The following is a 55,970-nucleotide window of genomic DNA, read 5'->3' as shown; positions in this document are numbered from 1 at the left end:
GCTAAGGCATTTCAGGTGAATGGAGCTCACCGGAAATGCCCTATCTCTTGTTTGGCGTACTCAAAAGGAAAGGCACCTGCAGTTTTCATGCAGGCGCCCGTAACAAACGATCAGTTGGCTGGCTTTTCCGCCTCAGCGCCACCCGGTTGACCGTCAACAGCGGTTTCCGCGGTGCCACCGGCGGCAGCACGTTCCGCCTCAATCTTGCGCCAGCGGCGCACATTGGCATTGTGCTCATCCAGGGTCTTGGCAAACACGTGACCACCCGTGCCGTCGGCAACAAAATACAGGTCTTCGGTGCGCCACGGGTTGGCAACGGCTTCCAGTGCGGCCTTGCCAGGGTTGGCAATTGGGCCCGGCGGCAGGCCGCGAATGATATAGGTATTGTAAGGCGTTTCCTTCTTCAGATCCGACTGGTAGATCGGACGATCAGCCGGCTTGCCGTCACCGCCGAACAGACCATAAATGATGGTCGGATCAGACTGGATGCGCATGCCCTTCTGTAGACGGTTCATGAATACCGAGGCGACATGGGCGCGCTCATCGTCCTTGCCGGTTTCCTTCTCGACGATGGAGGCCATCGTGACGAATTCTTCAACTGTCTTGATCGGCAGATCGGCATCCCGCTTGGCCCATACCTGTTCAATCAACCCCTTCTGGGCCGCCTGCATCTGCGACACGATTTCCTGACGCTTGGTGCCGCGCGAGAAACGGTATGTGTCAGGCCGCAGGCTTCCTTCAGCAGGAATTTCTGCAGGCAGATCACCCTCCAGAACCGGATCATTCAACAGGCGATCAAACATCTGCTTGCTGGTCAGGCCCTCCGGCAGCGACACGGAATAGAGAATGGACTTGCCGGATTCGAGAAGGGTCATGATTTCCTTCATCGAGGCATTGGCCTTGATCTCATATTCACCAGCCTTTAGGCGCTGGCCCTTGCCCATACTATCGGTCATGTAACGGAACACGCGGCTGTTATCGATAATGCCGCTGCGCTCAAGATTGTTGGCGATGTCAAACAGGCTTGCGCCATTGCGCACGATGAAGTGCGTGTTGGTGGCCAAGGGGCCCGGCGACTGGAACGTGTTGATCATGTAATAGAAACCGCCAACAGCGACGATACAGCCGATAACCGCCAGGCTCATCAGGAAGTTCAGGAAAACGATGAACTGTCCGTGTGCCTTGCGCGAACGCTTTGGTGGGGCTGGAACCTTTTCCGGGCGCAAAGCTTCGGTCGGCGATTTGGGAATGATCGGGCCAGTCTTGTTTTCGCCTGAGGCATCACGTCCGTAAGGCGACTGATTGTTCTGGTTCGTATCGCTCACCGGCGGTCCTTTTCAGTTCTGCATTCCAAAATGGCCTATGTGACCATCCAATGCGGCAAAAACAGGTTCGGCAGGCAGTCTGCACAAATTTGCCCATGTTTCGAGGTCGTTACGCGTAAAAACTGTAATAACATGCCATGGGAATAAACAACGGGCCGGAAAGCATCTGGTTTCCGGCCCGCGATGTTCATCGCTTTTTGATTGATTCCGCTACAAACGGCAAGTCACGAAAGATTTGATTAGTCTTCGTAACGACGCAGCACCAGCGAGGCGTTGGTACCACCGAACCCGAAGGAGTTCGAAAGGGCAACGTTCACGTCACGCTTGCGCGCCTTGTGTGGCACGAGATCAATTTTCGTCTCGACATCGGGATTGTCGAGGTTCAGCGTTGGCGGCACGATATTATCGCGGATTGCCAGCGTTGCAAAAATCGCCTCGATTGCACCGGCCGCACCCAGCAAGTGGCCGGTGGCTGACTTGGTGGACGACATGGAGATTTTCGACGCCGCATCACCAACCAGGCGCTCAACCGCACCCAGTTCAATGGTGTCAGCCATGGTCGATGTGCCATGGGCATTGATGTAGTCGATATCGGCAGCCGTCAGGCCGGCACGCTTGAGTGCCATGGACATGCAGCGATATGCGCCGTCACCGTCTTCTGATGGCGCGGTGATGTGGAAAGCATCACCGGACAGGCCGTAGCCAACCACTTCGGCGTAAATCTTTGCGCCGCGTGCCTTGGCATGTTCCAGTTCTTCCAAAACAACGATACCGGCACCCTCACCCATCACGAAACCATCGCGGTCACGATCATAGGGGCGAGACGCCTTTTGCGGGTCGTCATTATGCTGCGTGGACAAGGCTTTGCAGGCTGCAAAACCGGCCAGCGAAATGCGGCAAACAGGTGATTCAGCACCACCGGCCACCATCACATCCGCGTCGCCAAGTGCGATCAGACGGGCTGCGTCGCCAATGGCATGCGCGCCTGTCGAGCACGCCGTTACTACGGAGTGGTTCGGTCCGCGCAGCTTGTGGCGAATGGAAACCTGGCCAGAAACAAGATTGATAAGTCGCCCTGGAATGAAGAATGGTGAAACACGCCGCGGCCCCTTGTCGCGCAGTGTATAGCCCGCTTCAACAATACCATCGAGGCCACCAATGCCAGAACCGATCAAAACACCAGTCATGATCTGGTCTTCGTCAGTTTCCGGATGCCAGCCAGCATCGCTCAGCGCCATTTCTGCCGCTGCCATGCCGTAAATAATGAAAGGATCGACCTTGCGCTGCTCTTTCGGTTCCATCCAGTCATCTGGATTGAACGTTCCGTTGGAGCCATCTCCGACTGGAATGCGGCAGGCAATTTTTGCCGGAAGATCTTCGACTTCGAATTCAGTTACGAGACGGGCACCGTTTTGGCCGGCCAATAGCCGTTCCCACGTTACTTCAGTTCCGCATCCAAGAGGAGATACCATGCCGGTACCGGTGATAACGACACGCCTCATCGCCAACGCTCCACCTATATAGAATTCACATGTCCATGATAAAACTTTGGCCCGGAACTTAGCCGGGCCAAGGCGGGAAGGCTCTCACCCTCCCTCATTCTGATCGATTAGGCCTGAGCCTTTTCGATGAACTTTACAGCGTCGCCAACCGTCAGGATGGAGTCAGCAGCGTCGTCCGGGATTTCAACGCCGAATTCTTCTTCGAAGGCCATAACCAGTTCGACCGTGTCGAGCGAGTCAGCGCCCAGATCGTCGATGAAGCTTGCGCCTTCAACAACCTTTTCGGCGTCAACGCCAAGATGATCAATTACAATTTTCTTTACGCGTTCTGCGATATCGCTCATGTCGGTTTCCTCGACCTTTATCCTTGAAGGGCTGCCTTGCGACACCCTGCCCTGTTAACACCCGCATGCGCTGTTCAAATCCAGCACCGAGGGCAAACCCTTTCACCCCGCCTAAGGCTAGCCATAGTCACAAAAAAGAGCAACCATCGCCTGTTCCCGACGGGACAACTGTTCACAGTCTTCGCCCGATTAACACGGTTTCATTCGGGCGAAAAGACTGAAAATCGCGCCGCACACTGCACTCTACAGACTATTTGAGCCTGACAATGCCTGTGGGCATAACGCATGTCGCACAAAGACATTTGCAAACAACATGCGAAGAAACAAAGCTTTAGATCATCGCCATGCCGCCGTTGACGTGCAACGTCTGTCCAGTCATGTACGCAGCCTCATTCGAAGCAAGGTACAGAACAGCAGACGCGACTTCGGCGCCAGTGCCCATGCGCTTCATGGGAATAGCACCCATGATGGCTTCTTTCTGCTTTTCGTTCAACTTGCCGGTCATGGCCGATTCGATGAAGCCTGGAGCAACACAGTTGACGGTGACGTTGCGGGTTGCAATTTCCTGCGCCAGCGACTTCGAAAAGCCGATCATACCGGCCTTGGAAGCACAATAGTTTGCCTGGCCCGGGTTGCCGGTCACGCCAACAATCGAGGTGATGTTGATGATACGGCCAAAACGGCGACGCATCATCGGATGGGTCAGTTCGCGCGTCAGGCGGAACATGGCCGTCAGGTTCACTTCGAGAACATTGTCCCAGTCCTCGTCGCTCATGCGCACGAACAGGCCGTCCTTGGTGATGCCGGCATTGTTGACCAGAATGTCGACGCCACCCAGCTCAGCTTCAGCCTTTTCGCCCAGCGCCTTGACTTCGTCGCGGTCGGAAAGGTTAGCCGGGAAAATCTTCACGCGGTCGCCAAGTTCAGCAGCCAGCGCCTCAAGCTTTTCGACGCGGGTGCCATGCAGGCCAACGGTTGCGCCCTGCGCATGCAGCATACGGGCGATTTCTTCGCCGATGCCGCCGGTTGCGCCGGTAACGAGTGCTTTGCGGCCAGTCAGATCAAACATGTTTTTATCCTTATCTCAAAATGCGCGCTGCATTCAGCCAAGAAGCGTTGCAATGGCGGCGTCAATATCGGCTGCAGTATTCACAGCAGTGCCAGAAACCGTCTTGTCGATACGCTTTGCCAGACCGGTTAGCACCTTGCCGGAGCCAATCTCATACAATTGAGTCACATCATTGGCGGCGAACCACTCAACGGTTTCGCGCCAGCGAACCTGACCCGTCACCTGCTCGACCAGCAGTCTGGCGATTTCTTCCGCATCTGTCACCGGGGCTGCGCGCACATTGGCAACAACCGGCACGACCGGGTTATGTTTTGTCACCTTGGCAAGCGCTTCGCGCATGGCGTCAGCAGCCGGTGCCATCAGTGCAGAATGGAAAGGTGCGGAGACTGGCAACATGATGGCGCGCTTTGCGCCCTTTTCGGAGGCTAGTGCGGCCGCCTGTTCAACAGGAGCCTTTGAGCCGGAGATAACCAGCTGGCCACCGCCATTGTCATTGGCAATCTGGCAGATACCGCCAGCGGCCGCTTCCTTGCAGATCGCTTCGACATCACCGTGCTCGAGACCAATGATGGCCGCCATTGCGCCCTGACCAACTGGAACCGCAGCCTGCATGGCATTGCCACGAATGCGCAGCAAACGGGCGGTGTCGCCCAGCGAGAATGTACCGGCAGCGCACAGCGCAGAATATTCACCGAGTGAATGACCGGCAACAAAGGAAACCTTGTCGGCAAGGTTCAGGCCCTTGGCTTCCAGAACGCGCATAACCGCAACGGAAACAGCCATCAGCGCAGGCTGGGCATTTGCCGTCAGCGTCAAGGATTCTTCCGGGCCATTCCACATGATGTCGGAAAGCTTCTGTCCCAGAGCCTCGTTAACTTCTTCAAAAACCGCACGAGCTTCAGCGAAATTCTCGGCAAGATCCTTGCCCATGCCAACGGACTGGCTGCCCTGTCCGGGAAAGGTGAAAGCGATTTTCATGAGGTATTTCCTGTTTTTCCGGTTATTTTTTGCTTTCCAATTCACGCAATGACGTACGGAGTCAAGTGCGATGCCGCTTAGAAACTGCGGATTCACAAGTCCTTGCGGTTTTATACCCGGTTACCAGAACCAATATTTTTGACTTGCGCCAGCGCAATTCCTTCCTAAATTCCAAGGCCCCTCCCTTTTCTTTCATCACGTCAGGAATTTCATTCATGAAATACAACACCCTCGGGCGCACGGGCATTTCAGTGTCGGAAATCTGCCTTGGCACCATGACATGGGGCACGCAGAATACGGAAGCGCAAGCGCACGAACAGATGGATTATGCCGTGGAAAACGGTGTGAACTTCTTCGACACCGCCGAATTGTATCCGACGACACCAGTTTCAGCCGAAACCCAGGGCCTTACCGAAGACTATATCGGCACATGGTTCCAGAAAACCGGCAAACGCAAGGATGTCGTTCTGGCCACCAAAGTTGCCGGTTCCGGCCGTCCTTATATCCGTAACGGTCGCGATATCGATGCCGATGGCATTCGCGAGGCCGTCGACACCAGCCTGAAGCGCCTGCGCACAGACTATATCGACCTTTATCAGGTCCATTGGCCAAACCGCGGCACCTATCACTTCCGCGGCGCGTGGGGTTTTGATGCTTCGGGACAGGACACGGTCCGCACACTTGCCGAGATCGATGAAAAGCTCGAGACGCTGGGTGAACTGGTGAAGGCCGGAAAAATCCGTGCTATCGGCCTGTCCAATGAAAGCGCCTGGGGCACGCAGAAGTATATCGATCTGGCAGAGGCCAAGGGCCTGCCGCGCGTCGCCAGCATCCAGAACGAATATAACCTACTGTATCGTTCATTCGATCTCGACCTGGCTGAAGTTGCACACCATGAGAATGTCGGCCTTTTGGCCTATTCGCCACTGGCTGGCGGCATTTTGACCGGCAAATACCAGAACGGCGCACGGCCAGCCGGTTCGCGCGGCACCATCAACACCGACATCGGTGGCCGTCTTCAGCCTCTTCAGGAGGCACCTGTCAAAGCCTATCTCGATCTCGCTGCCCAGCACGGACTGGATGCAGCACAGTTGGCGATCGCATTTACACTAACACGTCCGTTCATGGCGTCTTGCATTATTGGCGCGACGACGATGGAACAGTTGAAAATCGATATCGCTGCCAAGGATGTCACACTTTCCGACGACGTGCTGAAGGGCATTGCGGCAATACACCGCCTGTACCCGATGCCGATCTGATCCCATAAAAGCGCGGTAGCTCACCCGAGTTACCGCGCTTTTTAATTCGCCGAAGGCATCAGGCATGGCAGTACCGCAGACCAAGGTAGAGCTTTTAAACGCCATGGAGAGCGGTTTTGTAAAACTGCTGACCGAGCTTGCTTCTATACCTGAGACCTTGGCGACCACGACCGATATGGAAGGCCACGCCAAGGGCACGACCATGAGCGTGAAAGATCTGGTGGCCTATCTGACCGGCTGGGGTGAGCTGGTTCTCAAATGGAACAGATTACGTACTGCCGGTGAAGAACCCGATTTTCCGGAAACCGGATATAAATGGAATGAACTCGGCAAACTCGCAGCCAAGCTCTACTGTGACTATGATTCTCTATCCTATGTGCAATTGCTGCTGCGCTTTGAAACCACACATCAAGAGTTGATGTCTCTCGTTCACTCGCTGGATGATGGCGCCTTGTATGGCCGCCCATGGTACGGCAAATGGAGCCTGGGTCGCATGATCCAGTTCAATACGGCGTCACCCTACGCCAACGCCCGTAGTCGCCTGCGCAAATGGAAAAAGCAGACGTCACCACGTTCGTAAAAGAAGACTTCAAGCATGGAAAGTTGAAGACCTCACGTTGAACCCACCGTCTTAAAGACACTTCCGCACCGCCTTTTTGCTGCGAAGTCTTGCAATACGGCCAGAAATGCGTATAAGCGCGCTGTTCGCAACATCCGGTCTTACTGGCTGGTGGCTGAACGGAGGGCTGGTTTCGTTTTCGAAACAGCAGGAACCATAAGGTTTTTCCGGCCTCCCGTGTCTCCGCTCTCGACCGTCTCGAACAACACTTTTCTTGCGCCGGGTTTTCCCGATCAAGACCAGTCGTTGAGGCTTAGCGCCGTAACCGGGTGAGAACAAAACGCAAGAAAGGCAAGCTATTATGGCTCTTTATGAACACATCTTCCTTGCTCGGCAGGACATTTCCGCCCAGCAGGTTGACGCACTCGTAGAACAGTACAAGGGCGTTATCGAATCGTTCGGCGGCAAGATTGGCCGAGTCGAGAACTGGGGCCTCAAGTCCCTGACATACCGCATCAAGAAGAACCGCAAGGCTCACTACGCCCTGATGGACATCGATGCACCAGCAGCAGCTATCCACGAAGTAGAGCGTCAGATGCGCATCAACGAAGACGTTCTTCGTTACATGACCATCGCTGTTGAAGCTCACGAGGAAGGCCCGTCTGCTATGATGCAGAAGCGCGACCGTGACGACCGTCCACGTCGTGATGGCGACCGTCCAGAGCGTTCTGATCGTGGCCCGCGTGAAGGCGGCTTCGAACGCGCTCCCCGTCCGCGCACAGACCGTGCATAAGCGTTAAGGAGAAAAACAATGGCTGACGCATCATCTTCTCAGGCACGCCGCCCGTTCCACCGCCGTCGCAAGACGTGCCCATTCTCCGGCGCTAACGCTCCGAAGATCGACTACAAGGACATCCGTCTTCTGCAGCGCTACATTTCCGAGCGCGGCAAGATCGTTCCTTCCCGTATTACAGCCGTTTCCCAGAAGAAGCAGCGCGAACTCGCTCAGGCGATCAAGCGTGCACGCTTCCTCGGCCTGCTGCCATACGTTGTAGCGTAATGAATTAAGGCGAGGCTGCATCTTGTGCGGCCTCGTTTTTCTACAGCGCAACTGACTTTTAATCAGTCGGTCGCAGCTTCGAATTCCTTCCGCGTTGGGCGCGGATCGATACCAGACATAAAACCCATGTTGGGGACGACGTTTTTAAAGACGGTCCTCTAACTGCTATAGAAGCAGGACAGCGACGTGATAAAGTTGAACCAGACAGTGCTGATTTCCGGTATTCTTGCCGGTATTGCCGCCGTGTTTCTGACACTGGGCGCAAGCAGACAGCCGTCTTTAGCGTTCCTGCTTTACGCCGCCTCCGCCATGCCTGTTTTCATTGCCGGTCTCGGCTGGGGCAATCGCGCCGCCATTATCGCCGTTATTACCGCTTGCGTTGTTGGGTCAATGATGGCTCCGATGTTAGCTGTGCTGAGTTTGGCAATTTTCACGCTGGTACCTGCTGCCTGGATTTCGCATCACGCCAATCTGGCGCGTCCGGCATCGGAAATCGGCGGTCCTGAAGACCTGCTTGCCTGGTACCCACTGTCCGGCATCATCCTGCATCTGTGCATCGCCATCAGCATTGCCGTTATCATTCTCGGCTCGATCATCGGTTACGGCCCGGAACTGGTGTCGCAGATGGTTGACCTGATGATGTCGTCGGTCACGGCGCAGGAGCCATCCTTTTCCCCTGACCAGCTGGCGCTTGCCCAGACCAAGTCTCTGATGGTGCTGATGCTGCCGATCATGCAGGGTGCTCTCTGGGTTATCCTGCTGTTTGCAGCCTATTATTTTGCCAGCCGCCTGGTTGGTTCTTTCGGCAAGGGCCTTCGCCCACGTGAGGACATTCCGGCAGCGCTTCGGATGCATCGCAATGCGGTATTCGTGTTCCTTGCCGGTATTGTCGCAACCTTCCTTGGCGGTGTCATCGCCATGTGTGGTGCTGTTATCGCAGGAACATTCGGCGCAGGTTTCCTGATGTCGGGTTATGCGTCGCTGCATTACCGGACACGCGGCAAGGACTGGCGTCTGCCGGTTCTACTGCTTGCTTATCTCTCGGCGGTCTTCATGTTGCCGCTGCTCATCATTCTCGTTATCGGCATGAGCGACGTGCGCAGCACGATTTCTCTCACGCCGATGCGGAAAACAGACACAACGAACGAAACCAACAATTAAAACAAGAAAGGATCAAGAAGATGGAAGTCATTCTTCTCGAACGCATCAACAAGCTCGGCCAGATGGGCGAAATCGTCAAGGTTCGCGACGGTTACGCACGTAACTTCCTGCTGCCACAGGGCAAAGCTCTGCGCGCCAACGCTGCCAACAAGACCCGTTTCGACTCTGAGCGTGCAACGCTCGAAGCTCGTAACCTCGAGCGCAAGTCTGAAGCCGACAAGGTTGCAGCAGCACTCGAAGGCAAGTCCTTCATCGTCGTTCGCTCCGCAGGCGAAACCGGCCAGCTGTACGGTTCTGTTGCTGCTCGCGACGTTGCTGAAATCCTGTCTGCAGAAGGCTTCACCGTTGGCCGTAACCAGGTTGAGCTGAACACACCGATCAAGACCATCGGCATTCACAACGTTCTCCTGCACCTGCATTCCGAAGTTGAAATCTCGGTTGAACTGAACGTTGCTCGTTCTGCTGAAGAAGCTGAACGTCAGGCAAAGGGCGAAAGCCTCACCTCTGCTGACGCTATCTACGGCGTTGACGAAGATGCTCTGCGTCCAGAAGACTTCTTCGATCCAGAAGCCGAAGGCGACTTCGACAACGAATAAGAATTTCAGCCCCAGGGCTGAAAAAGAAACCCCGGATGGCAACATCCGGGGTTTTGTCGTTCTTGGGTACCTGCGGTAACCGATCATTACTTGGGTATAGATTGTGCGACCGTCGGCGTGACGATCGCAGCAGTCCCTCCCCTTAATTGGAGACGCTGTGAACGGCTTCCGGAGCCTTGCTCTTGTCCACTCGCACCACGACAGACATGCCCGGTGACAGCTCAGAAGTCATATCCTGGCCGGGATCAATCGCCACACGCACACCGATGCGTTGGGCAATCTTCACGAAGTTACCCGTCGCATTATCAGGCTTGATAACAGAGAATTCCGAACCGGCAGCGGGCGAGAAACGCTCGACATGCCCACGAATTTCCCTGCGCTGCATGGCATCAACGGAAATCGAAACCGGTTGCCCCACCTGCATGCCAGCAAGCTGGGTTTCCTTGAAGTTGGCGATGACCCAGACGTCGGTTGGCACGACCGCCATCAACTGTGTGCCTGCCGTGACATACTGGCCAAGCCGTGCGCCAACTTCACCGACTTTGCCGTCACGCGGCGCGCGAATGACAGTGTTGCCGAGATCGATCTCTGCCAGCTGAACACTGGCTTCGGCGCTTGCAACAGCCGCTTCAAGCGATCCCCTGTTGACGATGATGGTCTGCAGATCCTGATTGGAAACCTCGAGTGCTGCCTTGGCCTGCAACAACGCCGCCTTGGCCTTTTCAAGCGTGGCATGCGCCTCTTCCTGCGTGCTGGATGTGCCAACACCGCTCTTGGTCAGGTTGTCCTGCCGGTCGGAAGCCAGCTGTGCCTGCTTGAGCGCGGCCTGCGCACTTTCAATCGACGCTTCGCTGGAAGAGATATTGGCGCGAGCGGCATTTTCCTTCTGGTCGGAATTGGCAAGGGATGCCTTCTGGCCGTCCAGTGTCGCCTTTGCCTGCGCCAGTTTCTGCACGTAGCTGCGGTCATCGACGCGGGCCAGAATGTCGCCCTGCTTGACGTCCTGGTAGTCCTTCACGGGCACATCAACGATGTAACCGCTGACCTGCGGGCTGAGCAGCGTGACATAACCACGGACATAGGCATTGTCAGTCATTTCCACGGAGCTGGAAAAAGGTGGCAGGCGCCATGCATAAAGCACCATGCCGAGACCAGTCAGACCAGCCATGAGGACGATAAGGGAAACCGGGGTGAATATTTTCTTGAGCATTTTCTGACTCGTTCGTTATGAATTCTGGCGTTATGAGTTCTGGGGTGCCGCGGCGGGTTCAGCAGGCATCAGCGTGGGCTTGATCCTGTTCAACGCCAGGTGGATGAGAAGCATGACCAGCGCAGCGGCGGTCACCATGGAAATGAGCAGGAAGGTATCGGCATAGGCCAGCACATAGGCCTCGCGCGTTACCTGCTGTGCCAGCATCGATACGCCTTCGGCGTTGAGCAGGGTCTTGTCGGTAATGACTTTGCCGTATGACGAGGCAAGCTGCGATATTCTCAGCGCAACATTCGGATCAGTCAGGACGATATGTTCCGACAGAATATTTGAATGGAATTTCTCACGGATCGTCACGAAGCTGCCGAGTGCCGCCGTCATCATCAAAGAGCCACTGATCTGCGTGAACAGGAAGATGGCGATGAAGTTGACGAGATAGGGCAAGCCCTTGGCCATGGCGCTGGCAAATCCCTTGGCCATGACAGGCGGCAAGAACATCGCAGCACCTCCCGCAATCATCGCCTGGCTGAAATACATCTGTTCCGGCCGGGTCAGGTTGGTCGCCTGGCTATCCAGAAAAGCACCAATCGCAATCAGGCTGAGCGCAATGACGTGGGCTGTATCAACATATTTCGTTACCATCAGAAAGGCACAGAACGCGCCACCAAGGATCGTTGCCAGCAGAATGATGCCATAGAGGGTCACCGTCTGGTCATTCATGATGCCCAGCTGCTGGTAGAAGCTGACGGCCGTGGTCGACTGTTCTGAGGTCACGGCACGAAAGATGATAAGAACAGCGGCAATATGCAAGTTTTGGCGCGAGAATATCCAGCGCAAGTCAATCATCGGATTCTTGCGGTGCAATTCGATGAAGGACATGCAGGTCAGGCAGACGACGGCAGCCGCAAGCAACAGACCCAGCCAGCTTGCTTCCAGCCACCAGTAAAACCGGCCAAGCGAGAAGAAGAAGGCCAGACAGCCAAGGCCTGTAGCCAGAAAGAGATAGCTCAACACGTCGACACGCTCGAGAATCTTGGCGCGCGGTGGTGCTGTTAGAGGCAGGAGGTAGATGGCTGGGAGCGCAATCAGCGCCACGCCGAGTTCCATCGTATAAAGCGATCGCCAGCCATCGATCTCCATCAGTGAGGGAGAGATGATGCGGGCAATAGGGGCAGACAACAGCGTGCCAGTGAGCGCCGTGCAGAGACCGAAAGACAATTTTCGGTGCGCCGGATAGGCTTCAAGGATATAGAGAAAGCCGAGCGACGATAGCGGTGCTGCCGCCATGCCGCTGACGAAGCGCACGACAATTGCCGAATGCAGGTCTGTGACAAACAGGTTGAGACAGGAGGCCACGACGAACAGAATAATGCTCAGTTCGGCAAAGGGACGCAGACCATATTGTGCCCTAATCTTGAACAGCGCGATCGACAGGCTGGCATAGGGCGCCATATAGGCAGCAGACAGCCAGACGACTTCGGCAACCGTAGCTGAAAACTCGCCCTGCAGCTGATACATGTTGGCCGTGACGATATTCATGCCCAGACCCTGCGTAACGAAAAACAGCAGGCCAGCGGCGATATAGATCAATTTTTCCGGTAGGGATTTCTCAGGTGGTTGAGCGGGTGCTGCAGGTGGTGGCTCTTCGACCACGACCTGTTGATCCGCAATTGCGGGCGATGCCTCATCCTCAGCCTGTGCAGACAATGTACCGCGCGTGCTCATCTGTCTTCCTCACCTGAAGAAAGAGCCTGAATATTGCTGATAAGACTACGCACGACTTTAAGCGTGGTGGCAATATCTTCAGAAGAAATGTCAGTGGTAATTCGCTTGCGCAGATCCGCAGCCGTTGCATTGACCGTGGCGGCGGTCGCCTCGCCTTCCGGTGTCATGTGAATGCGCTTGGCGCGCCTGTCGCCGGCTTCTTCACGGCGCTCGATGAGGTTCTGTTTTTCCATACCATCGAGAACGCGCACCAGAGTAGGCGTTTCAATTTCAAGCTCTTCGGCAAGCTGCTTCTGGGTCAATGATCCGCGGCGCGACAGAGCAAAAAGCACCCGCGTCCGCGCCAGTGTCAGCCCCTGCTCGCCTACCCGCGCATCGAAAAACGTCCTGAGCTTGCGATTGAAGGATGACATTTCATCCAGCAGTTGCTCCTTGTCGGTTTGTCGCGACACGATATGACTTCCTTATAATTAGCATACTACTTATTTATTGCCTATTTATACGTGATACTGACGATTTTCAAGATGCTTTGCTGACGTGGCAGCCATGCCATAAAATCAAGGCTGACGCGGTTTGATTCGTTTTGGGGTTTTGCACTCAACGCCGAAAGGGCTGTGGATTGATGGGGACAACATAAAATGTGATCGCCCAAATCCCCCTGAAATGCGGCTGTTTGGCAGTGTTGCAACTATGTCATTGACTGTCCCGGCCGGTACCGCCACATCGTTAAGTGAGCGTGTGTGCCAAGCTGGATGTACCAACGCGATAATTAATGCATTTGCGTCCGCTGCTTTCCGAAACCCGCACCCCGGTTTTCGGACGGCTGTGTTAGCGCACATGAGACGCAGATACAGGGAGACCATTAGACAATGAATGATGCAGCACGAAAGATCGCCCCGGTCTCCCCGGCCGAACCGCATTACCGCGAAGCGCCAAACAACATTGAAGCCGAACAGGCCCTTCTGGGTGCTATTCTCGTCAATAATGACGCCTATTATCGCGTTTCGGACTTTCTGAAGCCGGTTCATCTGTATGAACCGCTGCACCGCAAGATCTTCGAAGTCGCCGGCGACATCATCCGCATGGGCAAGACTGCCAACCCGGTCACGATCAAGACCTTTCTACCTTCTGATGACAAGGTGGGTGATCTGACCGTTGCGCAGTATCTCGCACGTCTTGCTGCCGAAGCCGTGACCATCATCAACGCGGAAGACTACGGCCGCGCGATCTATGATCTGGCGCTGCGCCGCGCGCTGATCCAGATTGGTGAGGATGTCGTCAACATTGCCTATGACGCGCCGCTCGACATGCCACCGCAAACACAGATTGAAGACACCGAACGTCGCCTGTTCGAGCTGGCGGAAACCGGCCGTTATGACGGTGGCTTCCAGTCATTCAACGATGCCGTTTCGCTTGCCATCGATATGGCGGGCCAAGCGTTTGAACGTGACGGAAACCTGTCGGGCATTTCCACTGGCATCCACTCGCTTGATGGCCGTATGGGCGGTTTGCAGCGTTCTGACCTTATCGTGCTTGCGGGTCGTCCGGGTATGGGCAAGACCTCGCTTGCCACCAACATTGCCTACAATATCGCCGCTGCCTACGAGCAGGAAATCCAGCCGGATGGCTCCTTCAAGGCCAAGAACGGCGGCGTCGTCGGTTTCTACTCACTCGAAATGTCGTCCGAACAGCTGGCAACCCGTATCATTTCCGAGCAGACAGAAGTGTCATCCTCAAAAATCCGCCGTGGTGAAATCACCGAAGCCGATTTCGAAAAGCTGGTTGCCTGCAGCCAGATGATGCAAAAGGTTCCGCTTTATATCGACCAGACCGGTGGTATCTCCATTGCCCAGCTGTCGGCACGTGCGCGTCGCCTCAAGCGCCAGCGCGGCCTTGATTGCCTGGTAGTCGACTATATTCAGCTGATGACCGGCTCCGGCAAAAGTGGTGAAAACCGCGTGCAGGAAATCACCCAGATCACCACGGGTCTGAAGGCGCTTGGCAAGGAACTGAACGTTCCGATCATCGCGCTGTCTCAGCTGTCCCGTCAGGTGGAAAGCCGTGAAGACAAACGCCCACAGCTTTCTGACCTTCGTGAATCTGGTTCGATCGAGCAGGACGCCGACGTTGTGCTGTTCGTGTTCCGTGAGGAATATTACGTCAAGAACATGGAACCGCGTGATCCGGATGATCCGAAATATGCGGAGTGGGAAGCACTGTTCGACAAGGTGAAGGGCACGGCTGACGTGATTATCGCCAAGCAGCGTCACGGACCGACCGGCACTGTTAAACTCGCCTTCCAGTCGGAATTCACCCGCTTTGCGGATTTGGCCGACCCATCGTTCAGCCAGTACGAAGAACACTGATACCAAACGCCCCGCTGTTCAGCGGGGCGTTTTGTTTTCAATGTCTTGAGCTCGCGCCCTCAGAAACTGATTCCGAATATCGGGGGACACGCTCTCATTCTGCTTTAACGCCTGAGGGCAAAGCGATGACCTGATCCTGTGGCCGGATACTGCTTTGGCGATGAGTGATCGCAATGATGGTCATGTCGGCATCGACCTTGCGCAACTGGTCCATGATCTCGCGTTCGGTTTCATCATCAAGGGCAGAGCTTGCCTCATCCAGCAACAGAATGACCGGCTCTGCATAAAGCGCCCGTGCAATGGCAATGCGCTGGCGCTCCCCTCCCGACAACTTCAAGCCACGCTCACCCACCCTGGTTTCGAACCCCTGTGGCATGGCTTCGATACGCTCAAGGATCGCCGCACGCTCGGTTGAACGGCGCAGCTGCACTTCGTCATAGGGACGTCCCAGAACAATGTTGGCGGTGAGAGTATCATTGAGCAGTTGCACTTCCTGCGGAACGATACCGACCGCTGAAAACCAGTCATCTCGGTCGATCGTTCCAATATCGCGGCCATCGATACGGATATGCCCCTTTTGCGGCAGCATGGTTTTTTGCAGCAGCTTGAACAGGGTCGATTTTCCCGAACCGGTTTCGCCGGTGATAAAGGTGAGCCGTCCGGGCGAAGCACGGAACGAGACATTTTCAACGCCGCGTCCATTTTCATAGCGGAAACCGACATCCTCAAATTCGATTACGCCCTGCGACAGAACCAGTCCGGCCTCCCCGCCCGCCCTTTGCTCTTCCGGTGCATTCCACATGCGGGCAAAGGGCGCAAAACGGGCAAGCGCCCTTACTGTTTCATTGATCGACTGGCCAATCAGCTCAAACGGCACATTCAGCTGCAACAACAGCATGTTGAACAGCACAATGTCACCCACGGACAGTTGCCCTTGTTCATAGCGTGGCAAAAGCAGGTAGAAGGTGATGATGAATTGCAGAGCCAGCGCCAGCGAAATCATTGCCACGAACACGATACGGCGCAGTGAATAGAGCCGCCAATTGTCGTAGATCGAACCTGCACTCTCGGCAAAGCGTGCCTTCATCCATTCCGTACTGGCGGTGTGCCGCAAAGGTTCGATCATGCTGATGGCATTACCGACAAAACCGGCATTCTGCTGTCCGGCATCAATGGCCTTTTCGAGATAAGGACCGGTGATGCGATTGGAGACCAGTGTCAGGCCGATAAAGATGACACCGTAGAGACATACGATCAGCAGCACATCAAAACTGATGACCGCGCCCAGCATCAGGGTCGCAAACAGGAAAGCCGAAATCCCAGGCAGAAACGAAATGAACATCATCTGCATGAAGATGGATGTTGCCGATGCGCCTTGCGTTTGCGCCGCTTGGATTTCGGCCGGATTGTGATCGGTAAAAAACGATGGCGGTTTGTTGATGATACGCTCGAAGAAACCGGTCGCAGCGATGTAATCCAGCCGTTCAGAATGAATGACGGCCATATATTGCGTGCAGCGCTGCACGCCCATGGCACCGGCTGTCAGCAGCGCATAAAAGGTAAAGGCCAGCATCCAGCGGGCCGGCGTATCCGGCAGATCGTCCACCAGCCGGGAAAAGACATAAGGGCCTGTGACAGCCAGTATCGATCCGGCAAGGATGGTCACGACAAGAAGGGAAATCGACAGCCGGGCATTCTTCCAGTAGTCAGCATAAATGCGAAGAAGCGGCCCGATTGCAGCCCTGTAATTATTCCGCATAAACGGCACTCCCCAGGTTGAGACAACTCAAGGTGAATAACCGCAGTAAAGGTCGCGGGCGGGCATTTCAACCCGCAGCAGCCTCAGGCGGGGTTTTCAAAAACCGATCGAACGCAGGATAGCGACCGTTGCCACGCCGGTAAAAGCCGCCGGTAGAAGTGACAGGCGAAGTGCGGCAACGGCCGTTATCAGACAGGCAATGCTTTCCGCCGTACCGGTTGACAAGGCGGTGGGCGTCACAACAGCCATCAGCACCGCTGGTGGCACCGATGACAGTGCCTTTTTCATGCGTGGGCCGGGATTGGTGTAGCGGACCAGCAGCAAACCGCCCATACGGGTGCTTATCGTTGCGACCATCATCGCAAGGATGGCAAAAAATGTTGATGTATCAAGGCTCATACCGGTTGCTCCGCATCAGCCTTGTTCTCATCCGACAAACTTTCCGTCCGCCCAAAGGCTGCAACGGCCAGCCCGGCAAGTGCGCCCGTGGCAATGTACCAAGCACCGGGAATGTAGAGGTGTGTCACCCATGAGGTCAGTGCACTGCCCAGCAGGACAAGTCCGGTTTCGGTGCCCTTCCAGAACCCCATCAGCAATACAATGAACACGGCGGGAAAGGCAAAGTCGAGCCCGATCACCGTCATGTCGCCCATGACCGAGCCAAGCAAGGCGCCGGCGAGTGTCGAGACATTCCAGACGGCGTAGATCGACAGCGCAGCACTGGCAAAAAAAGCCGGTGTCAGCCTAGCCGTCATCGCACGGAATTCTGACAACGCCCAGGATTCGTCCGTCAGTACCAGCATGGCGGCATATTTACGCCAGCCGTTGAACCCATCCAGCTTCGAGGCGATGGACGCACTCATCAGCACGTGGCGCAGATTGACCAACAGAGCGGCAAAACCGAGCGCCACCCAGCTTGCCGGATGGGTCCATAAATCCATTGCAACGAACTGCGAGCCGCCGGCAAAGACAAACAGCGACATCAGGCAGGCCTCGAGTGCCGACAGACCCTTTGAAACCGCGACCGCACCAAACACCACGCCAATCGGTACCATCGCCACCAAAAGCGGCGCTGCGGCCCGCAACCCCGCCAGCACGTCACCCGACTTCACTATCTTTGCCATCACCATCTCCGATATCCTGGGAGATGGCAGGTAGAGAAGGATGATGGGTGCGTCTTGAACAAAAGTGATGGGGACAGAGAACACCACGGAACCGTTGCCAGACGATTTGGTCTCAGGCAGCGCGGAACTGACCCGGTGTAATGCCGGTGCGCGCCTTGAAGTGGCGAGTGAAATGCGCCTGATCGGCAAATCCGCATTCCAGTGCTACAGAGGCGGGATTATCACCCAACCGCAGCAAACGACGCGCCTTGCGAATACGCACATCCGTCAGATAGGCGTGCGGCGTGATGTAGAATTCCTTGCGAAACGCCCGGATCAAATGCGCGCGGCTGAGCCCGGCAATGGCCGCTAGTTGTTCCAACCCGATGTCGATCTCGCAATTGTCGGTGAGATAATCCCTTACCCGGTAAACCGCTGTACGTTCGCGCGTTTCCACCGGCAGGATGATCGTGCTGCCGTGGCGACGAAATAGTTCTGCCAGTACGCTGAACATACCTTCATCGGCCTCCAGCGCACCGGACTTCTGCTCGAGTCGCTGATGGGCAATCTGGAACGCGGCAGCCATTTGCGGGTCTTTTGGCAAAAAGCGCGGGAAAGACGGCGTGCCATGAAACGCCCTGCCCGTCACGTCCTCAATCACCTCCTGCAACAACTCCATGTCGGGATAGATCATCCGGTAGCGATAACCTTCACCTCCCGGTGCACCATCATGGATCTGGCCGGGATTGATCAGGTAAAGATTGCCGGGACCAGTCTGCTCTCGGGTGCCATTGATCGTCGATATCTGCGAGCCGGATTCGATGGCGCCAATGCTGAAGGTCTCATGCGCGTGCGGGGAATATTCATGCGTCAGGAAAGTCGCGCTCAGGCACTCCATATGCCGGAACCGCCTGTCGCGCCAGAAACGTGTGGTTTCCGTCGTGGCAAGCGGCATATCGTCAAGGGCCTGTTTCTGCGAAACGCTGTGCATAGTGAAAGAATAAAGCAATCCGTCATTACCGTCTTGAACAAAAGTGATAGGCTTTGGCTCAAATAGTTTTTGAGCAGCATTGCGAGACAGCATGACCGATTTCGACGATAGCCTTTCCGATTATGACGAATTCGAGCATGCGCCGCTGCGGCTGACTGTTGATCTCGGTGCACTGGCGGATAACTGGCGCGACATGAAAAAACGCTCCGGCAAGGCGCGGACCGCCGCCGTGGTCAAGGCTGACGCCTATGGCATGGGTATCGAAGATTGCGGCACCACGCTGTACCATGCCGGGGCACGGGACTTTTTCGTGGCAACCGTTGCCGAAGGCGTGACACTGCGTCCGCACGCTCCGGAAGCACGTATCTTCGTGCTGTCAGGCATCTGGCCAGGACAGGAAGCGCATTTCTTCAACAATGATCTTGTGCCTGTCGTCGCGTCGGAAGAGCAACTGGCCTTCTGGATGTCGACGCTTGCCGAACGGGGTGATCATCCCTTCGCCCTCCATGTCGATACCGGTTTCAACCGTCTTGGATTGCCGCTGGATGAGGCGCTGTTTCTGGCTGACGATATCTCGCGGCCAGCCAGCTTCGACCCGGTTCTCGTGCTATCGCACCTAGCATCGGCGGACACGCCCTCTTCCGCCATGAACAAGGCACAGCTTGAATCATTCCGTAAGGTTAGCGCTGCTTTCGAAGGTGTCGAATCAAGCCTTTCAGCGTCTGCTGGAATATTTTTGGGTCCAGACTATCACTTCGATCTGACCCGTCCCGGCATCGCGCTTTACGGCGGCGAAGCCGTCAATGACGTGGATAATCCGATGCGCCCGGTCGCCAAGTCGGAAGCGCGCATCATTCAGGTGCGTGAAGCCGGTGAAGGACAGACCGTCAGCTACGGTGGCACTTTCCTGCTCAAGCGCGCCAGCCGCCTTGCCATAGCTTCAGTCGGTTATGCCGACGGTTATCAGCGTTCGCTTTCCGGTTCCGGCATTCCTTTGAGGGAAATGGGTTATGGCGGCGCCTATGGTTTCATCAACGGCCACCGGGTACCGGTTGCCGGTCGCGTGACCATGGACCTCACCATTTTCGATGTCACCGATGTGCCCGAAAATGCCGTGCGCGCTGGAGATTACATTGAACTGTTCGGCTCTAATGTGCCGGTGGATGAGGTTGCGCGTGCGGCGGGAACCATCGGCTATGAAATGCTGACCGGCCTTGGTCTACGTTATGAGCGGCAGTATTTAGTCGACGGCGAATAATTAAAACCGCACCGCCTTTAAACAACAGGCTTGCAAAGCCGACGGCTGGCGTTTATCCCGGCATTAAGTTCTTTATTTGTTCTCATTCAAGATACTGCCGGGAGCCACAACCGCATGGCCAAGACCAAAACCCAATTCGTGTGCCAGAACTGTGGCACGGTGCACACCCGCTGGGTTGGCAAGTGTGAAGGTTGCGGTGAGTGGAACACCATCATTGAAGATGACCTGATGGGTGGCATCGGCTCAGGGCCCGGCAAAACACCCAAGAAAGGTCGTCCGGTCGCTTTGACGGCACTATCAGGGGAATCCGAAGAAGCGCCGCGCATTGCAACCGGCATGGACGAGTTGGATCGCGCAACCGGTGGCGGTTTCGTCCGTGGCTCGGCAGTGTTGATCGGTGGCGATCCCGGTATCGGCAAATCGACGCTGCTGATGCAGGCCGCCGCAGCCCTGTCGCGACGTGGCCAGCGTATTATTTATGTCTCGGGTGAAGAGGCCGTGGCACAGGTTCGTCTGCGTGCGCAGCGTCTGGGCGCGGCACAAACCGACGTGCTGCTGGCGGCAGAAACAAATGTCGAAGATATTCTGGCAACCATTTCCGAAGGCAAGCGCCCGGATCTGGTGATTATCGATTCTATCCAAACCCTGTGGAGCGACACGGCCGATTCGGCACCCGGTACAGTCACCCAAGTGCGTACCGGCGTACAGGCGATGATCCGTTTTGCCAAACAGACCGGTGCCGCCATGGTGCTTGTTGGCCATGTGACCAAGGAAGGCCAGATTGCCGGTCCGCGTGTTGTTGAACACATGGTGGATGCGGTGCTTTATTTTGAGGGCGACCGCGGTCACCACTACCGAATCCTGCGGACGGTGAAGAACCGTTTCGGACCGACGGATGAAATCGGTGTGTTCGAAATGTCCGACAAAGGACTGCGGGAAGTTTCCAATCCGTCCGAGCTTTTTCTGGGTGAACGCAACGCAAAAGCCCCGGGCGCTGCAGTTTTTGCCGGCATGGAAGGCACCCGCCCTGTGCTGGTTGAAGTGCAGGCGCTGGTGGCAGCCACGTCTCTCGGCACCCCGCGCCGCGCCGTTGTCGGCTGGGATTCGTCACGCCTTGCGATGATATTGGCGGTGCTGGAAGCCCATTGCGGGGTGCGCCTTGGTCAGCACGATGTGTACCTCAATGTCGCTGGCGGTTACCGCATCTCGGAACCGGCCGCCGACATGGCTGTGGCTTCCGCACTGGTTTCGTCGCTTGCCGGTCTTGCCCTTCCGGCCGATTGTGTTTATTTCGGCGAAGTCAGCCTGTCAGGAGCGGTAAGACCCGTTTCGCACACGGTGCAGCGGTTAAAGGAAGCGGAAAAACTGGGCTTTACCCAGGCGCTGCTTCCAACAGCATCGGCGGAATTGCCTAAAACCGGCAATGGCCGATGGGCAGAAATTGAAAGCCTGCCGGATCTCGTTGCGCGCATCGCAGGTTCCGCCAACCGCTTCAAACAGGTTGAGGAAGATGAATATTGATCCTTTCGCTGGCTAAGCCTGTGGTGTAAGAGGATCGCAAACAGGCAAGACGGTGCTTTGATAAAGCCCCGCGACCTTTGGAGCTGGTATATGCCCATCACGATTTTCGACGGTATTGTTCTCGCCGTTGTACTTTTCTCAGCCGTTCTGGCCATGGTGCGCGGTTTTTCCCGCGAAGTTCTGTCCATAGCAAGCTGGGTTGGTTCGGCTGCTGCCGCCTACTATCTCTACCCGGTTCTGGTGCCTTACGCCAACAACTACACCAATGACCACCGTATCGCGATTGCCGGTTCGGCAGGTGTGGTCTTTCTTGTTGCGCTGATCGTTATTTCGTTCATCACGTCCAAGATTGCCGACTTCATCATCGACAGCCGCATCGGCGCGCTGGACCGCACGCTTGGCTTCCTGTTCGGTGTGGCCCGCGGCCTTCTGCTGCTGGTCGTTGCACTGGCATTCTGGAACTGGCTGGTTGACGTCAAGATCCAGCCGACATGGATGACCCAGGCCAAGTCCAAGCCATTCCTCGACATGCTGGTGCAGAAGCTGGAAGCTGTGCTGCCAAGCAACATCGAGCCGGAAGTTCTAGACCGCATCATGGGCCGTAATCAGGACGCGACGACGGAACAGGCGCCTTCTGAAGAGGCCCCTGCAACCAACGCACCGGCAACAAACAATTGACACTGTGTTGCGTCTTGCGTGATACGCAAGACGCCTTACATGTGGTATGGTTTTTTCAATAGAGCAGTAACGGACCTTCCCGGAGAAAGATTTCACCGGTCAGGTCTTTGTTTTTTGGGCGCATGACTTTCAAATCCACGACCATTTGAAGGTTGGGCGAAGATCAAAATATTACAGTACCTCGAACGCTTGATGACATGAAGCACGGTACTGTAGGGAGCAAAGGCAAGACGCATGAACCAGCCGCTTTCGCATTCCACGATCAAAGATGTTATCGATGGCGACACGCTGCATGAAGAGTGTGGCGTGTTTGGCATTTTGGGGCATGAGGACGCAGCTACGCTGACCGCTCTTGGCCTGCATGCCTTGCAGCATCGTGGACAGGAAGCCGCCGGTATCGTTTCATTCGACGGCAAGCGCTTCCATCAGGAACGTCATATGGGTCTGGTCGGTGATCATTATACCGACCCTGCAACCCTCGCCCGCCTGCCCGGCCATATCGCCATTGGTCACACTCGTTATTCCACGACCGGCGAAGTGGCGATGCGCAACGTGCAGCCGCTGTTTGCCGAACTGGAAGAAGGCGGCATTTCGATTGCCCATAACGGCAACTTCACCAACGGCCTGACCCTGCGTCGCCAGATCATCGCCACTGGCGCAATCTGCCAGTCGACCTCCGATACCGAAGTTGTGCTGCACTTGATCGCCCGTTCGCGCCACAGTTCGACATCCGACCGCTTCATCGACGCAATCCGTCAGATGGAAGGCGGTTATTCGATGCTGGCCATGACACGCACCAAGCTGATTGCCGCACGCGACCCCACCGGCATCCGCCCGCTGGTCATGGGTGAACTGGACGGCAAGCCGATCTTCTGTTCGGAAACCTGTGCGCTCGACATTATCGGCGCGAAGTTCGTGCGCGATGTTGAAAACGGCGAAGTGATCATTTGCGAAGTGCAGCCGGATGGTTCGGTCACTATCGACGCCCGCAAGCCAAGCAAACCGCAGCCGGAACGCCTGTGCCTGTTCGAATATGTATATTTTGCACGCCCTGACTCCGTGGTTGGCGGCCGCAACGTTTACACCACCCGCAAGAACATGGGTATGAACCTGGCCAAGGAAGCCCCGGTCGAAGGTGACGTCGTTGTGCCTGTGCCGGATGGCGGCACGCCTGCAGCGCTTGGTTTTGCCCAGCAGAGTGGCATTCCGTTTGAATACGGCATCATCCGTAACCACTATGTCGGCCGTACCTTCATCGAGCCGACCCAGCAGATCCGCGCTTTCGGCGTCAAGCTGAAGCACTCTGCCAACCGCGCAATGATTGAAGGCAAGCGCGTTGTGCTGGTCGACGATTCCATCGTTCGTGGCACGACCTCTGTAAAAATCGTCCAGATGATCCGCGAAGCAGGCGCCAAGGAAGTTCATATCCGTGTTGCCAGCCCGATGATCTTCCATCCGGACTTCTACGGCATCGACACGCCTGACGCCGACAAGCTGCTGGCAAACCAGTACGCCAATGTCGAGGACATGGCGAAGTTCATCGGTGTGGATTCGCTAGCCTTCCTCTCGATCAACGGCCTGTACCGCGCCGTTGGTGGTGAGGACCGCAACAATGCGCGTCCGCAATTCACCGATCATTACTTCACGGGTGATTACCCGACCCGCCTTCTCGACCAGAACGGCGAGGCCATGGGTAGCAAGATATCGATGCTGGCCAGCAACGGCTGATAAACCAAGCTTTAGCCCGCGCCCACTGCGCGGGCTTTTTGTTTGTGGCAGTTGCTTTGCGACCTTCTGGCCTATTGCCGCCCATGTCGCTTCCTCATAAGACGGCAGTCACAGACTGATTTACTCTTCGGGGGAGACACATGACCATCGACCTTACTGGCCGGATCGCACTGGTAACTGGTGCTTCACGCGGCATCGGCTACTTCACCGCACTGGAACTGGCAAAAGCTGGCGCACACGTCATCGCCTGCGCCCGTACTGTTGGCGGTCTTGAGGAGTTGGACGATGCCATCCAGGCCGCAGGCGGCTCGGCCACGCTGGTGCCGTTCGATCTCGCCGACATGAATGCAATCGATGGTCTTGGCGCCTCCATTAACGAACGCTGGGGCAAGCTTGATATTCTGGTGGCCAATGCCGGTGTGCTGGGTGTGATTTCCCCCATCGGCCATATCGAGGCGAAAGTCTTCGAAAAGGTCATGAACATCAACGTCACCTCGACCTGGCGTCTGATCCGTTCGGTGGAGCCGCTGCTCATCAAATCTGATGCTGGACGCGCCATCCTGCTGTCGTCGGGCGTTGCCCATTCCTGTCGCCCGTTCTGGAGCGCCTATTCCGCCTCCAAGGCTGCCGTGGAAGCGCTTGGCCGCACATGGGCTGCAGAAACGCAGAAGACTGCGCTGCGCATCAACTGCGTCAATCCCGGTGCGACACGCACTGCCATGCGCGCGCAGGCGGTTCCGGGCGAAGATCCGTCGACGCTGCCGACACCGTCCGATGTTGCAAAGACCCTGCTGCCCTTGCTGGCACCTGAACAGACCGAAACAGGCAAGCTGTTTTCTGTGCGTGACAACAAGTTCCTGGACTACCATCTGCCGGAATAAGACCTGCCAAACATGCCACCCAAGTGGAGACCTGTTCCGGGAGGCATGACACCGCAGCAAGGTTGCAGGCTCTTGACCAAATCTATCGGGCGCGCCATAAGGCTGACCATGAAAATGGCGCCCTTCAACCATGGTTTTGATACGGTTTGCGACATCGACCCGAAGATCATTCTTGATGTTCGCGGCGCACGATGTTCCTGTTCAGACCGCTAAGCGCATTTTGTGCGGGCGCCTGCACAGTCACGTCACTCAAAGCACGTTATCTAGTCTCCAAACCGGCCCGGCTGTTTCGCATCTTCTCAACGGCAAGATGACAAACGCACCCGCGCCCGTTACGCTTCTGTTCGGGAGAAATTGAAATGAACCTGAAATTTTACAATACCCTGACCCGCGAAAAGGCTGCATTTGCGCCTATCGATGAACAGAACGTGCGCATGTATGTCTGCGGCCCAACCGTGTATGACTTCGCCCATATCGGCAATGCGCGGCCAGTAATCGTGTTTGACGTGCTCTTCCGTGTGTTGCGCCATGTCTATGGTGAGAAGCATGTCACCTATGCCCGCAACATCACCGACGTCGACGACAAGATCAATGCGCGTGCACTGCGTGACTACCCGCACCTGCCGCTCAATGACGCCATTCATGCGGTAACCCAGAAGACCGCAGAGCAGTTCCATCAGGATGTTGCTGCACTTGGCAATCTCGAGCCCACCATCGAGCCGCGTGCGACCGACAATATCGCCCAGATGATCGATATCATCGAAAAGCTGATTGCCCGTGGCCATGCCTACAATGCTAGCGGTGAAGTACTTTTCGACACCCATTCGATGAGCGATTACGGTCAGTTGTCCAAGCGACCGCTGGATGAGCAGCAAGCTGGCGCCCGCGTTGCCGTCGATGCTCACAAAAAACATCCGTCCGATTTCGTTTTGTGGAAGCTGTCCAACGATAACGAACCCGGCTGGGAAAGCCCGTGGGGTCGTGGTCGTCCGGGCTGGCACATTGAGTGCTCGGCAATGTCCGGTCGTTACCTCGGCGAGGTTTTCGATATTCACGGTGGCGGTCTCGACCTGATTTTCCCGCACCATGAAAACGAAATTGCCCAGTCGCGTTGCGCACACGGAACGCATGTGATGGCCAATTTGTGGATGCATAATGGTTTTGTGCAGGTTGAAGGCCGCAAGATGTCCAAGTCGGACGGCAACTTCTTCACCATCTATGAATTGCTGCATACGGACCGGTTTGGCGAGCGCCAGTGGCCAGGTGAGGTTCTGCGTCTCGCCATGCTGATGACCCATTACCGCGAACCAATCGACTTCTCGGTCAAGAGACTGGAAGAGGCCGAGCGTTTGCTGGCGAAGTGGCCGGCAGCTGAGCCAGGCGATGCCACACCTGACACAACGGTTCTGGATGCACTTGCCGATGACCTGAATACGGTTGCTGCCGTACAGGCTTTGCATGCGCTGGCGCAGGCCGCCAACGCCGACCCGTCCAAGATGGCGGTCTTTGCTGCCAGTGCGGCCCTTCTCGGTGTCTTACCAAAGAAGGCGGAAGTGGATGAAGCCGTTGCCGCAGCTATCGATTCGCTGGTGGAACTGCGCCTTGAAATGCTGAAAGCCAAGAAGTTTACTGAAGCGGATCGCATTCGTGACGAGCTTGCTGAAAAGGGCATTCAGCTCAAGGACGGCAAGGACAAGGAAACCGGCGAACGGGTGACGACTTGGGAATTGAAGCGGTAACAGCGCCTTCCCTGTCCGGCTCTATCTTCAATAGATCATCGCTCTGAGGGGCGATGATCACTAATATAGGAAACTTAAACTGCAACACGGATCGACCGTCCTGCGTTTCTGGAACAACGATGTCCTGCAAGATATCGACAATGTTAGTCTTCGTGCTTTGCGGATGATAGAAGGAAGCCAGTCATGACGATTTACACCGGTGGATGCCAGTGTGGCGCGATACGTTTTCGTGCTGAGGGTGACCTGAAAGACAGCTCCATCTGCCATTGCCGCATGTGCCAGAAGGCATTTGGCGCTTATTATGCGCCGCTGGTGTCGGTGCGAAAAGCGAACTTCACCTGGACGCGAGGTGAACCGAAACGGTTCCAGTCATCCGATGTGGTGAAACGCGGATTTTGTGCCGACTGCGGCACACCCCTAACCTATGAAGCGCCTGATGGCATGGCCATTGCCGCCGGTGCCTTCGATAATCCGTCCCTGCTGCCGCCTGTTATCCAGTGGGGTGTCGAAAACAAGGTTGGCTTTGTGGACGATCTGCACCGCCTGCCTGCCGTTGCGACCGAGGAAGATTTGACCTCTGTGGATTATCTGGTCAATCTGACCTCTTACCAACACCCTGATCACGACACGACAAATTGGCCAGACACAAAAGCATGACCACGCAAGATCCACGCATGAAAATGCCCACATGGCTGCTCTATGGGTTAATTGCCAAGGGCGCTTTGATTGTGATCTTGATTGGTGCGGTCATGACCTATGTAGTCCTGAAGTAAGCAAAGGCGCATCATGCAAGAGAGCGGATTTTCCGGTGGCTGCCAGTGCGGCGCAGTGCGGTTTCATGCGGGCAAGATCGGACGACCATCGATCTGCCATTGCCGCATGTGCCAGAAACAGTTTGGCAATTTTTTCGGTGCTCTTGTCAGCGCCGATCAGGCCCATCTGACATGGACCCGTGGGCAGCCAAAGCTGTTTCGGTCCTCTGCCAAGATTCACCGTGGCTTCTGCGAAAAATGCGGCACGCCCCTGACCTATCATTACCCCGGCGGTGTAGAACTGGCTATCGGCGCGTTCGACACGCCAGAGGTGCTGGAACCGCAGGTTCAGGTCAATTTCGAACATCGCATGCCATGGATCGACCAACTTTTTGAAAAACCGTCGGTCCAGCAGAGTGTGGATGAAGCCACCATCATTTCTTTCCAGCATCCCGACCATGACACAGCAGTCTGGCCGCCAGAGGACCAAGCATGAGCAATGACCTTCGTACCCTCTATCCCGAGATCGAGCCCTATGCGACGGGCATGCTGGATGTCGGTGACGGGCATACGATCTACTGGGAACGGGTCGGCACACCGGGCGCGAAACCGGCGGTGTTCCTGCATGGCGGCCCAGGCGGCGGCGTCAACGCCATGCAGCGGCGTATCTTCGACCCGGCGCTCTACGATGTCATTCTGTTTGACCAGCGCGGCTGTGGCCGCTCCACGCCACACGCCCATCTGGAAGCCAATACGACCTGGCACCTTGTTGATGACATCGAGCGTCTGCGTGCGATGGTCGGTGTCGATACATGGCTGGTGGTCGGTGGCTCATGGGGCTCGACACTGGCGCTTGCCTATGCCGAAACCCATCCAGACCGCGTTAGTGAATTGGTCCTGCGTGGCATCTACACTGTGACCAAGCCGGAAATGGATTGGTATTATCAGTTCGGCGTCTCGGAGATGTATCCCGATCGCTGGGAAAAATTCATTGCGCCCATTCCAGAACATGAACGGGGCGACCTGATGCTGGCCTATCATCGTTACCTGACTGGCGATGACGAGGCTAAGAAGCTGGAATGCGCCAAGGCCTGGAGCCAGTGGGAAGGTGCCACCATATGCCTGCTGCCCAGCGACGATCTTCTGGCCAAACATGGTGACGATACATTTGCCATCGCCTTTGCCCGCCTGGAGAACCACTATTTCGTCAACAACTGCTGGCTTGAAGAAGAGCAGCTGTTGCGTAATGCCCACAAGCTCAAAGACATTCCCGGCGTCATCGCACATGGCCGTTACGACATGCCCTGCCCGCTGAAATATGCCTGGCAACTGGCAAAGGCATGGCCGAAGGCGGAGCTTCATGTCATCGAAGGTGCGGGACACGCCCTGTCGGAACCGGGCATTCTGGATCGCACCATCCGCGCCCTTGACCAATTTGCCGGCAAATAACGGCCTGAACGCCTGTCAGCACGGTGAAGCTTTGCTGATCAATGGTTCACTGAAATGAATTGGCTTATTCTGCCGGACTGGACTATTGCGTTCTCAATAAAAAAATCCGGCAGGAAACCCCAATGGAAATCGAACGCATCACCCCCGCTGCACCACGCAGCGAAAGCACGCGCGGATTCAGCCTTGCGCTGAGTGCCTATCTCTTGTGGGGTATTTTGCCGCTCTACATCAAGGCAGTGGCACATATCTCACCAGCAGAAGTGCTGGCCCACCGCGTTCTCTGGTCCATTCCCATTGCAGCCGTGGTGCTGATTGTGCTGGGTCAAACCAAGGACCTCAAGGCGGCCTTTCGGTCGCCGCGCACCATTCTGCTTGCCTGCATGACGGCAACGCTGATCACCATCAACTGGGGCATTTATGTCTGGGCGATTGGTGCCGGCCACGCGATCGATGCGGCCCTTGGTTACTTCATCAATCCGCTGTTCAGCATCTTTCTCGGTGCGGTGCTGCTGAAAGAACGTCTGCTTCCCCTGCAAATCGCGGCCATTTCTCTTGCCGCGGTCGCCGTCGTCATCCTGACCTGGGACGCTGGCACCATGCCGTGGGTAGCGCTTGGCCTGACATGTTCGTGGGGTTTTTACGGCTTCTTCCGCAAGACCCTGCCGGTTGGCGCCAATCAGGGCTTTTTGCTCGAGGTTCTGCTGCTCAGCCCGGCTGCCATTGGCTACATGATCTATCTTGGCGTGACAGGCGGCGGCCATTTCCTGGCCGATAGCTCCAGTGACACCATACTGCTTCTGGTTGCTGGTGCCGTGACGGCCATACCGCTGATGCTTTACGGCAATGGCGCCAAGCTGCTGCAGCTTTCGACCATCGGTATTATGCAATATATCGCGCCAACCATCGTCTTTCTGATTGCGGTGTTCCTGTTCAACGAACATTTCAGCACGGCCAAACTGGTGTCGTTCTGCCTGATCTGGACTGCATTGGTGATTTATACATTCGCCATGCTGCGGCAGCTCAAAGGCCGCTAAAGCATGAGACTTTCCTGTCTTCCACGAGGCAGGAAAGTCATTTTTGTACAGTGCTTGTTATAGCTGGGAGATAACCGAGCTATCGCCATCCGGATTGGCCTGTGCCGTTGCCCGTTCAATGATAGCCGGAACGATATCCTTGATTTCGTCAATCACAAGCGGGTTCAGCATATGGGCCCGGTGAATGAACCCTTCGTCGCGCATGTGGCGAATAAGCTCCAGCATGGGATTCCAGAAACCGTTGATATTAGCAAAGACCATCGGTTTGGCGTGACGGCCAAGTTGCGCCCAGGTCATGATCTCCACGATCTCTTCCAAAGTGCCAACACCGCCAGGCAAGGTGACGAACGCGTCTGAACGTTCAAACATCTTGTGTTTGCGTTCATGCATGTCCTTGGTGACGATCAGCTCGTTCAATTGTCCGAGAGAATGGCGGGTCGCCTCCATGTCGACAAGAAACTCCGGTATAATACCGGTTACTTCGCCACCATTGGAGAGTACGCCGCTTGCAACGGCGCCCATGATGCCCTTTGTGCCGCCGCCATAAACGAGGCGAAGACCGTTGTCGGCTATAGCTTTTCCAAGCGCGCGACCGGCTTCCATATAGGCCGGATCACGACCGGGTTGAGAGCCGCAATATACGCAGATGGATCGAATCGAATGTTTTTCACTGGTCATGGACCGAAGGAACAATGCCTTTCGTCATCCGTCAAGAAAATATGGGTGAATGAATTGCCCGAAAACGCTGTTTTCCCTTGCAAACGCTTGTGTATAGGGGTGGAAAAAGCTAGCAATTCCGATTGATAGAAAAGAGACATATCCGGAGACTCAAAGGATGAAAAACAAACGGGCCGGCCTACTGGCGCTTATCGTGCTCGCGGTAGCGACGTTGCTCATGGTGTTCTTTGTGCTTCCACGGATATCGCAGGACGGCAAGCCGATTGGCGATGCCATCAACAATGCGGGCACTGCCGTCAAGGATGCCGTCGAATTGGGCGGCCAGAGTGCGTCCGATATTCTTAACGATGCAGCAGAAGAAACCTCCAAGGTTGCCGACAAGGTTGCACGCCTTGCGGCCTCTGCAACGGATTCTATCAACCAGATGACCGGCCTGTTTGCCAATGGCGCCATCCCATCTGATGCAGACTACGCCACAGCCCGCACCAAGGTTGAGGCTGCTCTCAAGGAGTTGTCTGACGTCGATATTCCCGAGACGCTGGATGACACGACATCCAAACTGATCACCACGGCGCGTGCAGCAGCCGAGCGTGCTGGCACGTTCCTGCGTCAACTACCAGTAAGCGCCAAGGATGCTGCCGCACAGATCGGCCGTCTGGCTGGTATTTTTGCAGGTACCGATGATGGCGCACCTGTCGCGCCGGCATCTGCCCCTGCTGCGGCACCGGCAGATAACCAGCAGTCTTCCAATGACCTTCCGGTGTTTGACGTGCTGCGCGTTGAGCCGGATGGCTCTGCCGTTATCGCCGGCAAGGCCAAGGTCGGTTCGGTACTCGAAATTCTCAACAATGGTCAGGTCATCTCCAAGGCCGACATCGGCCAGAGCGGAGACTTTGCGGCCGTTCTCGACAATCCGCTGCCTCCTGGCGACCATCAACTGATCCTGCGCAGCACAGACAAGGACGGAAAGGTTCTGCAGTCTGATGAAATCGCCACGGTCTCTGTTCCGAAAGACAAGGCAGGTAACCTGCTGGCCATGGTCACCAAGCCAGGCGAAGCGAGCCGCTTGCTGACACTGCCGGAGCAGACACCGGCAGCAAACGTACCGGCCACCCCTGCCACGGGCGAAGCGGCAACACCAGCTGAAACCGCGGCCCTGCCCGGTCTTCCTGCCGGCTCCGACGAAGTTGCAGCACAGCCACCTGCAATTAACGCAACAGCGCCAACCGATGCAGGCACAAGCGAGAAGGCAGCCATTCAGGTCACCGCAGTTGAATTCGAAGGCGACAAGATTTTCGTTGCCGGTTCGGCTCCTGCCGGTTCTACCATCCGCGCCCTGGTGGATGATAAGGAAATTGGCACCACTACCACGCTGGCGTCTGGCAGCTTTGTCGTTGAAGGCACGATTGATCTCAGCGTCGGCAACCACACCGTCAGCACCGAAATGCTTGACAGCACCGGCAAGGTTTTGGTGCGCGTCAATGTTCCATTTGCACGCCCGGCAGGCGAACAGGTTGCCGTAACGGTACAGCCCGGCGCTGCTGCGGCCACCAGCACTGCCGCCGCCGAAAGCCCACTCAGCGATGTTTCGGTGTTCAAGAACCTGCGCGAAGAAGTCGCCAAGGCATTCGGTCTGTTGCAGGCGCTATATGCTGACGGCAAGACACCGCAGATGGAACAGATGGTTGCGGCCCGTTCCGCCACCTCGTTTGCACTGAAGTCCCTGTCGGAGTTCCGTGCGGCCGCCTCTGCAGAAGCAGGTTTTGCAGCCTTTGTTGGCACAACGGCAAACCGCGCCAGCGAAATTGCTGCTGTTCTCGACAAGCTGCCGAATGACGTAAGAGCCGTCGGCAATGCCCTTGAAGGCCTTGCTGCCCGCATTGCGGAACTGACCTCCGAGCCGGTTCCACAGAGCAATGAAGGCCCCAAGACATTTGAGCAGGCGCCGCTTGCCCACAATGAAAATGCCGTCATCATTCGCCGCGGTGATACGCTGTGGCAGATTTCCCGCCGCGTTTACGGACAGGGCGTTCGTTACACCACGATCTACCTTGCCAACCAGGACCAGATCAAAAACCCTGACCTGATTGAGCCCGGCCAGATTTTCGGCCTGCCTGACAAGGCACTGCCGAATGCAGAAGAACTGCACCGCAAGCGTTTGACCGGTGGCTAAGGGCGGTAAAATCCTCCGGTAGGATTGCAATCGTCAAGTTCAGCACTTATTTCGCAATCAACGGCGGCTATCACAGCCGCCGTTATGCTGTCGGCCTCTCGGCAGTGGTCGGAGCCAGAACATGCAGCAAGACAAGAAAAAAACCATCTCCGCGGATTCCAGCAATCCGCTGAACACACTGGTGAACCTGTGGCCCTATATGTGGCCGCATGGCAGAACTGATCTCAAGATGCGAGTGGTCTGGGCCACATTGTTTCTTGTTGCTGCCAAGCTGGTTTTGATCCTTGTTCCCTATTTCTTCAAATGGGCAACAGATGCACTGAATGGCAAACAGGATGCGACCAGCCTGTTACCGGTATTTCTGCTGGGGGCGGTCGCTCTGGTCATCGCCTATAATTTTACTCGTCTGTTACAGGTTGGCCTCAACCAGTTGCGCGATACGCTGTTTGCCAGCGTTGGCCAGCACGCGGTGCGCCAACTTGCCTACAAGACCTTCGTGCACATGCACCAGTTGTCCCTGCGCTTCCATCTGGAGCGCAAGACAGGTGGCCTGTCGCGTATCATCGAGCGCGGCACCAAGGGCATTGAAACCATTGTCCGGTTCACGATCCTCAACACCGCCCCGACCTTCATCGAATTTCTGCTCACCGCCGTCATCCTGTGGTGGACCTATGGCTTTACCTATGTGCTGGTAACGGTCATCACGGTCTGGACCTATGTGTGGTTCACGGTGAAGGCGAGTGACTGGCGCATTGGTATTCGCCGCTCAATGAATGACAGCGATACGGACGCCAATACAAAGGCCATCGATTCACTTCTCAATTTTGAGACCGTCAAATATTTCGGCAATGAAGAAATGGAAGCGAACCGTTTCGACGGTGCGATGGCGCGGTATGAAAAATCCGCGACCGCCATCTGGACGTCGCTTGGCTGGCTGAACTTCGGCCAGGGAGTCATTTTTGGCATCGGCTCTATGGTGATGATGGTCATGTCGGCACTGGCCGTACAGCGTGGCGAACAGAGCATTGGTGACTTCGTGTTTATCAACGCGCTGTTGTTGCAGCTATCCGTGCCGTTGAATTTCATCGGCTTCGTCTACCGCGAAATCCGCCAAGGTCTGACCGACATCGAGCAGATGTTTGATTTGCTGGAAGTGGAAGCAGAAGTTACCGATGCCCCACATGCCAGGGAGCTGATTATCGGCAGCGGTGCGATTTCCTTCAAGGACGTCCATTTTGCCTACGACCCTGACCGTCCGATCCTCAAGGGCATTTCGTTTGACGTACCGGCTGGCAAGACAATAGCGATTGTTGGTCCTTCAGGTGCCGGCAAATCGACCATTTCGCGGCTTCTTTATCGCTTCTATGATGTTCAGGATGGCACGATCACCATTGATGGGCAGGAAATCCGTGACGTGACGCAGAAGAGCCTGCGCTCTGTCATTGGTATCGTACCGCAGGACACCGTGTTGTTTAACGATACAATTGCCTACAACATCCGTTACGGCCGCACGTCTGCCGCTGACAGCGATGTGAAGGCTGCTTCTGACGCCGCGCAGATCAGCGGCTTTATCGAACGCTTGCCACAGGGTTACGAGACAATGGTGGGTGAACGCGGCCTGAAACTGTCAGGCGGTGAAAAGCAGCGTGTTGCCATTGCCAGAACCATACTCAAGGCTCCACCTGTCCTCATTCTTGACGAGGCAACATCGGCGCTCGACACCAATACCGAACAGGAAATCCAGAGTGCACTGGATATCGTCTCGAAAAACCGCACGACACTTGTCATTGCGCACCGCCTGTCGACCGTCATTCATGCCGATGAGATCATCGTGCTGAAGGATGGTTGCATCGTTGAGCGCGGAACACATCCCCACCTTATCGCTGCCCATGGCCTTTATGCATCGATGTGGGATCGCCAGCGCGAAGCAAGCCGCGCCGAAGAGCGCTTGCGTCAGGTGCGCGAGACCGACGATCTCGGCATTGTCGACCGGGGAACACCGGCACACTGAGCCACCTTGCGGTAGCAATGTGATCTGTGCCGGACCTGCCGCATGTCTTTACCCCAAAACCGGGAAACCACTTTTGGGAGACATGCGGTAATTTGCGACATGGGGAGATAATTCCTATTATCCCCTTATTATCGCAGGCAGAGCACACACAAACCGTTGATGCCTCGGTCTGACGCATTGCCCATCCGGCCTTTTGCCTGTAGTCAGCATGGGTCTGGTTTGGCGCGCACGTTGGAAACAATCGATGCTTCCGGGCGGCATGCAAGAAATATAAAAATCGGAGAAAAATACCTATGAACCTGTTCGATACCATTCGTAACACCATCGTACCGATCCATAAGGAAGGTTACGTTTTCGTCGCTGCCTTTTTCGTGGCGTCGCTGGTGCTAGGCTGGATTGCCGAGCCGCTGTTCTGGGTTGGTCTGGTTTTGACCCTGTGGTGCGCCTACTTCTTCCGCGACCCTGAGCGCGTCACACCGCAGGATGATGACCTCGTCATCAGCCCGGCAGACGGCAAGGTTTCCGCAATCCAGATGGTTGTTCCGCCGCATGAGCTGGAGCTTGGCAAAGAGCCGATGCTGCGCATCTCGGTCTTCATGAATGTCTTTAACTGCCACGTGAACCGTGCACCGGTTCGTGGCCGTATCGTCAATATTGCTTACCGTCCGGGCCTGTTCCTCAACGCTGAAGCCGATAAGGCCAGCGAAGACAACGAGCGCAACGGTCTGGTTATCGAAACCCGTCACGGCCAGATCGGCGTCGTGCAGGTTGCTGGCATGGTTGCCCGTCGTATCGTCTGCTGGGTCAAGCCAAACGAGCCTGTAGATGCCGGTGAGCGTTTTGGCCTTATCCGCTTTGGTTCGCGTCTTGACGTTTTCCTGCCAGCCGGCACCGAGCCGCGCGTGTCTGTCGGCCAGACCGCCATTGCCGGTGAAACGGTTCTCGCTGAATTTGCCGCGACCAAGGGTCCGGTCATCAGCCGCCGCAACTGACGGATAACCGCAAGGACGCCTTCATGCAAACCCCTACCCCCGCAGAACCGGCACCGAACGGCAAACATGAGAATGGGCAGGACAATGCCCGTGGGCCACGCCTGCGGGAAATCCCCATGCGGCTGGTCATCCCCAATCTGATCACGGTATTGGCGATTTGTGCGGGGCTTAGCGGTGTCAGGCTTGCCTTCGAAAACCGCTTCGAATTGGCAGTCGGCATGGTTCTGCTGGCTGCGTTCCTCGATGGTATCGACGGACGTGTGGCCCGCATGATGAAGGCGACCTCCAAGTTCGGCGCACAGATGGATTCGCTGGCCGATATCGTCAATTTTGGTGTTGCGCCGGCGCTTGTACTCTACGCCTTCATGCTGGATCAGGCCCGCAGCTTCGGCTGGATTGCCGCCCTGATCTACGTCATCGCCGCTGGCCTTAGACTGGCACGTTTCAACGTGATGATTGAACGTGAAATCAAGGCACCCTGGCAGAATGAATTCTTTGTCGGTGTCCCAGCCCCGATGGGCGCGCTTTTGGTATTGCTGCCGGTCTATCTCGGTTTTCTCGGCATGCCGCCAACGGCCCCCTTTTCCTATGTCGCCAGCGCTTACACAGTTTTGATTGGTTATCTGCTGATCAGCCGCCTGCCGGTATGGTCTGGCAAATCCGAAACCCGTATTCGCCGCGACATCGTTCTGCCGCTGATGCTGATCGTCGTGCTCTATGTTGCATTGTTGATGAGCTTTACCTGGGAAGTGCTGGCGGTGACCGTTGCAGCCTATCTCCTCTTCCTGCCGTTCAGCGCCCGCGTCTGGCACAAGCGCTATGGCACGCTGACAATCGAAGAGGACAGTCACGGCGATAGCGGTGACGGCCTAGATCGCGGTATCTGAGAGAAAACAGGTACCTCTGATTGAAGATTGGCAGCATCCGCGCACGATTTGTCGCAGGCTGCAATCTTCAATTGATTTGTAATCGCCTCGAATTTGTCATGATTGGTCATGAAACAACACGGCAACGAATCTGCCAAATATCAAGACCATGGACTATTCGAGGAGAGAGACAATGAGTGAAAACAAGACTGCCAACCCGACGCCGAAACCTGATCTGAACAGCCACTACAAGCCACTGGGACTGAAAGCTGTTGCCGCCGCATCGATGATGCAGAAGAGCAAGCCAGCCCAAGCACCGGCCAAAAAGGCCTGATTGATCCGCGGGAATACCGGCTCACTCTGGTGAGCCAGCACTTTTTCCTGCCGCCACTGCTTCTACACGACGAATTGCTTTACGAACCGGACCAGAAGGCTGAGAGCCAAGAGGCTCATGACCACGCCGATAATGGCATCCAGCACACGCCAGGCGGATGGACGGGCAAATAACGGCGCCAGATAACGGGCGCCGTATCCCAAGGCAAAAAACCACACGAATGATGCGACGACGGCACCTGCACCATAGGCGACACGCGCACTTCCCTCGTAGGCCGCTGACAGGCTGCCCAGCAGAACCACAGTATCCAGATAGACATGCGGGTTAAGGAAGGTGAACGCCAGGCAGGTCATGACCGCAGCGCGCAGGCCCAGCCCTCGTGAATTATCGGCCTGCATGACGCCGGGCTTCAAGGCACGGCGGAAAGCCAGAAAACCGTAACATGCCAGAAAGAGCGCACCACCCAGCGTCACCACCGCAATCAAAATGGGTGACTGCGACACTAGCGTTCCAAGGCCGGCAACACCTGCGGCAATCAGCAAGGCGTCGGACAGCGCGCAGATCAGGCACAGCAGGAAGACATGATTGCGGATAAGCCCCTGTCGCAGAATGAAGGCATTCTGGGCGCCGATTGCGACGATCAGGGAGCCCCCCAGCAGAAAACCGGCAAGGCTGGCAGACATTAAAGGCGGCATATCTCTGTTTTCCTGAAATTCATGCGGGGCTCTCAGCCATCCGCGAGGCGGGCTCTGCGTCATTGGACAATGACAAATTTACTACTGGCTTCCCGCAAGTATTATCAAGCCCCGCGTCGAGGGTTTCTGAGAAACCACACATAGGAATTGGAAAGTGCTGCGACCTTTCGTCCGTGTTAAGTTATCCTAAGATATTGGTAATCCACCTTCATTATCTGACTCGTGAAGAGTAACGGCCAAGGGGAATGCAATGTCTTACGTACGGGATAACCGGGATGCGCACTACACTGACGTGAACGCCCTGCCCCACAAGATCTTGCTTGTCGAAGATTCCATTGCGCTGTCGATGTTGCTGAAGCAACGGCTGGAAGGCGAAACCAGCGCCGAGGTCATTCATTGCGATACTATGAAGGCAGCCGCCGCGCTGATTGCCGAACATGAATTTACCCTTGCCTTGACCGGTTTGAACTTGCCTGACGCACCTGATGGCGAGATTCTCGGGCTGCTTTCGGCCGCCAGAATTCCAACAATCGTGTTTACCGCGACATTCGATGAGCAAGCGCGCAAGCGTTACACCGAAAAGAAGATCATCGACTACATCATCAAGGACGGCCATCGAACGGTGGATGCTGTCATCAAAACAGTTGAGCGGATTATCACCAACCGGCTGTTTTCCGTTCTCGTTGTGGATGATGCTCGCTCTGCCCGCTCAGGGCTGGTTGAAATACTCGAACGACAGAACTTCCGCGTTATAGAAGCTCTCAGCGGCAAACAGGCACTCGACATTCTGCAAGAAGATGAGACAATCGAGTTGGTTATTACCGATTACCATATGCCAGACATGGACGGTTATCAGTTGACCCGTAAGGTTCGCGAATATCGCAGTTCGGAAGACCTGCGCATTATCGGCGTGTCATCCTCGACGGACCGCCTGCTGTCAGCAAGCTTTTTGAAAGCTGGCGCATCGGACTTCATCTACCGGCCGTTTGTGCTGGAAGAACTGCAATGCCGTATCGACAACAACATTGAGACTCTGAAGCAGTTAAAGCGCCTGCGGCATCTGGCCGAACGTGACCACCTGACCAACCTGCCGAACCGCCGCTCCTTCTTTGAGAAGACCAAGTTGATGATGGCGGATTTGCAAAAGAACAATGGCAAAGGTGCGCTTGCCATTCTCGACATTGATCATTTCAAGAAGATCAATGATACCTACGGCCATGATGCAGGCGACCGCACGTTGAGAAATATCGCTGCCCTGCTGGCTGAAAGCTGCGAGACAAACAAACATCTTCCCGCCCGTATTGGCGGTGAAGAATTTGCCATTTTCCTGAGAGGTTTCGATGCAACACAGGCTCGCGCATTTTGCGAAAACCTGCGGCATGCCGTTGAGACCGCTGGCGTAAAACTGACGGGCACCGAAATCGCTGTGACGATTTCGCTCGGCGTGGTCGAAATCGAAAAGGGTGAACCTTTCGACAACCAACTGAATGCCGCTGACCAACTGCTCTACATGGCCAAGAGCAATGGCCGAAACCGGGTATTTGCCGACCTCGACATTCTCAGCGGCTTCACGGAGCTTACCAAAGCGCACTAGGCTATGTCACCGTTTAAAACAGTGACATCTGGCCAGAGTCCGGCCCCGTTTTCTTTTTCTTCTGTGGAAGCGTTTCTTCAACCGGCTCAAGCAGATCAGGGCCGACATTGCCGACCTTGTTCACCTTGTCGGATACGGGAATGGCTTCAAAAAAATCCTCATCCGCTGGCACCATCAGGTCCGCCACCTCACGTGGCTCCTGCGTCTTGCAGTCCAGCCAGCGGCTGAAATCCTCCGGCGCAATAACCACAGGCATCCGATCGTGAATACGGCTGATCGACCGATTCGCGGAAGTGGTGAGAATGGCCGCCGTGTCGACCTCGGAACCATCGGCCGACGACCATGTTTCGAGCAGGCCCGCAAAGGCAACAATGCCACCGCGTTTCGGTTTTATGAAATAGGCCTGCGGTTTGCCGCCTTCATCCTTGTCAGGACGTCTCCATTCGTAAAATCCACTGGCCGGGACAAGTACACGACGGTGACGCATGGCCGCACGAAACGACGCCTTGCCTATTGCGGTTTCGGCTCGAGCATTGATCAGCAAGGGAAAATCACTGGGATCTTTCAGCCAGCCGGGCAACAGTCCCCAACGCGCCAGCACCGCCTGCCGTCTCGGCAGGTTGCTGCCCGGCTGCGACGTCTCTGATTCCACAACGACAAGGATCGGCTGGGTGGGGGCGATGTTATAACGCGCGGGAAAGTCATCAAGCTCGATGAGGCTTAGAAACTCAGCGAGTTCGTCGGGCGTTGCCAGCAATACAAATCGTCCGCACATGTTATTTTCCTCCGGCAACCAGTGTCACGGCATCGGCAAAATGATCTCAGGCACGCGGCCCAAACAAAATGAGACTTGCACCAGCAAGGCAGATGGCGCCGCCCGCGAAATCCCATCTGTCAGGTGACTGGCCTTCGACACCCCATAACCAGAAAAGTGAGGCAACAATATACATGCCGCCATAAGCGGCATAAGCCCGCCCCGCCACTTCAGACGGCACCAGTGTCAGCAACCACGCAAAGGCGGCCAAAGCGACCATGCCCGGCACCAGCCATAGCGCCGATTTTTCCAGCCGCAGCCATGCCCAGAAGGTAAAACATCCGGCAATTTCGGCCAAAGCGGCGGCGGCATAGATCAGATAAATCTTCATTGATTCGGTTTTCGGCCCGGATGAGATGTTGCGTCACAGGAAAGACATAGTGATTCCCTGCTTATGATAGCGGTTTGGGGCTGCTGCTAAAACACGCCAGTCCAGGTGCAATCTTGGGGAACCCGAGCGATGACACTCACCTTGCACATGCATCCGCTTGCCTCGTTCTGTCACAAGGTGCTGATTGCACTTTATGAGAACGACACAGAGTTTGAAAAATCACTGATCGATTTTTCCGACGCCCAGTCCACGCAAAAACTTACCGACCATTGGCCGGTCGGCAAGATACCGGTGCTGGAGGACCAACGGCGTGATCAGGTGCTGGCTGAAACCAGCATCATCATCGAATATTTGCAGCAGCACTACCCTGGCGACACAAGGCTGTTGCCGAGCGCCCCGGATGCACAGCTGGAGATACGCTTATGGGACCGGTTCTTTGACCTCTATATCAGCGTTCCAATGCAGAAGATTGTCACGGACAAAATAAGGCCGGAAGGCAATCAGGATGCCTTTGGAGTGAACGAAGCGCGCCAGACGCTGAATACCGCCTATGAAATGCTGGAACGACAACTCACCGGCAAAATCTGGATATGCGGAGAAGAGTTCACACTGGCAGATTGTTCTGGTGCCCCTGCCTTGTTCTATTCGTCTATCGTCCATCCTATCGGACCGGGCAAACCGGCACTGGATCGTTACTTCGAACGGCTCATGCATCGCCCTTCGGTAAAACGTGTCATCGCCGAAGCACGCCCCTGTTTTGCAATGTTTCCCTTCCATGAAGACATTCCAAAGCGCTTCCTGAACGATTAAGCATGTATCGCAGACATCATACGCACAGGTCCTTTTCCATGCCGCAGCCTCGTCCCGCCTCTTCCGCAATCGTCACACGCGGTGACCGCATGTTGCTGGTCAGGCGCAAGAACCCGCCATCGGCGGACATGTTCGCCTTTCCCGGCGGCAAGGCAGAGCCGGGTGAGAGACCGGAAGACGCGGCACTGCGTGAATTGCTGGAAGAGACTGGCATCGAGGCGCGCAATCCACAGCTTTTTGCCACCTATGATCTGAAGCCTGAAACGGCAAGCGGCGCCGCCTCCAGCCACTATTTCCTATCGGTATTTCTGGTGGAAGCAGACCATACGGCAGAAGCGGTTGCCAATGATGATGCGGCAGATCCCGGTTGGTACACGGTGGAGGAAGTGCGTGATCTGCCGGTTCCGCCAAGCGTTCTGGAATGCTGTGAACGCGTGGCCAAGCAATTGCGCTCATTACAGAATCGCGGCATGAAACCACAATGAGCAAACCACGATCACGACTTTCAGCATCGTCTGCATTTTGCGCAACGCTGTTTGTTGCCATGGGTGCGTTTGCGCAACCGTCAGCCCCGTCGGCCACTGCTCCATCAGGTTCTGCGCCTGCCAATTCAGCCTCGACAGCTTATGATCAAAAGCTGTCACGTCTGGCCGAAGTCACAGGCGCCGTGCATTACCTGCGCAACCTTTGCCAAAAGGATGTCAAGGAAGACTGGCGCAAAGCGATGAGCGATCTTTTGGCCGCAGAAACGGCCAACGAACCGGAAAGACGGCAGAAATTGACCGCCGCCTTCAACCGTGGATACCGCTCATTTGCTGCCGTTTATACCGAATGCACACAGGCTGCCGTGGTGGCCGAAGAGCAATACCGTAACGAAGGTGCAACACTTGCGTCAGAAATTGCTTCCCGCTTCGGAAATTAGGAAATAATTAACCTGTTTTTACCGCAACCCGTGCCGTTTTGATAAAAGGCTGTTAGAGTTGTTAACGAGGTGGTAAGACTTCAACCGTCTCGACGAGGAAGAAAGTATGCAAGAAAGCCGCAACGACATCGCCGAAATGATTGTTCACGAGAAGATGCAGGTCGCTCTGGAACACCAGAACGAAGCCTGGGCCGACGGTATGGCCGACGGCATCGAACCGGAAATCATTGCCGACGCTGCCATTGCACTGGCCATGCGCGAAACGATTCGCCTGCATGGTGAGGCTGGAGCAGAAGCCATGCTCGAATCACTGCGCCAAAGAATGCTGGCAGGCGAATTTTCCCCGACCCGCACCATCCAGTAAAACCGGAGGGTAGCATTATGACGTTTCGTGTGAGGGAAGAACTGGCCCTGTCGGCAGCTATTTTTGCTGCGGTTTTGGTGACAGCCCAACCGGTATTTGCGCTTTCAGAACTCAAAAACATGCCTGATCAGGCTGCCAGCGAGAGTGCGCAGAGTGCACCGCAGGTGACCGAGCCGAATACCGTAGAGGGTGATTCGGACGGCGGCATTCCCATGCCAAGCCCATTGATCGATAAATCTGCTGGCACCAACGACCAGACGGCCGGTGAACCGGACGAAGATCAGCCTGTTGTTTCCGATATTCAGCACGACAATACCAAGGCCCCTGCCGCCGTGCAGCGCCTGCGTCAGCTAATTGTTGAAGCGTCGGCCACAGGCGACATCGAAAAGCTGCGTCCGCTGGTCAATCCCGGCCCGAACCAGGCTCAGATTACCGGCGACGACGGGGATGACCCGATTGCTGCGCTGAAAAGCTTCTCCGGCGATCCTGACGGGCTGGAAGTTCTGGCCATTCTTCTTGATCTGTTGTCCACCGGTTATGCCCATATGGATGCCGGCACCCCGGAAGAAATGTATGTCTGGCCTTACTTTGTGGGCAAATCACTGAATGAGTTGACCGCACCTGAAAAGGTCGAGTTGCTGCGCATCATCACCGCGGGTGATCTTGCCGACATGCAGGAATACGGCACCTACAGCTTTTACCGCATCGGCATCACGCCGGATGGCCAGTGGAAGTTTTTCACCGCAGGCGACTGAACTGAAAGCCGATGCATTCGATAATGTGGCAAGCATGGCTTGCCGCAAGAACGTTCAATGCCTAAATCCCTGACATACAGTCTTGCCTTGTGTTGACTGATCCCTTTTCGCCGACTGTCGTCAGTGCGACGGGATATCGCCATCCATCACACCTGACACTTCAACAGGAACACATCCATGTCCTCCGCCTTTTTACCGCAGCAGCGCCAGATCGAGATTACGGGCAAAGACGCACAGGAATTCCTGAACAATCTCATCACCACTGACGTTGAGAACCTGCCGGAAAACGAGGTGCGCGCTGGCGCCCTTCTGACACCACAAGGCAAAATCCTGTTTGATTTCCTGGTGTCGCGTGAGGCGGACGGTTTTATTCTCGAAACCGATAGCAGCCAGCTGGACGCACTGATCCGCCGCCTGACCATGTACAAGCTGCGCGCAGCCGTTGAGATCAAACCGCACGCGCAGGACGGTGTCAGCGTTTTCTGGGATGGCGACAAACCTGAAGGTGCAAAACTGGATAGCCGCTTTGCCAAGGCAGGCATTGAGCTCTATCGCGCAGCCGGTGCCTCGGCTAGCGGCGCAATTGAGCCCTATGATGCGTTGCGGATTTCCGTTGGCATTGTTCATTCGGGCGCAGACTACGCCCTGCAGGATGCCTTTCCGCATGACGTGCTGATGGACGTCAATGACGGTGTATCCTTCAAGAAGGGCTGCTTCGTCGGACAGGAAGTCGTTTCGCGCATGAAACATCGTGGCACGGCCCGTAGACGTGTGGTGATCGTGGAGAGCGATGCTCCCCTTCCCGCTGGTGGCACCGATTTGACGGTCAATGGCAAAACGATTGGCACACTCGGCAGTGTGTCCGGCAATAACGGTGTGGCGATTGTGCGTATTGACCGCGTGGCAGATGCTCTGGCTACCGAGACGCCTATCCTGGCGGGCGAGACGCCTGTCAAACTCACATTGCCTGCGTGGAGCGGTTTGAGCTTCCCTGCCGCGGAACCCACAGCCAGCGCGGAGGAATAAGGTTGGCCGCGAAGCTCAACACCCGCGCATGGCAACGGATGTTGTCCGGCCGCCGCCTCGACCTGCTGGACCCCTCGCCGCTTGATGTTGAAATTGCTGACATTGCCCATGGTCTTGCCCGCGTTGCGCGCTGGAACGGCCAGACCCACGGCAATCACGCATTTTCGGTTGCGCAGCACAGCCTTATCGTTGAGACAATTTTCAGCCGCAGCAATGATGCTACGCCAGACGAAATGCTGATGGCCCTGCTGCATGATGCACCGGAATATGTGATCGGCGACATGATTTCACCGTTCAAGTCGGTGGTGGGCGGTGGTTACAAGTCGGTGGAGAAACGGCTGGAGGCGGCCATTCATCTGCGCTTCTCGTTGGCGCCGCACCCATCCAGCGAGCTCAAGGACCGCATCAAGAAGGCCGATACGGTTGCGGCCTATTTCGAAGCGACCGAGCTTGCGGGCTTTTCGATGACCGAAGCCAAAAAATTCTTTGGCCAACCCCGTGGTATTACCTGCGACATGCTGTTGATTGACCCTTTGCCGGCCCTTGAGGCCCAGCACCTGTTCATTGAGCGTTTCAACGCCATTGAAGCCTTGCGCACCCAGCAGAAAAGCGGTGTTGCATGACCGCAATTGTTGTTTCACCACTGGGGCGAATTGCCGAAATGGCGGTACGCCACAAGTCTCGTGAAATGGTCAGCCTGCTGGCCGAGAAACAGGATTTCCATCGCCCTGCGGTCATTCTTGCAGAGCGTCACCTGACGCTTGCGATGAATGACATCAGTTTTGCCGGCACCGGTAATTTGATCGCCCCGCAGGATGGTCATATCCAGAACCTGATCGATTTTGCGAAGAGGTGGGATCAGTCGGCGCCGCTGCTGGTCCACTGCTGGATGGGCGTTTCCCGCTCTCCGGCTGCTGCTGTCCTTGTTTCGCTGGCGCTATACCCGGAACAGAACGAACAGGATCTGGCCAAACGTTTGCGGCAGGCTTCACCCTATGCGACACCCAATTCACGGATCATCGAAATTGGCGACCGCCTGCTGAACCGTGATGGCCGATTGGTTGCCGCCTTCAAGGCTATTGGCCGCGGCGCCGATACAGATGGAAATGTTCCCTTTGTACTGCCATTGAACGGCTGACGACACCCAACGGCAGGTTTGACTGGTTCGAAGCACGCGTTGCGCGCTATATAAAATGCACAGCATTTTTGGCGGAACCATTTCCAATCTTTGTCGTTGGCAATTTGAACATTCAGGAAACAGGGCTTCAGAATAGTTTCATGGAACAACAAGCTACGGAATTTTTTGTCGCTTCGCAGGCGGCTCTTGGTCAGGCAAGCGCGCTGCTTGTGCAATATTCCTTCTCGATCGTGGGCGCTTTGTTGCTCTTGTGTATCGGCTGGTTGGCGGCATCGTTCGTGCAGCGCTGGGCTTTCGAGGGCCTGTCACGTATTCGCGGTTTTGACGAAACGCTGGCGCGGTTTTTCTCCGGTGCTATCCGCTATGTGATCCTTATTCTGGTCATCGTCATGGTGCTTGGCCAGTTTGGCGTGCAGACCGCCTCTATTCTGGCGGCTCTTGGTGCTGCAGGTTTGGCCATCGGTCTTGCCCTGCAAGGCACGCTGCAGAATATTGCTGCCGGTATCATGCTGCTGGTGCTGCGCCCGTTTCGGGTTGGTGAATATATTGAAACCAGTGCTGTCAGCGGAACTGTGATCGAAATTGGCCTGTTTGCCACCGAGCTTAAAACCAGTGACGGACTATACAGACTGGCTCCAAACTCGACGCTATGGAATGTGCCGATTACCAATTACAGCCGTTTCCCGTCGCGCCGTCACGAGCTAAGCGTTACCGTTCCTAAGGGCGAGAGCCTGGCGGAAGCACAGGACACGCTGATGAATGTCGCGCGCTCCAACAGCCGCGTGTTGCTTGAGCCGGCCCCCATCACCTTCATCGATTCCGTCAGCGGTGATACTGCAACCGTGAAGCTACGCTACTGGGCGCGCAGCGAAGGCTGGTGGGCAACAACCCGCGACATGACCAAGGCCATGAAGGTGGCGTTTGATGAACGCGCCGAAGTGACGGCGTCACAGCCAGCCGAATAACCGGCACACAATCCAAAAAGAAAAGGCCGATTTCGCAATCGGCCTCTTTCATTGCAGTGAATTTGTGGCTCATTGCCCCATGGTGGAGCGATGCGCCCAGCCGGTCATGCGTCTTTCAAGCCAGGCCATGACCGCGTACATGACGATACCTTCTATCGCCAACATCAGCAGGCCAGCAAACACCAGGGGCACGTTGAACTGGCTCTGCGCGGAGCTCATCATATTGCCCAGACCATAATTGGAGGCCACCGTTTCTGATACAACAGAACCCACGAAGGCGAGCGTGATGGCGATTTTCAGCGATCCAAAGAAATAGGGCATGGAGCGTGGGATACCCACCTTCAGCATGATATCCATTTTCTTCGCGCCAAGCGCGCGCAGCACATCTTCGGTTTCCGGCTCTATGGTCGCCAGACCCGTGGCAACATTCACCACGATCGGGAAGAAGGAAATCAGAAACGCCGTCAGAACAGCCGGCACCGTGCCGATACCGAACCAGATGACAAGGATTGGCACCAAGGCGACTTTCGGAATGGCATTAAAACCGATCATCAGCGGATAAAGCCCGGCATAAATGGTCTTTGACCAACCAATGAACAGGCCGATAGCTAGACCTGCGACAACCGCCAGAATGAAACCGAGCGTCGTCGTGTAAAGCGTCTGCAGCGAGTTTTTCCAGATGGGTGACCAATATTGGGCAATGGCCTGAAACACCCGTGTCGGCGACGGCAGGATGGTCGGCGGCATATCCAGCGCCTTGACCAGCAGTTCCCACGAAAGAAATAGTGCCAGCGTATAAAGCCACGGCGCCGCCTTGACCCAGTTGACGCGGGCGATCAGCGGTTTTGGACGTTCCGTGGCGATCCCGGTTTCGACGAACGCACTCATGCGGCTACCCTCGCCTTTGCAATTTCACCATGCAGTTCGTGCACCATGTCGTTAAAACCATGCTCATACATCAGGTCCAGTTGTCGGGGCCGGGCAAACGGCACCGTATGTTCTTTCAGGATACGGCCCGGTCGGGCCGTCATCACAAAAATCTTGTCCGCCAGAAATACCGCTTCACGCAGATCATGCGTGACGAGAATAATGGTGACGTTCTGGGCTGCGTGCAGATCGCGGATCACACACCACAGTTCTTCACGGGTGAAGGCATCCAACGCACCAAACGGTTCGTCCAGCATTAGCAGTTCCGGCTCATGGATCAGTGCGCGGCACAGATTGGCGCGCTGCTGCATACCGCCTGAGAGCTGCCAGGGAAACTTCGAGCCAAAGCCTTTCAAGCCGACAATCTCCAGCAGGCGTTCTGCCTTGGCGACATATTCGGCCTTGTTTGCACGCAAGCGATGGCGATGCTTTTCGACGATTTCCAGCGGCAACAGGATGTTTTCCAACGTCGTGCGCCATGGCAGCATAGTCGGGTTCTGGAACGCCATGCCAACAATCGACACAGGCTGTGTCACCTGTTTTCCAGCAACAATCACGTTGCCAACCTGCGGAATGTGCAGGCCGGTCACCAGCTTCATCAGCGTCGATTTTCCACACCCCGAAGGCCCGACGACCGCAGTGAATTGCCCCTTGTCCACGGTGAGGTTCAGACCTGACACGGCAAGCGTTCCCGCCGCGCCACCATAACGCATGTCAACGTTATCGATTTCAACCAGATGAGCCATGTTCCCAGTCCCTGTAATTCTGACGCTCACCTGCATGGGCGGGGACCGGGCGATTGTTGCCCCTCCCGGTCCATTCCCCATGCAAGTTTATGAGCGTTGGTAAATGCCCGGGAACAGCCCGGGCATAACGATGCGACTTTGCGGCCAATCAAGGCAGCATGCGTTCTTCCTTGGCTGGCAGATAGCTGGCATCAAAAACCTGCTCAGCCTTGACGTTGCCCTTGAGACCGAGCGAGATTTTCAGTGTTTCGATCGATGCGGCCAGACGCTCAGGATCAATACCGCCCATGCCGTTTTCAACGACGTAAGGTGTCTTGATGTTCATGGCATTGGCCATGTTGAGGCGCTCAAGTTCGATCTCGCTGTTCAGGGTTTCATTGCGCGCAAGAACGGCTGTGACACCCTCTTCCGGCTTGGCCACGGCATCAGCAAAGCCCTTGGCGAGAGCCTTTAGGAAACCCTTGACGGCTTCTGGATTTTTCTCGGCAAAATCAGTGTTTACCAGCACGGCGTTGCCATAAAGATTCAAGCCGTTTTCAGCCATCAGAATGGTGGCGATATCATCGTCGGAAATGCCCTGCGCCTTCAGGTTCAAAATGACCGAGAATGCAAAACCGAAGACCGCATCGACATCACCCTTGGCCAGCATCGGCTCACGGACCGGGAAGCCAATTGATTCGATGGTGATCTTGCTGTCATCAAGAGCCGCCACTTCCTTGAAGGCCTTCCACTGGGCAAACGCACCATCTGGTGGTGGCGCACCAAGCTTTTTGCCTTCCAGCGACTTCGGGTCTGTGGTGACGCCAAGCGACTTGCGGCCAACAACCGCAAATGTCGGGCGCTCATAAACCATGTAGACCGCCTTCACCTTCTGGCTTGGGTCTTCATCCAGGAATTTCATCACCGAGTTGATGTCGCCAAAGCCCATCTGGTAGGCACCGGTGGCAACGCGTGGAATGGCTTCCACCGAACCGTTACCGCTATCGATGGTGACATCCAATCCCTCGGCCTTGAAGTAACCCTTGTCCACCGCCAGCAGGAAGCCGGCAGCCGGACCTTCAAACTTCCAATCGAGCGTGAACTTGATTGGCGTTTCGGCAAAAGCCGGTGCAGCGAATCCGACCGAAAGGCCGAGAGCCGTAAATGTCGCGATTTTCGAAAACAACCTGCGCGTTAACATTGTTCTTCCCCCTGGAAGTTTTTGATTGAATTAGCCTTATCAAATCCAATTCAAACTCAAGGCGCAAGTGAAAAACGCACATAAAATATGCTATATTTAATGATGTTTATTTTTTAATCATTCACCAGCAAGACAAAAAGCACAACGCACGCTTTTTGCGCAAAACTTTCACCTCCTAGTGATATCCACACCCCTGCCCTTGCGTAATGTCAGGTGACGCGACCATATGGTGCAGAGCTGACAAGGATTGAAGAAAGGTCGTTTGAGCATGATCGCGGATGCAGGCATTCATCACATCACCATGATTGCCCGAAAGGTACAGGCCAATGTCGACTTCTATGCCGGATTTCTCGGCCTGCGCCTCGTCAAACGCACCGCAGGTTTTGAAGATGCGATGCAGCTGCACCTGATCTATGGCGATCACTCCGCAAGCCCCGGTTCCCTCGTAACGTTCCTGATCTGGGAAGATGGTGGTCAAGGCCGTGTGGGTCACGGGCAAACGCTCGAAGTATCTCTGGCGATTGATCCCGCCAGCATTGGCTTCTGGTTGACCCGCGCACTAACGGCAGGCATTCGCACCGAAGGCCCGATAGAGGAATTTGGCGAACCGGTCATCCGGCTGAAAGATCCTGACGGAATCATCGTCAAGCTTTGTGGCACGACCGCATTTGCCGAGGCCGACCCGCATGAAGCGCCGGGCATTCCGCGTGAGCATGCCATCCGCCGCATCCGTGGCGCGACGATGCTCAGCGAAGCGCAGGATGAGACCCAGAGCTTTCTGTCCCGCTATTTCGGTTATGTTTTCACACAACAGCAAGGCGCCATCCGCCGCATGGTTTCGGCTTCCGGCGATATTATCGATGTGCGCGATGCTACCGGTTTCTGGTCGAGCGCACCCGGTACCGGCACGGTTGACCACATTGCCTTTCGCGCCCGTAACGACGACGAATTGAACAGTGTGCATGCCGAGTTGAAAAAGCTGAACTCCAGCGTCACCAATGCCCATGACCGCAAATATTTCGCCTCACTCTATGTGCGTGAGCCCGGCGGCGTGCTGATCGAAATGGCGACCGATGGTCCCGGCATGACCATTGACGAAGCGCCCGACAGACTCGGTGAAGCGCTGTTCATTCCACCCGATTTTGAGGCCGACGCTGAGGCTGCCCGAGTTTCCCTGCCGCAATTTGCAATGCCGGGCGATGAGCGGGTGATTTACCGCGAATTGCCGTTCGTGCACCGCTTCTACACACCGCAGCAACCGGATGGCAGCGTATTGATATTGCTGCATGGTTCCGGCGGCAGCGAAACGAGCCTTATGCCTCTCGCCGCAAAAGCGGCACCAAACGCCACCCTGCTTGGGGTGCGCGGTCGCAGCACCGAAGAGGGCATTGCCCGCTGGTTCCGACGGTTTGGCAATTCATCCTTTGACCAGAACGATATTGCCCGCGAAGCCGAGGCCTTTGCCGCCTTTGTCGAGGGCGCGATTGCCGCCTACGGCATTGATGTCAAAAAACTGCGTTTCATCGGTCACTCCAACGGTGCCAACTTCCTGGCGGCATTTTTTGCGCTTCACCCGCAGTTTGCGGCCGAGACACTTCTACTGCGGGCCATGCCGGTGTTGGAACATTGGCCGGCGGCGGATTTGAGCGGCCGCAAAATCCTGCTCTCAGCCGGAGAGACCGACAGATACCGCGATCAGACTGTGCGTCTTTCCGAGATATTGTCAGGCGCAGGCGCAGAAATACGGCTGGAAACCGTGCCTCACGGACACGATATCGGTGCATCCGATATTGAGCTGGCTAAATCATGGCTTGCACAATAAATTCGCACACACGTATAAAACCGGATGAGGCACAGGAATGAACAGTGCTTCCGGACATGTTTTGTCACGGAAACGCCCCTCATTCCTGTTTATGCGCTGTTTAGCAGACATGGCCACGCGCTCGTGTTTCTGAACCGCTATAATCGGGAGAGTGACTATTGGAAATGCTCGTTCTGCTGGCCGTAGCCTATGTGGCCGCCTTTATCTACACGCTCGTTTCCAGTTTCCGCAGTGCCAGCCGCATCAATGTCCTTGAACGAGAAGTCAAGGCGCTGAAAAGAATGCTGGCAACTGGCCAGTCGCCCGTGGCAACGCAAGAGAGCCTGCAGGCCGAGGCAGAACAGCAGGACGCTTTACTTGGCGCAGGTGTGCCAGCAAACGATATTACCGCCTCCGACCTCACGCTTGGACCACAAGAGCAGCAACCCTCACGCCCCGCTGATCTCGTCGCGCAGGATGTGGCACAGGACCAGAATGTTGTCACAGAGGCACTACCAGAACAGCCGCCAGCAGCAGCAACCTTGCCGCCGCGCGAAAGCTTTGAAAACCGTCTAGGCGCGCGCTGGGCGGTTTGGGCCGGTGGCATCGCGCTGGCCTTGGGTGGCATCTTCCTTGTCAAATATTCCATTGAAAGCGGACTGCTCAGCCCTGCCGTACGCCTTGCTCTGGCCGGTATCTTTGGTCTTCTGCTGTGGGTTGCAGGTGAAGCGATTCGCCGAAAGGCCGTCCCCAGCGTAACAGCCGCCTATTCAAACGCCATGATTCCCGGCGTTCTGACGGCTGCAGGCTCACTCACCTTGTTTGGCGTGGTCTATGCCGCCTATGGAATCTACGAGTATATCGGCCCGGCAACAGCCTTTATAACGCTTGGTCTGGTGGCCTTTGCCACTCTTGGACTTTCGCTGCTGCATGGGCAGACACTGGCAGGGCTTGGTCTGTTTGGCTCCATGTTAACGCCAGCACTGATTTCGACCGAGACACCCAACATCTGGGCGCTGTTCATTTTCCTCACCATTTCCTGGGCCGCCACCGCATTCGCCTGCCGCAGCCAGAACTGGAAAATTGTCCCGGCACTTGCCAATGCCGGCCTCGGTCTCTGGGCGCTTGGTTATATCGGCGCCAGCGATGTCGTTGATTTGACACCACCAACACTAGCCTTGCTGGCAATGCTGGCTGGAACCATCTTCCTCTGGCCGGGCAAGGCGTTTGATGGACAACTGCAACAACAGGAAAGCGTCGCAGAGACGGATCCGCCGCAGAAGCCCACACCTGCCAGATTGTCCGTGCGCATGCTGAAACTGGCGGCGCGCCACCCGATCGCTATCAGCCTGACCGCATCACTGGCGGCGATCCTGCCCGCAATGGCCATGGTCCTGACAGCCGCATCGACAAATATTCATCCAAGCTTTGCCATGGCAAGCGTGATCGCTGCCCTTGCGGCGCTGGGTGCCAGCCGCCATTTTGCCGTATGGCCTGCGGTATTTTCCGCACTTGGCGCCCTTGCCATCGTCACACTGACCACCCGTAGCGTATTCTATTTCTCGGGAATGATTACCGGCACCAACATTGCCCTGCCGGCAGTCGCACAGGGCAATGGTACCGATATTGCCATCGCACTCGGCCTTGGCGCCATTTTCCTGCTGTGCAGCTTTGCCTTCCTCAAGCGCAAGGGCGAGCAAGATCCTGACTTTGCGTTGCTTTGGGCCGGCATTGCAGCCATCATTCCCGTATGGCTCGGCACAATTAGCTTTGTTGAATATGGTAACCTGACCCGCGACTGGCTGCACGCAGCCTATGGTCTGGCACTTGGCCTTATCCTGATTGCCGGGGCGGAGTGGCTGCACAGGCAGGATAAGGATGCTGCTTATCGGATGCCGCTCAACCTGCTGGTGACAGGCTCATTTATCGCCTTCGCCTTTGCCCTGCATACGCTGACCGATGGTTTAGCAACAACCGTACTGCTTTCCGTGCTGGGCTTTGTCTATGTTCTGGCCACCCGTTGGCGCACATGGGACGCTTTGCCGTGGATCATGGCCATCGCCAGCGTCGGCGTTCTTGGCCGCATCGCTTGGGAACCGACAATCGTCGGACCACAAAACCTTGGGCTGACGCCGGTGTTCAACGCGCTATTGCCCGGTTATGGCATTCCGGCGGTGCTGGCCATCGCTGCCGCTTACCTGCTGCGCAACTGGCCAGAAAACCGCATCAAGAACTTCCTGCAGGCCATTGCCAGCCTCATGGGCCTTCTGGCGATTGCCATCCTCGTTCGACACGCCATGAATGGCGGCATACTGAACGACGCGGTTCCGACACTTGGTGAACAGTCGATCTATACGCTTTTGACCATCGGCATGTCCGGCGTGTTGATGACGCTCGACCTGAAATCACCAAGCCCGATCTTCCGTGTTGGCTCGATGATTGCCGGTGCCATTGCCATGGTCAATGTTCTGACCATGCATTTCGGCGCACTCAACCCCTATTTCAGCGGTGAAAATACCGGACCATGGCCGTTCCTCAACCTGCTGCTGATTGGTTATCTGTTGCCTGGGATCGCCTATGGTGGACTTGCCTACTACGCGCGCGGCAAACGCCCGTTTGCCTATGTGGTGATGCTGGCACTGTCTGGTGCGGCACTTCTGTTTGCCTGGGCAACGCTGTCGGTGCGCCGTTTCTGGCAGGGCGAAAATATCGCCAGTTGGAAAGGCTTCCTGCAGAGCGAAACCTACACCTATTCGGTGGTATGGCTAGCAATCGGTGTTCTACTGCTGGCGCTCGGCTCGAAATTTGATGCCAAGAGCCTGCGCCTTGCTTCCGCAGGTCTAGTGTTGCTGGCGGTTGCCAAAGCCTTCCTTATTGACATGAGCAACCTTGAAGGTGTGCTGCGTGCCCTCTCCTTCATTGGCCTGGGTGTGGTGCTGATCGGAATTGGTCTGTTCTACCAGAAGATACTGACCGGAAAATCAGCGGCGGCAGTTCTCGCCGAAAGCAAGACGTGATGCAGATTGCCATGGCCTGCACTTGGTTCTAAACAGCGGAAAAATTCCAAGGAAAGAACATATGCAGGCCCAATCCTTCGCCCCCTTCGCTTCGCTTGCCGAGCATTTGATTCCTCACGCAACCGACGGCGATGACGGCTCGCATGATCTGGCCCATATCCACCGGGTGTTTCGCAACGCAATGCGTATTCATGCGACCGAAGGCGGCAATGGACCTGTTCTGGCGGCAAGTGTGTTGCTGCATGATTGCGTGGCCGTTGAGAAGAACTCACCGCTGCGGGCACAGGCCTCGCGGCTGGCGGCGGAAAAGGCCGAAGGCATATTGCTGGCGCTAAATTGGCAGACCGCAGATATCGAGGCGGTAAAACACGCCATTACCACGCACAGTTTTTCCGCCAATCTGGAGCCGCAGACGCTGGAAGCAAAAATCCTGCAGGATGCGGACAGGCTGGACGCCATTGGCATGGTGGGGGCAGCCCGGTGTTTCTATATTGCTGGTCGGTTGGGTTCAGCACTTTATGACCCGGAAGACCCACTCGCCAGAGAACGCCCCCTTGACGACAGGACATTTGCAATAGACCACTTCCAGACGAAGTTGTTCAAGCTGGCCGACGGTTTCAAGACAGAAACCGGAAGGGCGCTGGCCAAGGAACGGCATGACAGATTACAGCAGGTGCTGGATCTGTTTCTGGATGAAATCTGAGGAGGTTTGCATGCGCATATCGGCGCTGAATATCTACCCGCTGAAAAGTGCGCGCGGCATTCCGCTTTCGCAGAGCCCTATCACCTGGGAGGGTTTGCCCGGCGATCGCCGCGCCATGTTTGTGCATGCTTCCGGTCAGTTCATTACCCAGCGCGAATTGCCATCCATCGCGCGGATTACCGCCTTGCAGTCCGGCAGTGGACTGCGCCTGTCCACCGACACGGATGGCGAGATTCTCGCCCTGCCCTCGCCAGAGCGCATGGATGTCGTGGTGTGGAAATCGACAGTCAATGCAGCCGTGGCACCGGATGAGATCAACACCGTGCTATCAGGCTGGATGGGCACCGAACTCAAGCTGGTGTTTTTTGATGAGGCGTCCGCGCGCATCGCCTCTGAAGAATGGGCTGGCGATGAAACGCCCGTCACCTTTGCCGATGGCTATCAGATCCTCGTCACGACAACTGCCTCGTTGGCTGCACTCAATGAAAACATGGCTGCCAATGGCGAAGATGGCATTGGTATGGATCGTTTCCGTCCCAACATCGTGCTCGACACGGATGAGCCATGGGCAGAAGACCGCTGGGCGGCATTGGACATCAACGGCATCCGTTTTGATCTGGTCAAACCTTGTGCCCGCTGCATCATGACCACTCAGGACCAGCTAACCGGTTCGCGCGAGGGTGCGTCGCCCATGAAGGCGATGGGACGGTTGCGCATGTCGGCCGACCGCCGTGTGCCCGGCCCGCTTTTCGGTTGGAACGTAACACCGCGTGGTGAAGGCCAGATTGCCGTGGGTGACACGGCAACCATTATCGAAAGCCGCAACGAAGGCTGGGCAATCAAGAAGCGCGGTTAAACCTCAACCGCGCTTTTTCTCGTAACGAACATCACCCTTGTCATCGACGCCAACGGCAATCCAGTTGCGTTTCTGGTAAAAGCCATTGGCGCGAATATCCGGGGATGCATCCGTCTCCAGCCAGATGGTTTCATGGCTGGCAAACAGGACTTTCTCGGCTTTATCCATCAGTAGATTGCCAAGGCCACGGCCTTCAAATGACGGTTTCACGAACAACGCAAATAC

Annotated in this window: 56 protein-coding genes and 1 pseudogene (1 of these 57 cut by a window edge); 37 read left to right on the top strand and 20 right to left on the bottom strand. The window is 56.0% G+C overall.

Annotated features, from left to right (window positions below; all coding sequences use genetic code 11):
- Positions 1-110: 110 nt before the first annotated feature.
- The 5 genes from mltG to fabD form a co-directional block, all read right to left on the bottom strand.
- Positions 111-1,325 carry an endolytic transglycosylase MltG gene (gene mltG / locus PYL13_RS06565; protein ID WP_275640801.1) on the bottom strand — a complete coding sequence of 405 codons (1,215 nt, stop codon included), beginning with the start codon at positions 1,323-1,325 and terminating at the stop codon, positions 111-113.
- 239 nt (positions 1,326-1,564) lie between these two features.
- Entirely contained in the window at positions 1,565-2,827 is a 1,263-nt protein-coding gene (fabF, locus tag PYL13_RS06560; protein WP_275640800.1) for a beta-ketoacyl-ACP synthase II, read from the bottom strand.
- Between the two features lie 107 nt (positions 2,828-2,934).
- Positions 2,935-3,171 (bottom strand): acyl carrier protein, encoded by a 237-nt coding sequence (locus PYL13_RS06555; RefSeq protein WP_027507378.1) that lies wholly within the window; start codon positions 3,169-3,171, stop codon positions 2,935-2,937.
- A 331-nt stretch (positions 3,172-3,502) separates the two neighbouring features.
- A complete protein-coding gene (fabG, locus tag PYL13_RS06550; RefSeq protein ID WP_250982954.1) occupies positions 3,503-4,240 on the bottom strand; it encodes a 3-oxoacyl-[acyl-carrier-protein] reductase in 738 nt (245 codons plus the stop codon).
- Between the two features lie 33 nt (positions 4,241-4,273).
- The gene (fabD, locus tag PYL13_RS06545) at positions 4,274-5,218 is read right to left on the bottom strand and encodes an ACP S-malonyltransferase (protein WP_275640799.1); all 945 of its coding nucleotides are present in this window, start codon (positions 5,216-5,218) and stop codon (positions 4,274-4,276) included.
- Positions 5,219-5,433: 215 nt separating this feature from the next.
- Here fabD and PYL13_RS06540 point away from each other — a divergent pair, with 215 nt between their 5' ends.
- From PYL13_RS06540 to rplI, 6 genes are all read left to right on the top strand, one after another.
- Positions 5,434-6,477 carry an aldo/keto reductase gene (locus tag PYL13_RS06540; protein ID WP_275640798.1) on the top strand — a complete coding sequence of 348 codons (1,044 nt, stop codon included), beginning with the start codon at positions 5,434-5,436 and terminating at the stop codon, positions 6,475-6,477.
- A 64-nt stretch (positions 6,478-6,541) separates the two neighbouring features.
- Positions 6,542-7,057, top strand: a complete 516-nt coding sequence (locus PYL13_RS06535) for a ClbS/DfsB family four-helix bundle protein (RefSeq protein ID WP_275640797.1) — start codon at positions 6,542-6,544, stop codon at positions 7,055-7,057.
- A 340-nt stretch (positions 7,058-7,397) separates the two neighbouring features.
- A complete protein-coding gene (gene rpsF, locus PYL13_RS06530; protein ID WP_192487432.1) occupies positions 7,398-7,829 on the top strand; it encodes a 30S ribosomal protein S6 in 432 nt (143 codons plus the stop codon).
- Positions 7,830-7,847: 18 nt separating this feature from the next.
- Positions 7,848-8,096, top strand: coding sequence for a 30S ribosomal protein S18 (gene rpsR, locus PYL13_RS06525; protein ID WP_192487431.1), 249 nt, complete (start codon positions 7,848-7,850; stop codon positions 8,094-8,096).
- Positions 8,097-8,282: 186 nt separating this feature from the next.
- Positions 8,283-9,257 carry a DUF2232 domain-containing protein gene (locus PYL13_RS06520; RefSeq protein WP_250982958.1) on the top strand — a complete coding sequence of 325 codons (975 nt, stop codon included), beginning with the start codon at positions 8,283-8,285 and terminating at the stop codon, positions 9,255-9,257.
- A 20-nt stretch (positions 9,258-9,277) separates the two neighbouring features.
- Positions 9,278-9,853, top strand: a complete 576-nt coding sequence (rplI, locus tag PYL13_RS06515) for a 50S ribosomal protein L9 (RefSeq protein WP_192487429.1) — start codon at positions 9,278-9,280, stop codon at positions 9,851-9,853.
- A gap of 142 nt (positions 9,854-9,995) precedes the next feature.
- On the opposite strand, the gene PYL13_RS06510 is transcribed toward rplI, so the two are convergent.
- The 3 genes from PYL13_RS06510 to PYL13_RS06500 are packed head-to-tail and all read right to left on the bottom strand — an operon-like array spanning position 9,996 to position 13,240.
- Positions 9,996-11,063, bottom strand: a complete 1,068-nt coding sequence (locus PYL13_RS06510) for an HlyD family secretion protein (protein WP_250982959.1) — start codon at positions 11,061-11,063, stop codon at positions 9,996-9,998.
- 30 nt (positions 11,064-11,093) lie between these two features.
- Complete coding sequence (locus PYL13_RS06505; RefSeq protein WP_275640796.1) at positions 11,094-12,788, bottom strand: MFS transporter; 1,695 nt, start codon at positions 12,786-12,788, stop codon at positions 11,094-11,096.
- A complete protein-coding gene (locus PYL13_RS06500; protein ID WP_192487426.1) occupies positions 12,785-13,240 on the bottom strand; it encodes a MarR family winged helix-turn-helix transcriptional regulator in 456 nt (151 codons plus the stop codon). The genes PYL13_RS06505 and PYL13_RS06500 overlap by 4 nt, the downstream gene beginning before the upstream one ends.
- Before the next feature lie 417 nt (positions 13,241-13,657).
- Here PYL13_RS06500 and PYL13_RS06495 point away from each other — a divergent pair, with 417 nt between their 5' ends.
- On the top strand, positions 13,658-15,154 hold the full coding sequence (locus tag PYL13_RS06495; RefSeq protein ID WP_192487425.1) for a replicative DNA helicase: 1,497 nt from the start codon (positions 13,658-13,660) through the stop codon (positions 15,152-15,154).
- A 94-nt stretch (positions 15,155-15,248) separates the two neighbouring features.
- Here PYL13_RS06495 and PYL13_RS06490 read toward each other — a convergent pair whose 3' ends face one another.
- The 4 genes from PYL13_RS06490 to PYL13_RS06475 all read right to left on the bottom strand — a co-directional run bounded on the left by PYL13_RS06490 (position 15,249) and on the right by PYL13_RS06475 (position 18,971).
- Positions 15,249-16,913 carry an ABC transporter ATP-binding protein gene (locus PYL13_RS06490; RefSeq protein ID WP_275640795.1) on the bottom strand — a complete coding sequence of 555 codons (1,665 nt, stop codon included), beginning with the start codon at positions 16,911-16,913 and terminating at the stop codon, positions 15,249-15,251.
- Between the two features lie 96 nt (positions 16,914-17,009).
- On the bottom strand, positions 17,010-17,312 hold the full coding sequence (locus PYL13_RS06485; RefSeq protein ID WP_275640794.1) for an AzlD family protein: 303 nt from the start codon (positions 17,310-17,312) through the stop codon (positions 17,010-17,012).
- Positions 17,309-18,037, bottom strand: a complete 729-nt coding sequence (locus PYL13_RS06480; protein WP_275640793.1) for an AzlC family ABC transporter permease — start codon at positions 18,035-18,037, stop codon at positions 17,309-17,311. Before PYL13_RS06480 ends, PYL13_RS06485 begins: the two co-directional genes overlap by 4 nt.
- A gap of 112 nt (positions 18,038-18,149) precedes the next feature.
- Positions 18,150-18,971, bottom strand: a complete 822-nt coding sequence (locus tag PYL13_RS06475; protein WP_275641385.1) for an AraC family transcriptional regulator — start codon at positions 18,969-18,971, stop codon at positions 18,150-18,152.
- 127 nt (positions 18,972-19,098) lie between these two features.
- Between PYL13_RS06475 and alr the strand changes: the two genes are divergently transcribed.
- From alr to rarD, 11 genes are all read left to right on the top strand, one after another.
- Positions 19,099-20,265 carry an alanine racemase gene (gene alr / locus PYL13_RS06470; protein WP_275640792.1) on the top strand — a complete coding sequence of 389 codons (1,167 nt, stop codon included), beginning with the start codon at positions 19,099-19,101 and terminating at the stop codon, positions 20,263-20,265.
- 114 nt (positions 20,266-20,379) lie between these two features.
- Positions 20,380-21,786, top strand: coding sequence for a DNA repair protein RadA (gene radA, locus PYL13_RS06465; RefSeq protein ID WP_192487420.1), 1,407 nt, complete (start codon positions 20,380-20,382; stop codon positions 21,784-21,786).
- Between the two features lie 90 nt (positions 21,787-21,876).
- Positions 21,877-22,464 carry a CvpA family protein gene (locus PYL13_RS06460; RefSeq protein ID WP_192487419.1) on the top strand — a complete coding sequence of 196 codons (588 nt, stop codon included), beginning with the start codon at positions 21,877-21,879 and terminating at the stop codon, positions 22,462-22,464.
- A gap of 234 nt (positions 22,465-22,698) precedes the next feature.
- Complete coding sequence (purF, locus tag PYL13_RS06455; protein ID WP_192487418.1) at positions 22,699-24,192, top strand: amidophosphoribosyltransferase; 1,494 nt, start codon at positions 22,699-22,701, stop codon at positions 24,190-24,192.
- A 140-nt stretch (positions 24,193-24,332) separates the two neighbouring features.
- Positions 24,333-25,073 (top strand): SDR family NAD(P)-dependent oxidoreductase, encoded by a 741-nt coding sequence (locus PYL13_RS06450; protein ID WP_259145452.1) that lies wholly within the window; start codon positions 24,333-24,335, stop codon positions 25,071-25,073.
- 359 nt (positions 25,074-25,432) lie between these two features.
- Positions 25,433-26,812, top strand: coding sequence for a cysteine--tRNA ligase (gene cysS / locus PYL13_RS06445; RefSeq protein WP_275640791.1), 1,380 nt, complete (start codon positions 25,433-25,435; stop codon positions 26,810-26,812).
- 79 nt (positions 26,813-26,891) lie between these two features.
- On the top strand, positions 26,892-26,999 hold the full coding sequence (locus tag PYL13_RS26935; protein WP_352230560.1) for a DUF559 domain-containing protein: 108 nt from the start codon (positions 26,892-26,894) through the stop codon (positions 26,997-26,999).
- Entirely contained in the window at positions 26,996-27,469 is a 474-nt protein-coding gene (locus tag PYL13_RS06440) for a GFA family protein (protein WP_250982967.1), read from the top strand. The genes PYL13_RS26935 and PYL13_RS06440 overlap by 4 nt, the downstream gene beginning before the upstream one ends.
- A gap of 129 nt (positions 27,470-27,598) precedes the next feature.
- Positions 27,599-28,060: a GFA family protein gene (locus tag PYL13_RS06435; protein WP_259145458.1), complete on the top strand. Its 462-nt coding sequence runs from the start codon at positions 27,599-27,601 to the stop codon at positions 28,058-28,060.
- Positions 28,057-29,013, top strand: a complete 957-nt coding sequence (gene pip / locus PYL13_RS06430) for a prolyl aminopeptidase (protein WP_259145459.1) — start codon at positions 28,057-28,059, stop codon at positions 29,011-29,013. The genes PYL13_RS06435 and pip overlap by 4 nt, the downstream gene beginning before the upstream one ends.
- A gap of 122 nt (positions 29,014-29,135) precedes the next feature.
- Positions 29,136-30,047, top strand: coding sequence for an EamA family transporter RarD (gene rarD, locus PYL13_RS06425; RefSeq protein ID WP_250982970.1), 912 nt, complete (start codon positions 29,136-29,138; stop codon positions 30,045-30,047).
- Between the two features lie 57 nt (positions 30,048-30,104).
- Here the strand turns inward: rarD and PYL13_RS06420 are convergent, their stop codons facing one another.
- Positions 30,105-30,725 carry a TIGR00730 family Rossman fold protein gene (locus PYL13_RS06420; protein ID WP_192487411.1) on the bottom strand — a complete coding sequence of 207 codons (621 nt, stop codon included), beginning with the start codon at positions 30,723-30,725 and terminating at the stop codon, positions 30,105-30,107.
- A gap of 157 nt (positions 30,726-30,882) precedes the next feature.
- Here PYL13_RS06420 and PYL13_RS06415 point away from each other — a divergent pair, with 157 nt between their 5' ends.
- The 5 genes and pseudogenes from PYL13_RS06415 to PYL13_RS06395 all read left to right on the top strand — a co-directional run bounded on the left by PYL13_RS06415 (position 30,883) and on the right by PYL13_RS06395 (position 37,101).
- The gene (locus PYL13_RS06415) at positions 30,883-32,898 is read left to right on the top strand and encodes a LysM peptidoglycan-binding domain-containing protein (RefSeq protein WP_275640790.1); all 2,016 of its coding nucleotides are present in this window, start codon (positions 30,883-30,885) and stop codon (positions 32,896-32,898) included.
- A gap of 121 nt (positions 32,899-33,019) precedes the next feature.
- Positions 33,020-34,909, top strand: a complete 1,890-nt coding sequence (locus PYL13_RS06410) for an ABCB family ABC transporter ATP-binding protein/permease (RefSeq protein WP_275640789.1) — start codon at positions 33,020-33,022, stop codon at positions 34,907-34,909.
- 284 nt (positions 34,910-35,193) lie between these two features.
- Positions 35,194-35,901 (top strand): annotated as a pseudogene (locus tag PYL13_RS06405) (phosphatidylserine decarboxylase); the annotation flags it as partial.
- 23 nt (positions 35,902-35,924) lie between these two features.
- A complete protein-coding gene (pssA, locus tag PYL13_RS06400) occupies positions 35,925-36,788 on the top strand; it encodes a CDP-diacylglycerol--serine O-phosphatidyltransferase (RefSeq protein ID WP_275640788.1) in 864 nt (287 codons plus the stop codon).
- Between the two features lie 172 nt (positions 36,789-36,960).
- On the top strand, positions 36,961-37,101 hold the full coding sequence (locus PYL13_RS06395) for a hypothetical protein (RefSeq protein ID WP_250982974.1): 141 nt from the start codon (positions 36,961-36,963) through the stop codon (positions 37,099-37,101).
- Between the two features lie 62 nt (positions 37,102-37,163).
- Here the strand turns inward: PYL13_RS06395 and PYL13_RS06390 are convergent, their stop codons facing one another.
- The gene (locus tag PYL13_RS06390) at positions 37,164-37,796 is read right to left on the bottom strand and encodes a LysE/ArgO family amino acid transporter (protein WP_275640787.1); all 633 of its coding nucleotides are present in this window, start codon (positions 37,794-37,796) and stop codon (positions 37,164-37,166) included.
- Positions 37,797-38,046: 250 nt separating this feature from the next.
- Between PYL13_RS06390 and PYL13_RS06385 the strand changes: the two genes are divergently transcribed.
- Positions 38,047-39,390 (top strand): GGDEF domain-containing response regulator, encoded by a 1,344-nt coding sequence (locus PYL13_RS06385; protein ID WP_441296629.1) that lies wholly within the window; start codon positions 38,047-38,049, stop codon positions 39,388-39,390.
- A 13-nt stretch (positions 39,391-39,403) separates the two neighbouring features.
- On the opposite strand, the gene PYL13_RS06380 is transcribed toward PYL13_RS06385, so the two are convergent.
- Positions 39,404-40,165: an SOS response-associated peptidase gene (locus PYL13_RS06380; RefSeq protein ID WP_259145464.1), complete on the bottom strand. Its 762-nt coding sequence runs from the start codon at positions 40,163-40,165 to the stop codon at positions 39,404-39,406.
- 46 nt (positions 40,166-40,211) lie between these two features.
- Positions 40,212-40,535: a YnfA family protein gene (locus tag PYL13_RS06375; protein WP_192487403.1), complete on the bottom strand. Its 324-nt coding sequence runs from the start codon at positions 40,533-40,535 to the stop codon at positions 40,212-40,214.
- Positions 40,536-40,664: 129 nt separating this feature from the next.
- Between PYL13_RS06375 and PYL13_RS06370 the strand changes: the two genes are divergently transcribed.
- The 9 genes from PYL13_RS06370 (at position 40,665) to PYL13_RS06330 (ending at position 46,515) form a co-directional block, all read left to right on the top strand.
- Positions 40,665-41,345, top strand: a complete 681-nt coding sequence (locus tag PYL13_RS06370) for a glutathione S-transferase family protein (protein WP_275640786.1) — start codon at positions 40,665-40,667, stop codon at positions 41,343-41,345.
- A 38-nt stretch (positions 41,346-41,383) separates the two neighbouring features.
- Entirely contained in the window at positions 41,384-41,830 is a 447-nt protein-coding gene (locus tag PYL13_RS06365; RefSeq protein WP_275640785.1) for an NUDIX hydrolase, read from the top strand.
- A 59-nt stretch (positions 41,831-41,889) separates the two neighbouring features.
- A complete protein-coding gene (locus tag PYL13_RS06360) occupies positions 41,890-42,267 on the top strand; it encodes a TIGR02301 family protein (protein WP_275641383.1) in 378 nt (125 codons plus the stop codon).
- 106 nt (positions 42,268-42,373) lie between these two features.
- The gene (locus PYL13_RS06355; RefSeq protein WP_192487399.1) at positions 42,374-42,631 is read left to right on the top strand and encodes a hypothetical protein; all 258 of its coding nucleotides are present in this window, start codon (positions 42,374-42,376) and stop codon (positions 42,629-42,631) included.
- A 17-nt stretch (positions 42,632-42,648) separates the two neighbouring features.
- Complete coding sequence (locus PYL13_RS06350; RefSeq protein WP_441296628.1) at positions 42,649-43,386, top strand: hypothetical protein; 738 nt, start codon at positions 42,649-42,651, stop codon at positions 43,384-43,386.
- Between the two features lie 177 nt (positions 43,387-43,563).
- Positions 43,564-44,412, top strand: coding sequence for a CAF17-like 4Fe-4S cluster assembly/insertion protein YgfZ (gene ygfZ, locus PYL13_RS06345; protein ID WP_275640784.1), 849 nt, complete (start codon positions 43,564-43,566; stop codon positions 44,410-44,412).
- A 38-nt stretch (positions 44,413-44,450) separates the two neighbouring features.
- Positions 44,451-45,035, top strand: coding sequence for an HD family hydrolase (locus tag PYL13_RS06340; protein WP_275641381.1), 585 nt, complete (start codon positions 44,451-44,453; stop codon positions 45,033-45,035).
- A complete protein-coding gene (locus PYL13_RS06335; RefSeq protein WP_275640783.1) occupies positions 45,032-45,550 on the top strand; it encodes a tyrosine phosphatase family protein in 519 nt (172 codons plus the stop codon). Before PYL13_RS06340 ends, PYL13_RS06335 begins: the two co-directional genes overlap by 4 nt.
- Before the next feature lie 140 nt (positions 45,551-45,690).
- Positions 45,691-46,515, top strand: a complete 825-nt coding sequence (locus tag PYL13_RS06330; RefSeq protein WP_275640782.1) for a mechanosensitive ion channel family protein — start codon at positions 45,691-45,693, stop codon at positions 46,513-46,515.
- A gap of 69 nt (positions 46,516-46,584) precedes the next feature.
- On the opposite strand, the gene PYL13_RS06325 is transcribed toward PYL13_RS06330, so the two are convergent.
- The 3 genes from PYL13_RS06325 to PYL13_RS06315 form a co-directional block, all read right to left on the bottom strand.
- Entirely contained in the window at positions 46,585-47,403 is an 819-nt protein-coding gene (locus tag PYL13_RS06325) for an ABC transporter permease (protein WP_250982982.1), read from the bottom strand.
- A complete protein-coding gene (locus tag PYL13_RS06320) occupies positions 47,400-48,188 on the bottom strand; it encodes an ABC transporter ATP-binding protein (protein ID WP_275640781.1) in 789 nt (262 codons plus the stop codon). Before PYL13_RS06320 ends, PYL13_RS06325 begins: the two co-directional genes overlap by 4 nt.
- Before the next feature lie 148 nt (positions 48,189-48,336).
- Complete coding sequence (locus PYL13_RS06315) at positions 48,337-49,368, bottom strand: ABC transporter substrate-binding protein (protein WP_275640780.1); 1,032 nt, start codon at positions 49,366-49,368, stop codon at positions 48,337-48,339.
- 268 nt (positions 49,369-49,636) lie between these two features.
- Here PYL13_RS06315 and PYL13_RS06310 point away from each other — a divergent pair, with 268 nt between their 5' ends.
- From PYL13_RS06310 to PYL13_RS06295, 4 genes are all read left to right on the top strand, one after another.
- Positions 49,637-51,190: a VOC family protein gene (locus PYL13_RS06310; RefSeq protein ID WP_275640779.1), complete on the top strand. Its 1,554-nt coding sequence runs from the start codon at positions 49,637-49,639 to the stop codon at positions 51,188-51,190.
- Positions 51,191-51,354: 164 nt separating this feature from the next.
- Positions 51,355-54,186 (top strand): DUF2339 domain-containing protein, encoded by a 2,832-nt coding sequence (locus tag PYL13_RS06305; RefSeq protein ID WP_275641380.1) that lies wholly within the window; start codon positions 51,355-51,357, stop codon positions 54,184-54,186.
- A gap of 61 nt (positions 54,187-54,247) precedes the next feature.
- On the top strand, positions 54,248-54,889 hold the full coding sequence (locus PYL13_RS06300) for an HD domain-containing protein (protein ID WP_275640778.1): 642 nt from the start codon (positions 54,248-54,250) through the stop codon (positions 54,887-54,889).
- A 10-nt stretch (positions 54,890-54,899) separates the two neighbouring features.
- Positions 54,900-55,745 carry an MOSC domain-containing protein gene (locus PYL13_RS06295; RefSeq protein WP_275640777.1) on the top strand — a complete coding sequence of 282 codons (846 nt, stop codon included), beginning with the start codon at positions 54,900-54,902 and terminating at the stop codon, positions 55,743-55,745.
- Positions 55,746-55,748: 3 nt separating this feature from the next.
- On the opposite strand, the gene PYL13_RS06290 is transcribed toward PYL13_RS06295, so the two are convergent.
- Positions 55,749-55,970: the 3' portion of a GNAT family N-acetyltransferase gene (locus PYL13_RS06290; protein WP_275640776.1), read on the bottom strand. Its footprint extends 219 nt past the window's final position; only the last 222 of its 441 coding nucleotides appear in the window; its start codon lies beyond the right edge, outside the window — the gene reads right to left on this strand; the stop codon is at positions 55,749-55,751.

This window comes from Agrobacterium sp. Azo12, from assembly GCF_029193765.2.
Taxonomy (GTDB): domain Bacteria; phylum Pseudomonadota; class Alphaproteobacteria; order Rhizobiales; family Rhizobiaceae; genus Agrobacterium.
This window is presented reverse-complemented; position numbering and strand designations above follow the sequence as displayed.

What these genes read in the sequence shown, in the direction of transcription:
- fabF (WP_275640800.1), bottom strand. Translation starts at nt 2,827, where the DNA reads ATGAGGCGTGTCGTTATCACCGGTACCGGCATGGTATCTCCTCTTGGA.
- PYL13_RS06555 (WP_027507378.1), bottom strand. Translation starts at nt 3,171, where the DNA reads ATGAGCGATATCGCAGAACGCGTAAAGAAAATTGTAATTGATCATCTT.
- fabG (WP_250982954.1), bottom strand. Translation starts at nt 4,240, where the DNA reads ATGTTTGATCTGACTGGCCGCAAAGCACTCGTTACCGGCGCAACCGGC.
- fabD (WP_275640799.1), bottom strand. Translation starts at nt 5,218, where the DNA reads ATGAAAATCGCTTTCACCTTTCCCGGACAGGGCAGCCAGTCCGTTGGC.
- PYL13_RS06540 (WP_275640798.1), top strand. Translation starts at nt 5,434, where the DNA reads ATGAAATACAACACCCTCGGGCGCACGGGCATTTCAGTGTCGGAAATC.
- PYL13_RS06535 (WP_275640797.1), top strand. Translation starts at nt 6,542, where the DNA reads ATGGCAGTACCGCAGACCAAGGTAGAGCTTTTAAACGCCATGGAGAGC.
- rpsF (WP_192487432.1), top strand. Translation starts at nt 7,398, where the DNA reads ATGGCTCTTTATGAACACATCTTCCTTGCTCGGCAGGACATTTCCGCC.
- rpsR (WP_192487431.1), top strand. Translation starts at nt 7,848, where the DNA reads ATGGCTGACGCATCATCTTCTCAGGCACGCCGCCCGTTCCACCGCCGT.
- rplI (WP_192487429.1), top strand. Translation starts at nt 9,278, where the DNA reads ATGGAAGTCATTCTTCTCGAACGCATCAACAAGCTCGGCCAGATGGGC.
- PYL13_RS06510 (WP_250982959.1), bottom strand. Translation starts at nt 11,063, where the DNA reads ATGCTCAAGAAAATATTCACCCCGGTTTCCCTTATCGTCCTCATGGCT.
- PYL13_RS06505 (WP_275640796.1), bottom strand. Translation starts at nt 12,788, where the DNA reads ATGAGCACGCGCGGTACATTGTCTGCACAGGCTGAGGATGAGGCATCG.
- PYL13_RS06495 (WP_192487425.1), top strand. Translation starts at nt 13,658, where the DNA reads ATGAATGATGCAGCACGAAAGATCGCCCCGGTCTCCCCGGCCGAACCG.
- PYL13_RS06490 (WP_275640795.1), bottom strand. Translation starts at nt 16,913, where the DNA reads ATGCGGAATAATTACAGGGCTGCAATCGGGCCGCTTCTTCGCATTTAT.
- PYL13_RS06485 (WP_275640794.1), bottom strand. Translation starts at nt 17,312, where the DNA reads ATGAGCCTTGATACATCAACATTTTTTGCCATCCTTGCGATGATGGTC.
- PYL13_RS06480 (WP_275640793.1), bottom strand. Translation starts at nt 18,037, where the DNA reads ATGGCAAAGATAGTGAAGTCGGGTGACGTGCTGGCGGGGTTGCGGGCC.
- PYL13_RS06475 (WP_275641385.1), bottom strand. Translation starts at nt 18,971, where the DNA reads ATGCCGCTTGCCACGACGGAAACCACACGTTTCTGGCGCGACAGGCGG.
- alr (WP_275640792.1), top strand. Translation starts at nt 19,099, where the DNA reads ATGACCGATTTCGACGATAGCCTTTCCGATTATGACGAATTCGAGCAT.
- radA (WP_192487420.1), top strand. Translation starts at nt 20,380, where the DNA reads ATGGCCAAGACCAAAACCCAATTCGTGTGCCAGAACTGTGGCACGGTG.
- PYL13_RS06460 (WP_192487419.1), top strand. Translation starts at nt 21,877, where the DNA reads ATGCCCATCACGATTTTCGACGGTATTGTTCTCGCCGTTGTACTTTTC.
- purF (WP_192487418.1), top strand. Translation starts at nt 22,699, where the DNA reads ATGAACCAGCCGCTTTCGCATTCCACGATCAAAGATGTTATCGATGGC.
- PYL13_RS06450 (WP_259145452.1), top strand. Translation starts at nt 24,333, where the DNA reads ATGACCATCGACCTTACTGGCCGGATCGCACTGGTAACTGGTGCTTCA.
- cysS (WP_275640791.1), top strand. Translation starts at nt 25,433, where the DNA reads ATGAACCTGAAATTTTACAATACCCTGACCCGCGAAAAGGCTGCATTT.
- PYL13_RS06440 (WP_250982967.1), top strand. Translation starts at nt 26,996, where the DNA reads ATGACGATTTACACCGGTGGATGCCAGTGTGGCGCGATACGTTTTCGT.
- PYL13_RS06435 (WP_259145458.1), top strand. Translation starts at nt 27,599, where the DNA reads ATGCAAGAGAGCGGATTTTCCGGTGGCTGCCAGTGCGGCGCAGTGCGG.
- pip (WP_259145459.1), top strand. Translation starts at nt 28,057, where the DNA reads ATGAGCAATGACCTTCGTACCCTCTATCCCGAGATCGAGCCCTATGCG.
- rarD (WP_250982970.1), top strand. Translation starts at nt 29,136, where the DNA reads ATGGAAATCGAACGCATCACCCCCGCTGCACCACGCAGCGAAAGCACG.
- PYL13_RS06420 (WP_192487411.1), bottom strand. Translation starts at nt 30,725, where the DNA reads ATGACCAGTGAAAAACATTCGATTCGATCCATCTGCGTATATTGCGGC.
- PYL13_RS06415 (WP_275640790.1), top strand. Translation starts at nt 30,883, where the DNA reads ATGAAAAACAAACGGGCCGGCCTACTGGCGCTTATCGTGCTCGCGGTA.
- PYL13_RS06410 (WP_275640789.1), top strand. Translation starts at nt 33,020, where the DNA reads ATGCAGCAAGACAAGAAAAAAACCATCTCCGCGGATTCCAGCAATCCG.
- pssA (WP_275640788.1), top strand. Translation starts at nt 35,925, where the DNA reads ATGCAAACCCCTACCCCCGCAGAACCGGCACCGAACGGCAAACATGAG.
- PYL13_RS06395 (WP_250982974.1), top strand. Translation starts at nt 36,961, where the DNA reads ATGAGTGAAAACAAGACTGCCAACCCGACGCCGAAACCTGATCTGAAC.
- PYL13_RS06390 (WP_275640787.1), bottom strand. Translation starts at nt 37,796, where the DNA reads ATGCCGCCTTTAATGTCTGCCAGCCTTGCCGGTTTTCTGCTGGGGGGC.
- PYL13_RS06385 (WP_441296629.1), top strand. Translation starts at nt 38,047, where the DNA reads ATGTCTTACGTACGGGATAACCGGGATGCGCACTACACTGACGTGAAC.
- PYL13_RS06380 (WP_259145464.1), bottom strand. Translation starts at nt 40,165, where the DNA reads ATGTGCGGACGATTTGTATTGCTGGCAACGCCCGACGAACTCGCTGAG.
- PYL13_RS06375 (WP_192487403.1), bottom strand. Translation starts at nt 40,535, where the DNA reads ATGAAGATTTATCTGATCTATGCCGCCGCCGCTTTGGCCGAAATTGCC.
- PYL13_RS06370 (WP_275640786.1), top strand. Translation starts at nt 40,665, where the DNA reads ATGACACTCACCTTGCACATGCATCCGCTTGCCTCGTTCTGTCACAAG.
- PYL13_RS06365 (WP_275640785.1), top strand. Translation starts at nt 41,384, where the DNA reads ATGCCGCAGCCTCGTCCCGCCTCTTCCGCAATCGTCACACGCGGTGAC.
- PYL13_RS06360 (WP_275641383.1), top strand. Translation starts at nt 41,890, where the DNA reads ATGGGTGCGTTTGCGCAACCGTCAGCCCCGTCGGCCACTGCTCCATCA.
- PYL13_RS06355 (WP_192487399.1), top strand. Translation starts at nt 42,374, where the DNA reads ATGCAAGAAAGCCGCAACGACATCGCCGAAATGATTGTTCACGAGAAG.
- PYL13_RS06350 (WP_441296628.1), top strand. Translation starts at nt 42,649, where the DNA reads ATGACGTTTCGTGTGAGGGAAGAACTGGCCCTGTCGGCAGCTATTTTT.
- ygfZ (WP_275640784.1), top strand. Translation starts at nt 43,564, where the DNA reads ATGTCCTCCGCCTTTTTACCGCAGCAGCGCCAGATCGAGATTACGGGC.
- PYL13_RS06340 (WP_275641381.1), top strand. Translation starts at nt 44,451, where the DNA reads ATGTTGTCCGGCCGCCGCCTCGACCTGCTGGACCCCTCGCCGCTTGAT.
- PYL13_RS06335 (WP_275640783.1), top strand. Translation starts at nt 45,032, where the DNA reads ATGACCGCAATTGTTGTTTCACCACTGGGGCGAATTGCCGAAATGGCG.
- PYL13_RS06330 (WP_275640782.1), top strand. Translation starts at nt 45,691, where the DNA reads ATGGAACAACAAGCTACGGAATTTTTTGTCGCTTCGCAGGCGGCTCTT.
- PYL13_RS06325 (WP_250982982.1), bottom strand. Translation starts at nt 47,403, where the DNA reads ATGAGTGCGTTCGTCGAAACCGGGATCGCCACGGAACGTCCAAAACCG.
- PYL13_RS06320 (WP_275640781.1), bottom strand. Translation starts at nt 48,188, where the DNA reads ATGGCTCATCTGGTTGAAATCGATAACGTTGACATGCGTTATGGTGGC.
- PYL13_RS06315 (WP_275640780.1), bottom strand. Translation starts at nt 49,368, where the DNA reads ATGTTAACGCGCAGGTTGTTTTCGAAAATCGCGACATTTACGGCTCTC.
- PYL13_RS06310 (WP_275640779.1), top strand. Translation starts at nt 49,637, where the DNA reads ATGATCGCGGATGCAGGCATTCATCACATCACCATGATTGCCCGAAAG.
- PYL13_RS06305 (WP_275641380.1), top strand. Translation starts at nt 51,355, where the DNA reads ATGCTCGTTCTGCTGGCCGTAGCCTATGTGGCCGCCTTTATCTACACG.
- PYL13_RS06300 (WP_275640778.1), top strand. Translation starts at nt 54,248, where the DNA reads ATGCAGGCCCAATCCTTCGCCCCCTTCGCTTCGCTTGCCGAGCATTTG.
- PYL13_RS06295 (WP_275640777.1), top strand. Translation starts at nt 54,900, where the DNA reads ATGCGCATATCGGCGCTGAATATCTACCCGCTGAAAAGTGCGCGCGGC.